This window comes from Bradyrhizobium prioriisuperbiae, assembly GCF_032397745.1.
GTDB lineage: Bacteria > Pseudomonadota > Alphaproteobacteria > Rhizobiales > Xanthobacteraceae > Bradyrhizobium_A > Bradyrhizobium_A prioriisuperbiae.
In genome coordinates, this window is record NZ_CP135921.1 from 4,094,105 (window position 1) to 4,150,791 (window position 56,687).

At 63.7% G+C, this 56,687-nt stretch carries 51 protein-coding genes (1 of these 51 cut by a window edge); 26 read left to right on the plus strand and 25 right to left on the minus strand.

Annotated elements, in window-relative coordinates; genetic code table 11:
- Window positions 1-55 precede the first annotated feature (55 nt).
- From RS897_RS19185 to RS897_RS19195, 3 genes are all read right to left on the minus strand, one after another.
- On the minus strand, window positions 56-1,885 hold the full coding sequence (locus RS897_RS19185; RefSeq protein ID WP_315838074.1) for an aminopeptidase P family protein: 1,830 nt from the start codon (window positions 1,883-1,885) through the stop codon (window positions 56-58).
- Window positions 1,886-2,326: 441 nt separating this feature from the next.
- Window positions 2,327-3,235: a 50S ribosomal protein L11 methyltransferase gene (locus RS897_RS19190; RefSeq protein WP_315838075.1), complete on the minus strand. Its 909-nt coding sequence runs from the start codon at window positions 3,233-3,235 to the stop codon at window positions 2,327-2,329.
- 179 nt (window positions 3,236-3,414) lie between these two features.
- Window positions 3,415-4,275, minus strand: coding sequence for a hypothetical protein (locus tag RS897_RS19195; RefSeq protein WP_315838076.1), 861 nt, complete (start codon window positions 4,273-4,275; stop codon window positions 3,415-3,417).
- Window positions 4,276-4,364: 89 nt separating this feature from the next.
- On the opposite strand from RS897_RS19195, the gene RS897_RS19200 reads away from it, so the two are divergent.
- A complete protein-coding gene (locus RS897_RS19200; RefSeq protein WP_315838077.1) occupies window positions 4,365-5,159 on the plus strand; it encodes an enoyl-CoA hydratase/isomerase family protein in 795 nt (264 codons plus the stop codon).
- Between the two features lie 15 nt (window positions 5,160-5,174).
- On the opposite strand, the gene mddA is transcribed toward RS897_RS19200, so the two are convergent.
- Window positions 5,175-5,957: a methanethiol S-methyltransferase gene (gene mddA / locus RS897_RS19205; RefSeq protein ID WP_315838078.1), complete on the minus strand. Its 783-nt coding sequence runs from the start codon at window positions 5,955-5,957 to the stop codon at window positions 5,175-5,177.
- A 331-nt stretch (window positions 5,958-6,288) separates the two neighbouring features.
- On the opposite strand from mddA, the gene RS897_RS19210 reads away from it, so the two are divergent.
- Both RS897_RS19210 and RS897_RS19215 read left to right on the plus strand, forming a co-directional pair.
- Window positions 6,289-6,657 carry a Crp/Fnr family transcriptional regulator gene (locus RS897_RS19210; RefSeq protein WP_315838079.1) on the plus strand — a complete coding sequence of 123 codons (369 nt, stop codon included), beginning with the start codon at window positions 6,289-6,291 and terminating at the stop codon, window positions 6,655-6,657.
- A complete protein-coding gene (locus tag RS897_RS19215) occupies window positions 6,654-7,466 on the plus strand; it encodes an MBL fold metallo-hydrolase (protein WP_315838080.1) in 813 nt (270 codons plus the stop codon). The genes RS897_RS19210 and RS897_RS19215 overlap by 4 nt, the downstream gene beginning before the upstream one ends.
- Window positions 7,467-7,511: 45 nt before the next feature.
- Here the strand turns inward: RS897_RS19215 and RS897_RS19220 are convergent, their stop codons facing one another.
- Window positions 7,512-9,311, minus strand: a complete 1,800-nt coding sequence (locus RS897_RS19220; RefSeq protein ID WP_315838081.1) for a bifunctional protein-serine/threonine kinase/phosphatase — start codon at window positions 9,309-9,311, stop codon at window positions 7,512-7,514.
- Between the two features lie 159 nt (window positions 9,312-9,470).
- On the opposite strand from RS897_RS19220, the gene RS897_RS19225 reads away from it, so the two are divergent.
- Window positions 9,471-10,685 carry a nitrate/nitrite transporter gene (locus RS897_RS19225; protein ID WP_315838082.1) on the plus strand — a complete coding sequence of 405 codons (1,215 nt, stop codon included), beginning with the start codon at window positions 9,471-9,473 and terminating at the stop codon, window positions 10,683-10,685.
- Window positions 10,686-10,748: 63 nt separating this feature from the next.
- Here RS897_RS19225 and RS897_RS19230 read toward each other — a convergent pair whose 3' ends face one another.
- Entirely contained in the window at window positions 10,749-12,356 is a 1,608-nt protein-coding gene (locus RS897_RS19230; protein ID WP_315838083.1) for a phytoene desaturase family protein, read from the minus strand.
- 177 nt (window positions 12,357-12,533) lie between these two features.
- On the opposite strand from RS897_RS19230, the gene RS897_RS19235 reads away from it, so the two are divergent.
- The 6 genes from RS897_RS19235 (at window position 12,534) to RS897_RS19260 (ending at window position 20,541) form a co-directional block, all read left to right on the plus strand.
- Window positions 12,534-14,807 (plus strand): spermidine synthase, encoded by a 2,274-nt coding sequence (locus tag RS897_RS19235; RefSeq protein WP_315838084.1) that lies wholly within the window; start codon window positions 12,534-12,536, stop codon window positions 14,805-14,807.
- A 136-nt stretch (window positions 14,808-14,943) separates the two neighbouring features.
- Window positions 14,944-17,430, plus strand: a complete 2,487-nt coding sequence (locus RS897_RS19240) for a penicillin-binding protein 1A (protein ID WP_315838085.1) — start codon at window positions 14,944-14,946, stop codon at window positions 17,428-17,430.
- Window positions 17,431-17,605: 175 nt separating this feature from the next.
- Complete coding sequence (locus RS897_RS19245) at window positions 17,606-17,926, plus strand: c-type cytochrome (RefSeq protein ID WP_315838691.1); 321 nt, start codon at window positions 17,606-17,608, stop codon at window positions 17,924-17,926.
- Window positions 17,926-18,321, plus strand: a complete 396-nt coding sequence (locus RS897_RS19250) for a VOC family protein (protein WP_315838086.1) — start codon at window positions 17,926-17,928, stop codon at window positions 18,319-18,321. The genes RS897_RS19245 and RS897_RS19250 overlap by 1 nt, the downstream gene beginning before the upstream one ends.
- A 40-nt stretch (window positions 18,322-18,361) precedes the next feature.
- Entirely contained in the window at window positions 18,362-18,910 is a 549-nt protein-coding gene (locus tag RS897_RS19255) for a gluconate 2-dehydrogenase subunit 3 family protein (protein WP_315838087.1), read from the plus strand.
- A gap of 62 nt (window positions 18,911-18,972) precedes the next feature.
- Window positions 18,973-20,541, plus strand: a complete 1,569-nt coding sequence (locus tag RS897_RS19260) for a GMC family oxidoreductase (protein ID WP_315838088.1) — start codon at window positions 18,973-18,975, stop codon at window positions 20,539-20,541.
- 106 nt (window positions 20,542-20,647) lie between these two features.
- Here the strand turns inward: RS897_RS19260 and RS897_RS19265 are convergent, their stop codons facing one another.
- The 3 genes from RS897_RS19265 to RS897_RS19275 all read right to left on the minus strand — a co-directional run bounded on the left by RS897_RS19265 (window position 20,648) and on the right by RS897_RS19275 (window position 22,505).
- A complete protein-coding gene (locus RS897_RS19265) occupies window positions 20,648-20,968 on the minus strand; it encodes a ribbon-helix-helix domain-containing protein (protein WP_315838089.1) in 321 nt (106 codons plus the stop codon).
- A 226-nt stretch (window positions 20,969-21,194) separates the two neighbouring features.
- Window positions 21,195-21,512 carry a ribbon-helix-helix domain-containing protein gene (locus tag RS897_RS19270; protein ID WP_315838090.1) on the minus strand — a complete coding sequence of 106 codons (318 nt, stop codon included), beginning with the start codon at window positions 21,510-21,512 and terminating at the stop codon, window positions 21,195-21,197.
- Between the two features lie 192 nt (window positions 21,513-21,704).
- Window positions 21,705-22,505: a GntR family transcriptional regulator gene (locus tag RS897_RS19275; RefSeq protein WP_315838091.1), complete on the minus strand. Its 801-nt coding sequence runs from the start codon at window positions 22,503-22,505 to the stop codon at window positions 21,705-21,707.
- Between the two features lie 141 nt (window positions 22,506-22,646).
- Between RS897_RS19275 and RS897_RS19280 the strand changes: the two genes are divergently transcribed.
- From RS897_RS19280 to RS897_RS19290, 3 genes are all read left to right on the plus strand, one after another.
- Window positions 22,647-23,969, plus strand: a complete 1,323-nt coding sequence (locus RS897_RS19280; protein WP_315838092.1) for an MFS transporter — start codon at window positions 22,647-22,649, stop codon at window positions 23,967-23,969.
- A gap of 102 nt (window positions 23,970-24,071) precedes the next feature.
- Window positions 24,072-24,752, plus strand: a complete 681-nt coding sequence (locus RS897_RS19285; protein WP_315838093.1) for a DUF2848 domain-containing protein — start codon at window positions 24,072-24,074, stop codon at window positions 24,750-24,752.
- Between the two features lie 18 nt (window positions 24,753-24,770).
- A complete protein-coding gene (locus RS897_RS19290) occupies window positions 24,771-26,063 on the plus strand; it encodes an amidase (RefSeq protein WP_315838094.1) in 1,293 nt (430 codons plus the stop codon).
- Window positions 26,064-26,136: 73 nt separating this feature from the next.
- Here the strand turns inward: RS897_RS19290 and RS897_RS19295 are convergent, their stop codons facing one another.
- Window positions 26,137-27,060: a LysR family transcriptional regulator gene (locus RS897_RS19295; protein WP_315838095.1), complete on the minus strand. Its 924-nt coding sequence runs from the start codon at window positions 27,058-27,060 to the stop codon at window positions 26,137-26,139.
- Window positions 27,061-27,187: 127 nt separating this feature from the next.
- Here RS897_RS19295 and RS897_RS19300 point away from each other — a divergent pair, with 127 nt between their 5' ends.
- The 3 genes from RS897_RS19300 to RS897_RS19310 are packed head-to-tail and all read left to right on the plus strand — an operon-like array spanning window position 27,188 to window position 29,159.
- A complete protein-coding gene (locus tag RS897_RS19300) occupies window positions 27,188-27,823 on the plus strand; it encodes a glutathione S-transferase family protein (protein WP_315838096.1) in 636 nt (211 codons plus the stop codon).
- Window positions 27,824-27,864: 41 nt separating this feature from the next.
- Entirely contained in the window at window positions 27,865-28,791 is a 927-nt protein-coding gene (locus RS897_RS19305) for a DMT family transporter (protein ID WP_315838097.1), read from the plus strand.
- A 35-nt stretch (window positions 28,792-28,826) separates the two neighbouring features.
- Window positions 28,827-29,159 (plus strand): DMT family transporter, encoded by a 333-nt coding sequence (locus RS897_RS19310; protein ID WP_315838098.1) that lies wholly within the window; start codon window positions 28,827-28,829, stop codon window positions 29,157-29,159.
- Here the strand turns inward: RS897_RS19310 and RS897_RS19315 are convergent.
- The 8 genes from RS897_RS19315 to RS897_RS19350 form a co-directional block, all read right to left on the minus strand.
- Window positions 29,137-30,135 carry an ABC transporter ATP-binding protein gene (locus RS897_RS19315; RefSeq protein WP_315838099.1) on the minus strand — a complete coding sequence of 333 codons (999 nt, stop codon included), beginning with the start codon at window positions 30,133-30,135 and terminating at the stop codon, window positions 29,137-29,139. The genes RS897_RS19310 and RS897_RS19315 overlap by 23 nt on opposite strands.
- On the minus strand, window positions 30,132-31,544 hold the full coding sequence (locus RS897_RS19320) for an amidase (protein WP_315838100.1): 1,413 nt from the start codon (window positions 31,542-31,544) through the stop codon (window positions 30,132-30,134). The genes RS897_RS19315 and RS897_RS19320 overlap by 4 nt, the downstream gene beginning before the upstream one ends.
- Window positions 31,541-31,744: a hypothetical protein gene (locus RS897_RS19325; protein WP_315838101.1), complete on the minus strand. Its 204-nt coding sequence runs from the start codon at window positions 31,742-31,744 to the stop codon at window positions 31,541-31,543. Before RS897_RS19325 ends, RS897_RS19320 begins: the two co-directional genes overlap by 4 nt.
- 30 nt (window positions 31,745-31,774) lie before the next feature.
- Window positions 31,775-32,827: an ABC transporter ATP-binding protein gene (locus RS897_RS19330; protein WP_315838102.1), complete on the minus strand. Its 1,053-nt coding sequence runs from the start codon at window positions 32,825-32,827 to the stop codon at window positions 31,775-31,777.
- A 155-nt stretch (window positions 32,828-32,982) separates the two neighbouring features.
- Window positions 32,983-33,870 (minus strand): ABC transporter permease, encoded by an 888-nt coding sequence (locus RS897_RS19335; RefSeq protein ID WP_315838103.1) that lies wholly within the window; start codon window positions 33,868-33,870, stop codon window positions 32,983-32,985.
- Window positions 33,871-33,881: 11 nt separating this feature from the next.
- A complete protein-coding gene (locus RS897_RS19340; RefSeq protein WP_315838104.1) occupies window positions 33,882-34,835 on the minus strand; it encodes an ABC transporter permease in 954 nt (317 codons plus the stop codon).
- Between the two features lie 209 nt (window positions 34,836-35,044).
- Window positions 35,045-36,712 carry an ABC transporter substrate-binding protein gene (locus RS897_RS19345; protein ID WP_315838105.1) on the minus strand — a complete coding sequence of 556 codons (1,668 nt, stop codon included), beginning with the start codon at window positions 36,710-36,712 and terminating at the stop codon, window positions 35,045-35,047.
- 236 nt (window positions 36,713-36,948) lie between these two features.
- Window positions 36,949-38,613, minus strand: a complete 1,665-nt coding sequence (locus RS897_RS19350; RefSeq protein ID WP_315838106.1) for an ABC transporter substrate-binding protein — start codon at window positions 38,611-38,613, stop codon at window positions 36,949-36,951.
- Window positions 38,614-38,818: 205 nt separating this feature from the next.
- Between RS897_RS19350 and clpS the strand changes: the two genes are divergently transcribed.
- Together clpS and RS897_RS19360 are read left to right on the plus strand one after the other, a co-directional pair.
- Window positions 38,819-39,124 (plus strand): ATP-dependent Clp protease adapter ClpS, encoded by a 306-nt coding sequence (clpS, locus tag RS897_RS19355; protein WP_315838107.1) that lies wholly within the window; start codon window positions 38,819-38,821, stop codon window positions 39,122-39,124.
- Window positions 39,125-39,192: 68 nt separating this feature from the next.
- Window positions 39,193-39,924, plus strand: coding sequence for a GntR family transcriptional regulator (locus tag RS897_RS19360; protein WP_315838108.1), 732 nt, complete (start codon window positions 39,193-39,195; stop codon window positions 39,922-39,924).
- Between the two features lie 166 nt (window positions 39,925-40,090).
- On the opposite strand, the gene RS897_RS19365 is transcribed toward RS897_RS19360, so the two are convergent.
- On the minus strand, window positions 40,091-40,540 hold the full coding sequence (locus tag RS897_RS19365; RefSeq protein ID WP_315838109.1) for a nuclear transport factor 2 family protein: 450 nt from the start codon (window positions 40,538-40,540) through the stop codon (window positions 40,091-40,093).
- Between the two features lie 274 nt (window positions 40,541-40,814).
- Here RS897_RS19365 and RS897_RS19370 point away from each other — a divergent pair, with 274 nt between their 5' ends.
- The 4 genes from RS897_RS19370 to RS897_RS19385 all read left to right on the plus strand — a co-directional run bounded on the left by RS897_RS19370 (window position 40,815) and on the right by RS897_RS19385 (window position 46,809).
- Window positions 40,815-41,999: an ABC transporter substrate-binding protein gene (locus RS897_RS19370; RefSeq protein WP_407654515.1), complete on the plus strand. Its 1,185-nt coding sequence runs from the start codon at window positions 40,815-40,817 to the stop codon at window positions 41,997-41,999.
- 166 nt (window positions 42,000-42,165) lie between these two features.
- Entirely contained in the window at window positions 42,166-43,038 is an 873-nt protein-coding gene (locus RS897_RS19375; RefSeq protein WP_407654516.1) for a branched-chain amino acid ABC transporter permease, read from the plus strand.
- Window position 43,039: 1 nt separating this feature from the next.
- Window positions 43,040-45,538, plus strand: coding sequence for a branched-chain amino acid ABC transporter ATP-binding protein/permease (locus tag RS897_RS19380; protein ID WP_315838110.1), 2,499 nt, complete (start codon window positions 43,040-43,042; stop codon window positions 45,536-45,538).
- Between the two features lie 17 nt (window positions 45,539-45,555).
- Entirely contained in the window at window positions 45,556-46,809 is a 1,254-nt protein-coding gene (locus RS897_RS19385; RefSeq protein WP_315838111.1) for an amidohydrolase family protein, read from the plus strand.
- A 22-nt stretch (window positions 46,810-46,831) separates the two neighbouring features.
- Here the strand turns inward: RS897_RS19385 and RS897_RS19390 are convergent, their stop codons facing one another.
- Window positions 46,832-47,356 carry a winged helix-turn-helix transcriptional regulator gene (locus RS897_RS19390; RefSeq protein ID WP_315838112.1) on the minus strand — a complete coding sequence of 175 codons (525 nt, stop codon included), beginning with the start codon at window positions 47,354-47,356 and terminating at the stop codon, window positions 46,832-46,834.
- A 97-nt stretch (window positions 47,357-47,453) separates the two neighbouring features.
- Between RS897_RS19390 and RS897_RS19395 the strand changes: the two genes are divergently transcribed.
- On the plus strand, window positions 47,454-47,906 hold the full coding sequence (locus tag RS897_RS19395) for a nuclear transport factor 2 family protein (RefSeq protein WP_315838113.1): 453 nt from the start codon (window positions 47,454-47,456) through the stop codon (window positions 47,904-47,906).
- Window positions 47,907-48,043: 137 nt separating this feature from the next.
- Complete coding sequence (locus RS897_RS19400; RefSeq protein ID WP_315838114.1) at window positions 48,044-48,898, plus strand: SDR family NAD(P)-dependent oxidoreductase; 855 nt, start codon at window positions 48,044-48,046, stop codon at window positions 48,896-48,898.
- A gap of 47 nt (window positions 48,899-48,945) precedes the next feature.
- On the opposite strand, the gene RS897_RS19405 is transcribed toward RS897_RS19400, so the two are convergent.
- Both RS897_RS19405 and RS897_RS19410 read right to left on the minus strand, forming a co-directional pair.
- Window positions 48,946-49,575 carry an alpha/beta hydrolase gene (locus RS897_RS19405; protein WP_315838115.1) on the minus strand — a complete coding sequence of 210 codons (630 nt, stop codon included), beginning with the start codon at window positions 49,573-49,575 and terminating at the stop codon, window positions 48,946-48,948.
- Complete coding sequence (locus RS897_RS19410; RefSeq protein ID WP_315838116.1) at window positions 49,575-50,510, minus strand: ring-cleaving dioxygenase; 936 nt, start codon at window positions 50,508-50,510, stop codon at window positions 49,575-49,577. Before RS897_RS19410 ends, RS897_RS19405 begins: the two co-directional genes overlap by 1 nt.
- Before the next feature lie 128 nt (window positions 50,511-50,638).
- Here RS897_RS19410 and RS897_RS19415 point away from each other — a divergent pair, with 128 nt between their 5' ends.
- Complete coding sequence (locus tag RS897_RS19415) at window positions 50,639-51,523, plus strand: LysR family transcriptional regulator (protein WP_315838117.1); 885 nt, start codon at window positions 50,639-50,641, stop codon at window positions 51,521-51,523.
- 31 nt (window positions 51,524-51,554) lie between these two features.
- On the opposite strand, the gene RS897_RS19420 is transcribed toward RS897_RS19415, so the two are convergent.
- From RS897_RS19420 to RS897_RS19430, 3 genes are all read right to left on the minus strand, one after another.
- On the minus strand, window positions 51,555-52,139 hold the full coding sequence (locus RS897_RS19420; RefSeq protein WP_315838118.1) for a class I SAM-dependent methyltransferase: 585 nt from the start codon (window positions 52,137-52,139) through the stop codon (window positions 51,555-51,557).
- 18 nt (window positions 52,140-52,157) lie between these two features.
- Window positions 52,158-53,072: an SAM-dependent methyltransferase gene (locus RS897_RS19425; protein WP_315838119.1), complete on the minus strand. Its 915-nt coding sequence runs from the start codon at window positions 53,070-53,072 to the stop codon at window positions 52,158-52,160.
- Window positions 53,073-53,170: 98 nt separating this feature from the next.
- Window positions 53,171-54,373, minus strand: coding sequence for a hypothetical protein (locus tag RS897_RS19430; protein WP_315838120.1), 1,203 nt, complete (start codon window positions 54,371-54,373; stop codon window positions 53,171-53,173).
- Window positions 54,374-54,972: 599 nt separating this feature from the next.
- Here RS897_RS19430 and RS897_RS19435 point away from each other — a divergent pair.
- Window positions 54,973-56,687: the 5' portion of a glycoside hydrolase family 15 protein gene (locus RS897_RS19435; RefSeq protein ID WP_315838121.1), read on the plus strand. 91 nt of this gene lie beyond the right edge of the window; the window shows 1,715 of its 1,806 coding nt (coding positions 1-1,715); the start codon lies at window positions 54,973-54,975; its stop codon lies beyond the right edge, outside the window.

Below are 56,687 nucleotides of genomic sequence, written 5' to 3' on the forward strand. Positions count from 1 at the left end.
TGTCGCAGGCCGGAATTCCCGGTCACATCAACCACGCGCGATCAGCTTGCTCCGCTCAGGCTGTCAGGGGCGCCGTCGCCGCCTCCAGCCATAAACGAGTCGCATCATCAAGCTTGCCGCGCAACGTAGCCCTGACGCGCATGTGGTATGCATCAATCCACTGGATCTCGTCTTTGCTGAGCATCGCAGTCTCGATCAGCCGGCGGTCGATCGGTGCGAAGGTCAGGGTTTCGAAGCCGTTCATCGGCTTTTCGGCGCCGGGCACCTCGACAGGCACCACCAGCTCCAGGTTCTCGATGCGGATGCCGAAGGCGTCAGTTTTGTAATAGCCAGGCTCGTTGGACAGGATCATGCCGCGTTTCAGCGGCGTGGTGCCGAGCTTGGAAATCCGCGCCGGTCCCTCGTGCACCGACAGATAGCTGCCGACGCCGTGGCCGGTGCCGTGCTCGAAATCGAGCCCGGCCTGCCACAGGAACTGGCGCGCGAAGCCGTCGATCTGGGCGCCGCTGGTGCCGTCTGGGAAGACGGCGCGTGCGATGGCCATATGGCCGCGCAGCACCCTTGTGAAGCGGTCGCGCATCTCCGCAGTCGGTTCGCCGATCGCAATGGTGCGGGTGACATCGGTGGTGCCGTCTTCGTACTGCGCGCCGGAATCGATCAGAAGCAAGTCGCCCGGCGCGATCCGCCGGTTGCTCTTGCGGGTGACGCGGTAGTGCACGATGGCGCCGTTCGGCCCGGTGCCGGAGATGGTCGGGAATGAGACGTCTTTCAGCGCGCCGGTGTCGCGGCGGAATGTTTCCAGCGCCTCCACGGCGTCGATCTCGGTCAGGGCACCGGCCGGCGCCTCTCGGTCGATGAAGGCGAGAAACCGCGCCAGCGCTACGGCATCGCGCTGATGGGCGTTGCGGGTGCCGGCGATTTCGGCCGGATTTTTCGTGGCCTTGAGCAGCGCAATTGGATCGGCGCCGCGCACCGGCTTGCCGCCGGCGCCGGTGATCAGGCGGGTCAGCGCGTCGGCGGCGGTTGAGCCGTCGAGGCCGATCGCGGCACCGCGTTGCGCGAGCTCGGTCAGCCGCGTGGTCAGTGCAGCAGGCTCCACCACGTCAGCGGTCTGCTCGAGATGACTGCGCACGCTGTTGGAGAGCTTGCGGCTGTCGATGAAAATGGTGGGCCGGCCGTCCTTGGGTAGCAGCGCGTAGGACAGCGGCAGCGGCGTATGCGCCACGTCGGCGCCGCGGATGTTGAAGGTCCAGGCCACCGCATGGGAGTCCGACAGCACCAGCGCATCGAGGCGCGCGCGCGTCATCTCGGTGCGCACCCGCGCGATCTTGTCGGCCTCCGCTTCGCCCGCGTGGGTGAGGGGGTGCAGTACGACCGGCCCGAGCGGCGGCTGCGGACGCTCGGTCCACACCGCGTCCAGCGGGTTGCTGTCGACAGCCACAAGCTCGGCACCGGCCTTGGCGCAGGCCGCGGCCAGCCGCTCCGCGGCAGCGGACGTGTGCAGCCAGGGATCGAAGCCGAGGCGGTCGCCCGCGGCGAGGTTGATTTCGAGCCATTTCTCCGGTGGCGGTTCCACCAGGGATTCGACCGCCCAGGCCGCCGTATCCATCTGTTTCGCCGCCTGCAGGGTGTAGCGCCCGTCGACAAAAACCGCCGCCTTGGTCCTGAGCACCACGGCGAGGCCGGCCGAACCGGTGAAGCCGGTCAGCCACGCCAGCCGCTCCTCGGAGGGGGCGACATATTCGTTCTGCTGCTGATCGGCGCGTGGGATCACGAATCCGGTCAGATTCCGCCGGATCAGCTCCTCGCGGAAGGCCGCGAGCCGCGCTGATAGCGCGACCCCGCCTTCGGGGTCTTCAAATGTCTGGAAATGAGCTTCGAACATGGTTCGAATTTAGGGGGAGGAGCCATCTGCCGCAATCGGCAAGGCAGGTGTGGAGATGTTTGTAAAACTTTTGGATGGAGTCGCAGATGACATCTTGCAGTCATGCGATTGTGCGTGGCACAATTCACCTGCGGCCACTTGAAGCCTTATAAATCGAGTGCCGCACGTGAGGAACGTTCGGGGTGTTGCTACTCAACGATGAGGGGTTACACCGTGCCTGCTTTTTCGTTTGAAAAACTGTCGCCGCCGGTCAATCCCGAGCCTGTGCGGGCCGTCGGCGTGGCGCAGCATCGCAGTTCCCAACCTCGCAGCCCCCAACCCCGCGGCATTCTTCTGCAGATCCTGGATCGACTCACCGAGGGGCGACTGCGCCGTAGCGGTCGTGACAATTCGTCTGACGCACGATCCGGCAGCAAGACCGGCTGAGGTTAACCAAATAAACTACGGCCTGCGCATCAGCAGGCTGGTCCAGCCCTCGAGCTGCAGCCGTTTCACCAGCACAAGTCCGCTCGCGCGATAGGCCGCGATCACCCCATTGGCTTGGTGCGGCAGCAATCCCGACAGGATGACATGGGCCGAGGGCGCCAGATGCTGCGCCATCGGGGTCGCCAGCCGCCGCAGCGGGTTGGCCAGGATGTTCGCCAGCACCAGATCGAACGGCGCCCGCGCGCGGAACTTTGGCGACGAAAATCCGGGCGCGTGAACCGCCTCGACGAAATTGCCGGCGCCGTTGAGCCGCGCATTCTCTCCGGCGGTGACCGCCGAGCGCCAGTCGATGTCGCTGGCAAGGATCGGCTGGCGTAGCGCCTTGGCGGCGGCAATCGCCAGCACGCCGGTGCCGGTGCCGAGATCGAGCACCCGGCGCGGCCATTTTGCCCGCAGCACCTGGTCGAGCAGCATCAGGCAGCCGCGGGTGGTGCCGTGATGGCCGGTGCCGAACGCCAATGCCGCCTCGATCTCGATGCCGATCCGGTTCGGGCCGACGCGGTCGCGGTCGTGATGGCCATGCACCACAAAACGTCCGGCCTCGACCGGCGCCAGGCCTTCCAGGCTCGCCTTGACCCAGTCCTTGGCCTCGACGGTCTCGAACGTGACCGCCTGGGCGGTCGCGTCATCGGAACTGAGCGCCACCAGGTTGCGCACCGCGCCCTCGTCCGGCCGCTCGCCGAAATACAGGGTTACGTCCCAGCGGCCGTCCGGCCGCTCGAAGGCGGCGATGGCGACTTCGTTATTGTCGAAGCTCTCCGCCAGCACGTCCACAACGCGGTTGGCACTGCGCTCGTCCGCCATGGCGAACGAAACGCGAGTGGCCGGCGGGGGCGAGGTGGAATGGGCCGAGGTGGAATTCATCAGAAGTCCGAATGGGTTGCGGTATCTTTATGCACAGGCTGTCAACAGCTTATCCACAGCTTGTTCCGGTGTGGCCCCGTGGTGTTTCCACCGGTTTTGCCCAGGCCAGCGCACAGGGCGACAGCGGCATCTTCCACAGCCAATCCACAGGGTTGTCAACTGTGGTTTCCACCGCCTCGTCAAGCGGATGGCGGGGTGTCGAGGGCAGCCAGATCGAGCTTGGACGCGTAGATCGCCGTTTCCATGAGAATCACGAGGCTGGTCTGCGGATCGAGAACGGGCCTGACCTCCTGGATCTGCGCATTGGCAAGGTGTCCTGTGATCGCCGGCCAGAAGTGCGTGCTGGCGATGCCGTACTCACGGGCTTCCGCGGGAAAGCGTCCCGTGAAGCACGTCATTGCGACGGGCCACAGCTGTCGCAACAGCTCCTTCGGCGACAGATGCGGGACATTCTTCGGCGATACCGACGGCAAACCTTCGTTCTCTGTGCCGATGGATTTTGCGACGTGGGCAAACATATCCTCGACACGCGGCAAACGATCTTGCGCAAGCCCCGCCGCAACCGCGCCTCCCGCCGCGAGCGGCCATAACCTTTCATTGGCTGGGACGTCCGGTCCGCCGAGCAGCATGGTGTTGAGGGGATCGCCGTAAAAATATTTGTCGCCGGCTTGGGTGGTGACGATATGCATCTGCCGCAACGCCTCGCTATTATTCGTCGCGAACAGCGCGCGTTGAGCCGCAAACCCTGCAATCACGCCGCCGGCGGCGAGATAGGTTTCCGCGTGGATGCGGCCATCGATCGTCATGCGGGCGCGCAGGTTGTGTACCAGATGGCTGAACGCAAAATTGCAGGCCACTTCATCGGGATGCCCGACCAAGGAAATTTGCCGGGTGGTTCGCCGCTGCCGGACCCCTGTTGCGGCGCTTTCTTCCTGCCGAAAAAGCGACTGAACATACCGATCCTCTTGTTGATGCACGGGCACAGCCCGCAGCTTGCACTGCATAGACGATTGAATCGGGGCTGGCACGAACCCTTCCATGATATTATTCGGAGCAGGGGCAGCGTCTGCGCGCATTGCATGCGTCTGAAATCAATGTTGAAATCATCAAAACAACAGAGAGTTCAAGCATGCCGGAACCAACCGCGCCGGAAAGCGCGCCACTCCTCGAGATCGACGGCGCGCGCGCCACCATCCGGCTCAACCGGCCGAAATACCTGAACCGGCTGCAGGCGGATGACCTCGGCGCGCTGCTCGCTTTGTTCGCGCAGATCGAGGCCGATCCATCGATCCGGGTCCTGGTGCTGACCGGCACAGGGCGTGCCTTCAGCGCCGGTTATGACCTGGGGTCGGTGGCCGAGCGCGCGACCAGTGCCGAGCCGCAGCAATCCGCAGGCTCCGCGTTCGAGGTCGTGGTCAATCGGCTGGAGGATCTGCCGATCCCGACCATCTGTCGCTTGAACGGTGGCGTTTATGGCGGGTCGACCGATCTGGCGCTGGCCTGCGATTTTCGTATCGGGATCGACACCTGCGAGATGTTCATGCCGGCGGCGCGGCTCGGGCTGCATTATTACAACGGCGGCATCAAACGTTATGTCGCGCGGCTCGGCGCCAACGCCGCCAAGAAACTGTTTCTGACCGCGCAAAAGATCGACGCCGCGGAAATGCTGCGGATCGGTTATCTCACCGCCGTGACGCCGCTCGAGCGGCTCGACCACGAAGTCAATGCGCTGGCGAACGTGCTGGCCGGCAACGCGCCGGTGGCGATGGCCGGGATGAAGCGCGCCATCAATGAATTCGCCCGCGGCGAACTCGATGAGGAGGCCGCTGATCGCCGCCACCGCGACAGCATGCGCGGCGCCGAGATCAAGGAAGGTATTGCCGCCTTCAGCGAAAAGCGCACGCCGCGGTTCGGCGGGCGCTAGTATTCGGTCGGCGGCTCAGAATATTTTCGGCAGCAGCATCGCGACGCGGGCGCGATACTGCCGATACTGGTCGCCAAAGATCGCGACGAGATCGCGTTCCTCCAGTGCGATGCCGATGAAGATGTAAGCCGTGGTGGCGGCGGCGAACAGCAGGTGCCCGAAGGTCATTACCGGCGCGGCCCAGAACGCGATCAGGAAGCCGAGATAGATCGGATGCCGGACCACGCGATAGAGGCCGGGTGTCTTGAAATCGATGTCGGGGATGACGCGGCCGAGCGCATGCAGCGTCACTTGTTTCAGCCCGAACAGCTCGAAGTGACTGATCAGGAAGGTGCTGTAGAGCACGATCAGCCAGCCAAATGCGGCAACTGAATAGACAGCCGCGGCGGCCTTGGCGTTGTCGATCCGCCAAACCGTCTCCGGCAGCGGTTGCCAGAAGCTGAACAGCAGGATCAGCGCCAGGCTGGAGAAGAGCACATAAGTGCTGCGCTCGATCACCGGCGACACCACCTTGGTCAGAACATGCTTGAAGCCACGCCGCGCCATGCCGCTGTGCTGGATCGCGAAGATGGCGAGCAGCACCAAATTGACGACGAGGGCATGCATCGGCGGTGGTGCCGTATCCCTGACCGTATCGACGGTCTTCGGCACGGCGAAACCGCTGACAAAGCCGATTGCACAAAGAAACGTGACGAGGAAGATCACATACGCGACGGCGCCATAGGCGAGGCCGAGAAGTCGGCCAGCCGTGCTCGACGAGGCGGGCGCAGATGATTGGGAATTTGTCGTAAGGGTCATAGCAAAACCTTGGTGTTGAATTGGCGCGTGGTCAGGATGTTCCTCCGCCGATCGGCGGATGGGTCGAAACGATGTGAAACCGAGTTCATCACATGCGTCATCGTTGCGTTTGTTCGGTCGCAGATCGGACGGCGCGCGTTCAATCCCGCGGTCGATATGCCGAGCCGAGGTCGTGGGATTTGGTGTGGAAACGACAGGCGAGGCGCGCGCTGCGTAAAGGCGGCAAGCCGCCGCAGCGACAGCCCACCGAACGGAGGAGACATCGATTGCCTGATCGGATTTTAGGACTAACATGGAGCGACGACGTCGGCCCGGAACCCGGTGAGGTCCCATGACGATCGAACGATGCATCGACGATTACGGCGTCTCGGAGGTGATCTTCGAGGAGGGCTCGACCGGACGCGACCTCTATGTCGTGCTGGATGGCAAGGTCGATATCGTGAGGGGCTCGGGTGCCGCGAGAGCGCTGGTCATCAGCCTCGGCAAGGGTGAGTTTTTCGGCGAAATGGCCGTGATCGACGGCTCGGCGCGTTCGGCCACCGCGATTGCCGCCGCACCCGGCACGCGGGTGATGCGGATCAATCACGCACGGTTCGTTTATCTGGTCAGCCAGCAACCGGCGTTCGCCTTGATGGTGATGGATGCGCTGAGCAAGCGGCTGCGCGCCTCGAACGCAGCCAACTTCAAGGTGGCGCCATGAGCGACCGCGAGCGGACCAGCTTTCCGGTGCTGCGCAGCGACGACGTCTGTTCGCTGATCCAGGCCGCCGAGGATGTTTATCAGATCCGCTTCAAGAACCGCGCGGCCAATGCCTATCTGGTGCGCGGCAGCCGGCGCACCATCCTGATCGATGTCGGGCTGTCCTCGAATCTCGCGCACCTGGAGGCTTCGCTCGCGTTTGTCGGATGCGGGCTCGACGACATCGACATGCTGGTGCTGAGCCACGAGCACCTCGATCATATCGGCGCTGCGTTTCATTTCCATGGGCGAACCATCATCGCGGCGCATCGCCTCGCCGCAAACAAGATCATGCTGCGCGACGATTTCTCGATGCTGCGCAAGATGTTCAATGAGCCGAACGTACCGATCGACATCGATCTCTGGCTGGAGGAAGGCAACCTGATCGATCTCGGCAATTTCCGGCTCACGGTGATGTACACGCCGGGGCATACCTCGGCCTGCATCAGCCTGTTCGATCCGGACAAGGGACTGCTGTTCGCTTCCGATACGCTGATGCCGGGTGGCGTGATGGGAGGTATTTTCGGATCCGGCTGCATCAGCGATTACATCCAGTCGCTGGAGCGCCTGAAGGGATTGAATGCGAAGATCTTGCTGTCCGGCCATGGCCGGCTGTCCGATGCGCCGCAGGACGACGTGCGGATCGCCTTGCAGCGTTCCCATGCGCTGTTGTCGGATACCGCGCAACTGTTCGATGCGCTGGACGCCCGCGCCAATTTCGAGCCGATCATGCAGTCGGTGCGCGACCTCAACAAGCTGGATGACGGTTGAGCCGCCGCGCCATCACGCGAGACAGAAGATGTTTCCCGCCTGAGACTATCGATTCGATGAACTGGACGAACGCAGCTCCGGTGCTGTCCTGGGCGGATTTTTCCGGACCGCGGTCGCGGCCAACGAGACCGCCAGCGCGATCGCGAGCAATGCCGAGGTGACTTTCCAGAACAGCAGCGGGTTGCGCTGGTACAGCGGCTTGCGCGCGACATTGATCGGCGAGGCGCGGTCGGCGCCGTTCTCCAGTTCGAAGATGAACTCCAGAACATCTTCATATCGTTCCCGGGGATCGAGCGAGATGGCGCGATCGATGGTCTTGCCGAGCCAGGCCGGCAGGTCCGGGCGCGCGCTGGACAGCGGCGCGGCGGCGCGGAATTTCGGATGCGTGAAGGGTTCGATCTCGCCATAGGGAAAGCGGCCGGTGAACAGCCGATAGATCGTGACGCCCAGCGCGAACTGGTCGGTCGCCTCATTGGCTTGCTGGCCCTCGAACAGTTCGGGCGCCATGAAGCTTGGCGTTCCCGGTTCCGACACCGTTCCGGTGTCCTGTGTCGCCTTCTGGCGGGCGACGCCGAAATCGATGATCTTGACACCGGCGCCCTGTCCGGGAGTCGGCTCAAGCAGGATGACGTTCTCCGGCTTGATGTCGCGGTGGATGACGTCGGCCCGGTGCAGGGCCACGACGCCTCTCGCGAGCTTCAGCGCGATGGCGAGGCCGGCCGACAGCGACAGCATCGGCTTGCGCTTGAGGCGCTGGTCGAGCCTCTCGCCCTCGTAGAACGGCATCACGAGGTATAGTCGCGTCTGCCGGTCGGCCTTCAGTTGCAGGACTTCGCCGACATAGGGGCTGCGAACCCGCGACGCGATCCACATTTCGCGCAGAAATGCGTCGCGCATCGGCCGGTCCGCGCCCTCCAGCGGCTTCGGAAACTTCATCACCACCTGTCGTCCGTCGACCGTGTCGGTGGCGCGGAACACCCGGACATAGCGGCTGTCGCTCAGCACGCCGTCGATGCGAAAATCATCGACTGTCGCGCCGGGTTTGGGAAGCGAATGAATGGCTTTGCCGACAATGGCCCGCTCGATGTCGGAATATTCTGATGGCGCGAGCTCGATGACGTCGATGACCAGCGCGGATGCGTTGTCACCGACGCGCGCCGCAATCGAGCGGCCGACGATTTCCGTGGCGGTGTCCTCCGGCGAGGCCCTGCGGTTGAGGATCTCGCGCAACGCCGCGTCGCTGACGCCGCCATGCACGCCGTCGGTGCAGAGCAGATAGCGATCGTGCTGTTCGCTCGGCAGATTGATGTAGTCGATGCGCAGTTCGTCATCGGCGCCGACGGCGCGCTTGAGCACATGAAGCTCTCCCGGCCCCGCGACATGGTCGATCGTCAGTTGCTGCAACTGGTCGCCGCGCAACCGGTAGAGCCGGCTGTCGCCGACATGGACCACGTGAATCTGCCGGCCCCTGCAGATCAGGGCGGTCAGGGTCGATGCCATCCCCTGCAGTGCCGGGTCGCGGCGGCCGATGGAATGGATCCATCGATTGACCGATTCCAGGCTGCGGATTGATGATTCTTTGGGCAGAACATGCTGGGCTTGGCCGAGGTAACCCTCGATGAATCCCCGCACCGCGGTCTCGGCGGCGATCCGGCCGCCCCGCGTTCCACCCACCCCGTCGGCGATCACCGCAACCACCCCGAAGCCGGACCCTCGGCCATCGGCGATGCCGACATAGTCTTCATTATCAGGCCGATCGCCACGCTCGCTGCTGAAGCCGGATCGAACCACCACCTGGACGGTTCGCGTGACGGCCACTGGCGCCCGATCGGTCTTGTCGGTCAAAATACGCGGTCCTTGTGCGAGAATTTACATGGCCAGACCTGCATAATCAGGTTGCACAAATAGTGCCCGCACATGGGCCACTCTTTGTGCAGGGATGCTGGCCTGCCAGCGCCTACAATCATAGCAACAGGAACTCAAATTGGGCAACGCGAGCTCTGCATGATCGACAAGGACTTCTTCAAGGCCGGACATGCTCCGACGCTGATCTCCGCCTTCTTCTATTTCGACATGAGCTTCATGGTGTGGGTCATGCTCGGCCCGCTCGGCGTGCTGATTGCCAACGATCTGCACTTCGATGCCGGGCAGAAGGGCCTGATGGTCGCCATTCCGCTGCTGTCGGGTGCGCTGCTGCGCGTCGTGAACGGCGTTCTGGTCGATCGGATCGGACCGAAGACCACAGGCCTGATCGGCCAGGTCATCGTCATTCTCGGCCTGGTCTCGGCCTGGCATCTTGGCGTCCATTCCTTCGGCCAGGTCCTCGCGCTCGGCGTGGTGCTGGGCGTGGCGGGGTCGTCGTTCGCGGTCGCGCTGCCGCTGGCGTCGCGATGGTATCCGCCGCAGTATCAGGGGATCGCGCTGGGAATTGCGGGCGCCGGCAATTCCGGAACGGTGTTTGCCGCTCTGTTCGCGCCGGGTCTCGCGATCGCTTATGGCTGGGTCAATGTGCTGGGACTGGCGGCGATCCCGCTCGCCATCGCCTTGCTGGTCTATATCGTATTTGCGAAGGACGCACCGAACCCGCCGAAGGCAAAGGGCCTGATCGAATACCTTTCGGTGTTGCGCATCGGCGATGCCTGGTGGTTCATGTTTTTCTATGCGGTCACCTTCGGCGGCTTCAGCGGCCTCGCATCGTCGCTGACCATCTATTTCAATTCCGACTACGGGCTCAGCCCCGTGGTCGCGGGCTATTTCACCGCGGCGGCCGTGTTCGCGGGCTCGCTGGTGCGTCCCGTCGGCGGCGCGCTGGCGGACCGCATCGGCGGGATTCGCGCGCTCACCATCATGTATGTCGTCGCGGCGGCGGCGCTGGCGATGGCGAGTTTTCACATGCCGCAGGCCTGGATGGCGCTTGCGCTGTTTGTCGGCGGCATGCTGGCGCTCGGCATGGGCAACGGCGCCGTCTTCCAGCTGGTGCCCCAGCGCTTCCGCAACGAGATCGGGGTCATGACCGGTCTTGTCGGGATGACCGGCGGCATCGGCGGATTCTATCTCGCATCGAGCCTCGGCTATTCCAAACAGCTGACCGGCTCCTATCAGTTCGGCCTCTTGATCTTCGCGGTTCTCGCCGTCGTTGCCGTGGTCGGATTGACGGTGATCAAGAAGCGCTGGCGTACGACCTGGGGCGCCGTCGGCGTCAGCATGGCCAAAATCTGAGATCGGGATCTGAAACCAGGATCTGAAGGCCGCCGACTGGACTTTGGATCGCGGCTGATGGCGTTACGAGCGCACGAACAGCCTGCGATGATCCCTTAGGATCGCGCGCGCGGCGTTGTGGCCGGGCGCACCGGTGACACCGCCGCCGGGATGCGCGCCGGCGCCACAATGATAGAGACCCTTGAGTGGTCCCCGATAGTCGGCATGGCCGAGCATGGGGCGCGCCGAGAACAGCTGGTTGAGTGTCAGCGCGCCGTGGAAGATGTCGCCGCCGAGCAGACCGAACTCGCGCTCGAGATCGAGCGGCGTCAGCACCTGGCGTTCAATGACGCTGCGGGCAAACCCGGGCGCATGGCGGTCGACGGTCGCGATCATCAGGTCGGCGACCGTGTCCCGATGCTCGTCCCATGACGTGCCGTCGGGCAGTTGCGGGGCCACATGCTGGCAGAACAGGCTCGCGACATGGGCGCCCTTCGGTGCCAGCGTGTCGTCGAGGGTGGAGGGGATCAGCATTTCCACCACCGGTTCGCGGCTCCAGCCGTGCTGGCGTGCATCGAGCCACGCCCGATCCATATAGCCGAGGCTTGGCGCGATGATGATCCCGGCGGTGAGGTGATCGCCCGTGCCCGGCAGCGCCTTGAACGACGGCAGCGCCGAGAGTGCGACGTTCATCCGGAACGTGCCGGAGCCGTTGCGCCATACCCCGATACGATTGAGAAATGCGGGCGACAGCGCGTCGGCAGGGACAAGGCGGGTATAGAGCAGTTTGGGATTGACGTTGGCGGCCACATACGTCGCGCGGATGGTCTCGCCATTGTCGAGTGTGACGCCGACGGCGCGGTCGTTCTCGACGATGACCTCGCGCACGCCGGTGTCACACGCGATCTCGACACCGTGGGCGCGGGCGGCCGACGCCATCGCCTGGGTGATCGCGCCCATGCCGCCGATGGCATGGCCCCACACACCCTTGCGCCCGTTCACCTCGCCGAAAGCATGATGCAGCATCACGTAGGCGGAGCCCGCGGCATAGGGGCTGGCGTAATTGCCGACGATGGCGTCGAAGCCGAACAGCGCCTTGACCAGGTCGTTGTCGAACCAGTCGTCGAGCATGTCGCCCGCGGAGCGGGTGAACAGGTCCAGCAGCACGCGCTTGTGCTCCAGGGTAAGCCCGCGCAGGATGTTGGCGGTGCCGAGCGCGTTGAGCGCCTCACCGAACGCACCGATGCTGAGGCCTTCGACCAGGTTCGGCGGTGAGCGCAGCACGAATTGCCTGAGCACGTCGGCGATGGTTTCGAGTTCGCCGGTGAAGGCCGCGATCCGGGCGGCGTCATGCTCGCTGAGTTTCGCGACCGACTGATGGGTGCGCCCGTCGCCGGTCAGCAGGTAGCGGCCGTCGGGGGCGGGCAGGAAGTTCTGCGCACGGCGCTCGACGATGCGCAGGCCGTGATGATGCAGCCGCAGGTCGGTGATGACTTTGGGGTTCAAGAGGCTGACGGTGTAGGCGGCCACCGAGTTGCGAAAGCCGGGATGGAATTCCTCGGTCACGGCGGCGCCGCCCACCACCTTGCGCCGTTCCACCACCTTGACGCGCAGGCCAGCCATCGCGCAGTAGGCCGCACAGGTCAGGCCATTGTGGCCCGCGCCGATGATGACGACATCGTAATCCGACATGTTCAAGTCATAGTTCCCGCGTGGTCGGCAGGCGAGAGATTTTTCACTTGGCGTGACGACAGATCAACCGCAGATCACGTGCCGGTCAGATCGCGGCCCGCCGTGTTGCCCTGCAAGATCGGCTGTGGTCCAATCCGCCGCCTCCGGTGCCCGCCGGATTGATTTGCCGGAGCCTTCATGACCCCGCCTGAGCCGCCCGTCCCGACCCCGCACTCCGCCGGGCGCAATTCACTGGTTTTGATCGTCTACACGTCGGCTATTTTCGTCAGCGCACTGCTGTTGTTTTCGGTGCAGCCGCTGTTTACCAAGATGGTGCTGCCGCGGCTCGGTGGCTCGCCGGCAGTGTGGTCGGTGGCGATGGTGTTCTTCCAGTCGCTGCTGCTGGCTGGCTATGCCTATGCGCACTTTCTCATGACCATCCGCAACCGGATGATTCCCGTCGTGGTGCATCTGGTGCTGCTGGTGGTGGCGCTGCTCACCTTGCCGCTGTCGATCGCAAGTGGTTGGGGCACTCCACCCTCGAGCGGTTATGCGATCTGGCTGCTCGGGCTGTTCGTGGTGTCGATCGGCCTGCCGTTCTTCGCGCTCGCGGCCAACAACCCGATGCTGCAGGCCTGGTTCGTGCGCACCGGGCATCCGGACGGGCCCGACCCGTATTTTCTTTACGCCTCGTCCAATATCGGCAGTTTCCTGGCGCTGTTGTCCTATCCGGTGCTGCTGGAGCCGATGTTCACCCTGCGCACGCAGAACCTGGTGTGGACCGGCGGGTATGGCCTGCTGATCGTTCTGATCGCCGGCTGCGGCTTGCTGCTGTGGCGATCACCTGAGGTGGCCGTGACAGACATCGCGGCCGATACCGATGCACCGTCGCCGTCATGGTCGCCGCGGTTGCGCTGGATCTTTCTCGCCGCCGTGCCGTCGGGTCTGCTGATCGCGGTGACGGTGCACATCTCGACCGACGTCGCCGCCGCTCCATTGCTCTGGGTGCTGCCGCTGTCGCTGTATCTGCTGACCTGGGTGCTGGTGTTCCAGTCGCGCCCCCTGTTGCCGCATGCCTGGATGCTGATGCTGCAGCCGCTGGCGATTGCCGGTGTCATCGTGCTGCTCGCCGTCGGCGGCGAGCAGAACCTGCTGCTGACGCTGGGCGGGCATCAGCTGTGCTTCTTCATCATCGCCATGGCCTGTCATGGCGAACTCGCCCGCACCCGTCCGCCGGCGCGTTATCTCACGGGGTTCTATGTCGCGCTGTCATTCGGTGGCATGATCGGCGGATTGTTCGCGGGCCTCGTGGCCCCGTTCACCTTCTCATGGGTGGCGGAATATCCGATCCTGCTGGTGCTGACAGCGCTGTGTCGGCCGCCGGAGGACGAACGCTGGCCGAACTGGAGCGGCCGGATCTGGGCCGTCATTGTCGGCGCTGCGGTCGCCCTGGTCGTGCTGGCCTACCAGAGCGGCACGATAACCACCTCGCTCATAGACAACCGTATCACCCTTGCCGCGGTTTTGGCGGTGATCTGCGTGCTGCTTGCGGTGGGGTTGCAGGCCAGCCGCTGGAAGGTTGCGGCGATGGTGGCGCTTGCCGTGGTGGTGATCCGCATCTATCCGGCGGACGAAGGGCGGGTCGAAACCGTGCGCAGCTTCTTCGGCGTGCACAAGATCGTCGAGACCCCCAACGGCCAGTATCACGTGCTGATGCACGGCACGACCATCCACGGCGCCGAGAAATTCCTCAACGACGACGGAACGCCCGTCACCGGCCGTCCCGAACCGATCTCCTACTATCACAAGGATGGCGGCATCGGACAGGCAATCGAGGCGATCCGCGTGCGCAAGGGTGGCCCGATCCGGGTGGCGGTGATCGGGCTCGGTTCGGGGTCACTCACTTGCGCGGCGCAGCCGGGCGAGAACTGGACGTTCTTCGAGATCGACCAGACCATGGTCGACACCGCACGCGACCCCAAGCACTTTACCTTCATCCAGTCGTGCATGCCGGATCTACAGCCGGTGATGGGCGATGCACGGCTGACCTTCGCCAAGCAGCCGGACGGCATCTATGACCTGATCATTGTCGATGCCTATTCCTCCGATGCCATCCCGATTCATCTGGCGACCGAGGAGGCGATGGCGATCTACAAGCAGAAACTCGCGCCGCAGGGCGCGGTGGTGATGCATGTCTCCAACCGGCATCTGGAACTCGCCAGCGTGGTGGTCGGCATCGCCGACGAGAACGACATGAAGAGCTGGGTCTTCAATGAGGATTCCGGCCGCGACAACGAATACATCTTCTCCACCAATGTGGTGATCTCGGCGCGCGAGGAGGCGGATGTCGGTACGCTCGCCGCCAACAGCACCTGGGCGCTGACCGAGCCGGAAGACCACCAGCGGGTCTGGACCGACGATTATTCCAACGTGCTCGGCGCGGTGTGGCGCCGGCTGCGCGAGGGGGAATAGGGGCAGATCGCTCCAAAACGCCCCGGGCTGCCCCCTGATCCAGATCTTGGGTCAGGAGGTCGCATTTCCGTTGCATTTTGGCATAATAACGACTTTCGGTATTGATCTCAAAGCATTGCACCCCGGGGCTTAGATTATGCGACTTTTGCTGCGATTGTTCGGCTTCCTGTTTGCGGCCGGAACGATCGTTTTCCTGGTCGGCGTCGCTGGCGCGGCCGCGATGATCTGGCAGTATTCGAAGGACCTGCCGGACTATTCCCAGCTCCAGAACTATGAACCGCCGGTCATGACCCGCATCCATGCGGCCGACGGGTCGCTGCTTGCGGAATATTCCAAGGAGCGCCGGCTGTATCTGCCGATCCAGGCGATCCCCAAGCCGGTGATCAACGCGTTCCTCGCCGCCGAAGACAAGAATTTCTATGAGCACGGCGGCCTCGACTTCACGGGCCTCGCGCGTGCGGTGGTGCTTTATGTTCAGAACCTGGGCTCGAACCGGCGCCCGCAGGGCGCCTCGACCATCACCCAGCAGGTTGCCAAGAATTTCCTTCTGACCAACGAGGTGTCGTTCACCCGCAAGATCAAGGAAGCGCTGCTGGCGATGCGCATCGAGCGCGCCTATTCCAAGGACAGGATCCTCGAACTTTATCTCAACGAGATTTTTCTCGGCCTCAATGCCTACGGCATCGCCGCCGCCTCGCTGGTCTATTTCGACAAATCCGTCAACGATCTGACCGTCGCGGAGGCCGCTTATCTCGCGGCCCTGCCGAAAGCACCATCGAACCTGCATCCGGTGCGCAATCGCGATCGCGCCATCGAGCGCCGCAACTATGTGATCGACCGTCTCTTGGAAAACGGCTGGATCAAGCAGGCGGAGGCCGACAAGGCCCGCAAGGACCCGCTGGCCGTCACCAGCCGCTCCAATGCCGCGCACATTTTTGCCGGGGAATATTTCGCCGAGGAAGTCCGGCGGGACGTGTTCGAGCGGTACGGCGAAAAGAAGCTCTATGAGGGCGGCCTGTCGGTCCGCGCGACGCTCGATCCCAAGCTCCAGGTGATGGCGCGCAAGACCATGGCGGCCGGGCTTGTCAATTACGACGAAGCGCAGGGCTGGCGCGGCGCGACCAGCAAGCTCGACATCTCCGGCGACTGGGGCCCGAAGCTTGCGGACGTGAAGTCGCTCAGTGACATTTCGCCGTGGCGCATGGCGGTGGTGCTGGAGACCAGCGACCAGTCGGCGCGGATCGGCTTCCAGCCGGGACGTGAGCTCGGCGGCGCCGTGTCGAAGGAGCGGCAGACCGGACTGATCACGCTCGACGGCGTGAGATGGGCGCGCCCGGTTTCAGGGGCGACGCGCGGCAAGGCGCCGACCTCGCTGATCCAGGTGCTGTCGCCCGGCGACGTCATCTATGTCGATCCGCTGCTGTCCAAGGATGGCAATGTGGTCGAGGGACAGTACCGCCTGCGTCAGGTTCCTGAAATCGCCGGCGCCATGGTCGCGATGGACCCTTCGACCGGCCGCGTGCTAGCGATGGTCGGAGGCTTCTCCTTCGACCAGAGCCAGTTCAACCGCGCCACCCAGGCTTATCGGCAGCCCGGTTCGACATTCAAACCGATCGTCTATTCGGCGGCGATGGACAACGGCTATACGCCATCGACGGTGCTGATGGACGCGCCGATCGAGATCGATCAGGGACAAGGTTCGGACGTCTGGCGGCCGGAGAACTTCTCGACCGGCAAGTATCAGGGGCCGACGACGCTGCGCAACGCGCTGAAACATTCCCTGAACACCGTCACAGTGCGCCTGGCGCAGGATACCGGCATTCCATTGATTGCGGAGTATGCCAAGCGGTTCGGCATCTATGACGAACTGCCCAATTATCTGTCCTATGCGCTCGGCACCGGCGAAACCACGGTGATGCGCATGGTCACGGCCTACTCGATGATGGCCAATGGCGGGCGCCGCGTAAAGGCGACCTTGATCGATCGCATTCAGGACCGTTATGGCCGCACCATCTTCAAGCATGATTCCCGCGAGTGCCGCGGCTGCGACGCGCCGGACGGCTGGAAGAACCAGTCTGAGCCGCAACTCGTGGACCGCCGCGAGCAGGTGCTGGACCCGATGACGGCCTATCAGATCACCTCGATGATGGAAGGCGTGGTGCAAGGCGGAACGGCGACGGTGATGCGGGAAGTGGGCAAGCCGATCGCCGGCAAGACCGGCACCACCAACGATGCAAAAGATCTTTGGTTCGTCGGCTTCTCGCCGGATCTCGTGATCGGTCTCTATCTCGGCTATGACAAGCCCCGCAGTCTGGGCAGAAACGCGCAAGCCGGCCGGACAGCGGCTCCGATCGCCAAGGATTTCATGAAGCTGGCGCTGGCCGGCAAGCCCGCGATTCCGTTTCACGTTCCTGCGGGGATCAGGCTGATCCGCGTCGATTCCAAGAGCGGCATGCGGGCTGGTCCCGGCGACAAGGCCATCCTGGAGGCCTTCAAGCCCGGGACGGCGCCCTCGGATAATTATGCGGCGATCGGCGTCACCGATAGCGACGGACGAACCCTGCAAATGTCGCCCGACGCCGATCGTGCCATCATCCGCCCTGGCACCGGCGGCCTGTATTAGAAGCAGGGATTAATCGGCCGGTTGCGTAAAATAGCCGGCTACTACCACCGCCCGGCGACGCAGACCTAACGTCATCCCACTTCCACGGTGGGTGATGATGGGAACACGGCGCGCGCTGTCGATCGGGTTGGGATGTTGCGGCGCACTGCTGGCCGTCGATATCGCCGTTGCGCAAATGGCATTGCCAACAGCCAAGCCGCCTGATGGCGCTGTTCTGTTCAAGCAGCAGTGCGCCACCTGCCACACCACCAATCTCAGCGATGCACAGCGGCAGGGCCCGCCGCTGGTGAAGATCGTCGGCCGCCAGGCCGGGACGGTCGAAGGCTTTCACTATTCGCCTGGCTTTTCCAAAGTCGGCTTCGCCTGGGATGACGGCAAGCTCGATGCCTGGTTGGCCAATCCGCAGGCGGTGATTCCCGGTGCGATCATGGCTTATCGACAGGCCAAACCCGAGGTCCGCGCCGCCATCATCACCTATCTGAAGGACCTCAACTGATGGCCAAGCCCGTCCACTCCATGATTCGTGTCCACGACGAGGCGAAGGCGCTCGATTTCTATGCCCGCGCATTTGGGCTGCAGATCGCCGAGCGCATCGCGTTTCCTGATTTTGCGCTGATCTATCTGCGCCATCCGTCGTCGCCGTTCGAACTGGAGCTCACGGTCAATTTCGATCGCAAGGAGCCGTATGTGCTCGGCGATGGTTACGGCCATCTCGCCGTGGTGGTCGACGACCTCGACACCGAGCATGCGCGCTTTGAACGGGAGAAACTCGCACCAGGGCCGCTGCGCGACTTCAAGCATGACGGCAAGACACTGGCCCGCTTCTTTTTCGTTGCGGATCCCGATGGCTACAAGATCGAAGTGATCCAGAAGGGCGGGCGCTTCGGCTGACGACTGAACCAAACAAATAAGCATGCAACGGAGGACACCCATGAGAGAAGTCGATCGTCGCAGCAAGTACAGCCGCCGAATATTTCTGCAGGGTGCCGCGAGCGCGGTCCCGGTGGTCGCGGTCGCGACCGGTGCGTGCCTCAGCCTTGACGAAGCCTGGGCGGCGGATGCCACGACATTGTCGCCGGCGACGTTGAAGACGCTGGTGAAGGTGGCGCGGGACATCTATCCGCACGACTTCCTGGTCGACAGCTATTACATCACCGCGATCAAGCCGTGGGATGGCAAGGCGGCAAAGGATCCGGCGGTCAAGAGCCTGCTGGAGGACGGCGTGCGCCGGCTCGATCAGGACGCCAGGGATAAGCACAAACTCGCTTATGCGCAGGTGCCGTGGGAGGCCGATCGTGTGGTGCTGCTGCAGGGCATCGAACAGACCACCTTCTTCAAGACGCTGCGCTCCGATCTCGTGGTCTCGCTCTACAACCAGGAGGAGGTGTGGCCGAAGTTCGGCTACGAGGGCTCGTCCGCCGAGCATGGTGGTTACATCAAACGCGGCTTCAACGACATCGACTGGCTGCCGAAGGTCTGAGCGCGTTCGCACGCTGTGTTGAGCGGCAAGACGTCGAGCAAAAAATCAGCTGGGAGGACATCATGGCGAAATTCGATCTCAACGACGATGGCGTGGTGATCATTGTCGGCTCCGGCGCCGGCGGCGGCACGCTCGGCAATGAACTGGCGCAGAAGGGCGTCAAGGTCGTGATTCTCGAAGCGGGACCGCGCACGGAAAACCAGGACTTCATCAACAACGAGTGGGAGAGCTTTACGCAACTCGCCTGGACCGACATGCGCACCACCTCCGGCAACTGGCGCGTGGCGAAGGACTTCGCCAACCTGCCGGCCTGGATCGTGAAGTCGGTCGGCGGATCCACCGTGCACTGGGCCGGCGCGTCGCTGCGGTTCGACGAGCACGAATTCCGAATCCGTAGCGCCTACGGCAATGTGCCCGGCGCCAATCTGCTCGACTGGCCGATCACGCTCGCGGAGATGGATCCCTGGTACGCCAAGGCCGAGAACAAGATGGGCGTCACCCGCACCAACAACATTCCGGGGTTGCCGGGCAATAACAACTTCAAGGTGATGGAAGCGGGCGCCAAGAAGCTCGGCTACAAGGAGGTGCACACCGGCCACATGGCAATCAACTCCGAGCCGCGCGACGGCCGCGGCGCATGCCAGCAGATCGGCTTCTGCTTCCAGGGCTGCAAGTCCGGCGCCAAGTGGTCGACGCTCTATACGGAAATTCCGAAAGGCGAGGCGACCGGCAATCTCGAAGTTCGCCCCAACAGCATGGCGCTGAAGATCGAGCATGACGCGGCCGGCAAGGTGACCGCCGTGATCTATGCGGACGAAGCCGGCAAGACCCAGCGGCAGAAGGCGCGCATCGTGGCGGTGGCCGGCAACTCGATCGAAAGCCCGCGGCTGTTGCTCAACAGTGCGTCGAACATGTTTTCCGACGGCCTTGCCAACAGCTCCGGCCAGGTCGGCCGCAACTACATGCGGCACATGACCGGCAGCGTCTATGCATCATTCGAGAAGTCGGTGCACATGTATCGTGGCACCACCATGGCCGGCATCATCCGCGATGAAGCCAAACATGATCCGTCCCGCGGCTTCATGGGCGGCTATGAGATGGAAACGCTGTCGCTGGGACTGCCGTTCATGGCCGCGTTCCTCAATCCCGGCGCCTGGGGTCGCAGCTTCACCAGCGCGATGGAGACCTATCCGCGGATGGCCGGGATGTGGCTGGTGGGCGAGGACATGCCGCAGGAGACCAATCGCATTACGCTCGATCCGAAAGCCAAGGACAAGTTCGGCCTGCCGGTCGCCAGCGTGCATTACGACGATCATCCCAACGATATCGCGATGCGCGATCATGCCTACAGGCAGGGGTCGGCGGTCTATGAAGCGATCGGGGCGACGGTCACCTATCCGACCACGCCTTACCCGTCGACCCACAACATGGGCACCAATCGCATGAGTGCGAAGGCGCGCGACGGCGTGGTCAACAAGTTCGGGCAGGCGCACGACGTCAAGAATCTGTTCGTCTCCGACGGCAGCCAGTTCACCAGCGGGGCTGCGTGCAATCCGACGCTGACCATTGTCGCACTGGCGATTCGCCAGGCCGATCACATCGCCGGTGCGATGCAGAAGAAGGAAATTTGACGCGAGTGTAGCCCGGATGAGCGGAGCGATATCCGGGAACTGATTGCGCACTTGACCCGGATGTCGCTCCGCTCATCCGGGCTACTGACTGACAACTCGCTTGGATTTACTCCGCCGCCACCAGCGCAGGCTTCGCACCGTCGCGAAACTCCGGCGGCAAAATCGCGGGCGTGTTGGAGCGATAGATCACGCAGGAACAGCGCAGCAGCGAGGCGAAATTATTGACCTCGCCGTGGTGTTCGAGCACTTCGTCATAGAGCGCGCTGAGGAATTTCGCGAGGCTCAAGCCTTCCTTGGCTGCCATTTCCTCCAGCGTGTCCCAGAACGACAGCTCCAGACGGATGGAGGTCGCATGGCGGCCGATCCGGATGGATCGGGTTTGGGATTCATAGTCGCGCTGCGGCTGGTGAGCGAACACCTTGCACATGAACGTATCCTCCGAGTCTTTATATCTTTTCTAAACGATATACTGCCTCGGAGGCCGTCACAAATATTTCCAGCAGCTTGTGCGGGATCGTCTTCCCGAGAGATGCGCGATGTGGGTGCGTTGCCCGCGCTTTTACGCTCTGCACGACGCAACCATACTCATGCGCCGGACGCCCTCTCGGACGTCGCGCGACAGGTGTGATGCGCGGATTGCGTCGTCCCGGCGTCTATTCCGCGGCGATGATCACGGGGTCCGGGCGATGCAGACCCGGCGGCAGGTTTTCCAGGCTGCTTGAGCGGTAGATCAGGCAGGAGCAGCGCAGCAGCGAGGCGAAGTTGTTGACCTCGCCATGCAGTTCCAGGACCTCGTTGTGAAGCTTGGTCAGGAATTTTGCGAGGCTCATGCCCTCCCGGCTGGCGATCTCTTCCAGCGTGTCCCAGAACGACATCTCCAACCGGATCGACGTACATTGGCCGCCGATGCGCAATGAGCGCGTCTGGAACGCGTAGTCACGTTGCGCCTGATGGGAAAAGAGCGTGCACATGACGTATCCTCGGATGTCTTATTGTCTTTGGAAGAACGTTATACTGGCTTGGCGACTCTCACAATATTTCTAATCGATTTCAGTAAGATGATGGTCAGTTTCGCCGATTTCGCATGGCGATTTGCGCGGATTTGAGGCAGTTTTTGAGCGAAATCGGCATCGCCGGTCTTTTCGCTCTGCAGCATTTTTTGTTTAAGCAAGCTGGCTGAAGGTCCGGGCGAATGAATCGATGTGATCGCGCATCGCCTGGGCCGCAAGCTCCGGGTCACGCTGTCGCAAGGCATCGACGATCCGGCCATGTTCCTCGATGGTTTCGGCACGATGGCTGTCGCTGCTCAACGACAGAGCCCAGAACCTCGCGGAGCGGTCGTTGAGGTTCTTCATGAAGCTTGAAAATACCCGGTTTCGCGATGCGGTGGCGATGATTTCGTGGAAACGCTGATCCAGGGAGATCAGCCCGGCGAGATCCTCCCGCGCAATATGCCGGCTCTTCGTAACAATGCCGGCGAGCTCCTCGAGTTCCCCCTCGGTCATACGTTCGGCGGCGAGCGCCGCGCACGCCGGCTCGTTGACGCGGCGGGCGCCGACCAGATCGAAGAAATCATCCATCGACAGCGGCGGTACCAGGAGGCCCTTGCGCGGCACGATCTGCACCAGGCCCTCGAGGGCGAGGCGATGGCAGGCCTGATGGACCGGGGTTCGTCCAAGCCCGAGCTCCTCGCAGATGATGGCTTCGTTCAACGGGGTGTTGGGGGCGATCGCCAGCGTGACAATGGCGCACTTCAGGCGCTCGTAGGCTATCTCGGCCTGGTTCAGCGGCTTGGCCACGCGCGCTGACGTCCCTCGGGCCGCGAACGGTGTGCGCGCCGGGGTAGGCGCTGGCTTCGTGGCGGCCGTCTTCGCAGCCGCCTTGCTTGCAGCGGCCTTGCCGGCGGCAAGCTTGTTGACAGCCGGCTTTTTCGCAGCGGCCGCTTTTGCAGCAGGTTTGGCCATCGACTCAGTCGCCCTCGTTTTGTGCAACGCACCCTCATACATGGCTTTTATTTTTGCTTCAAAAACATCTCAGATATTGTAGTGATATTTCACTGATGCAATAGTAGTCACGGCCTGGGGTTGGCCAATTGGAGGGCAGTCATGTCTGAAGCGATTGACAGTGCTGGAATTTTTCCCGGCGGCACCGGAGCCAAGGCGGCGCCGGCCTACGCCAAGGCTGCGGCCCGGCTGATCCCGGCGCTGGTGTTCCTGTTCATTCTGGCCTGGATCGACCGGGTGAATGTCGGTTTTGCCAAGCTCACCATGCTGAGCGACCTCAAACTCAGCGAGGCGGCCTACGGCTTCGGCGCCGGCATCTTCTTCCTGAGCTATTTCCTGTTCGAGGTGCCGAGCAACCTGCTGCTGGAAAAGATCGGTGCCCGCAAGACGCTGGCCCGCATCACCATCCTCTGGGGCCTCAATTGTGTGGCGATGGCGTTCGTCAAGAACGAGACCTGGTTCTACATCCTGCGCTTCACCATGGGCATGTTCGAAGCCGGCTTCTTTCCCGGCGTGGTGCTTTACCTGACCTACTGGTTTCCCGCCGCACGCCGCGCCAAGATCAACGGCCTGTTCATGACCTCGTTTGCGATCGCCGGCATCATCGGTGGGCCGCTTGCGGGCCTGATCATGAGCACGATGGGCGGCGTCCACGGCTATTCGAACTGGCAGTGGCTGTTCATTCTTGAAGGCATTCCCTCGGTACTCGCCGGTTTTGCCGTGATGCGTTTCCTGCCGGATCGCCCCAGCGAAGCCTCCTGGCTCTCCAAGGACGAGGCACAGGCGATCGAGAACGATCTCGCCGCCGATCGCAAGGCGATTGTCTCCGAGACGAGCTTCAAGGCGGCGCTCGCCGACTGGCGGGTGTGGCTGTGCGCGCTGATCTATTTCGGCATCGTCAGCGGCAATGCGACCATCGCGTTCTGGACGCCGTCGATCATCAAGGAAACCGGTGTCACCGATACGCTGAAAATCGGCCTGCTGGCGGCGATCCCGTTTATCGCCGGCACCATCGCCATGGTCTGGAACGGCGGGCATTCCGACCGCACCGGTGAACGCCGGCTGCATTGCGCCATCGCCGCGCTGATCGCGGCCGTGGGCCTGGCCGCAACTGCCTCACTGATCGGCAGTGGCGGATCGGCGGCGCTGGTGGCGCTGACCGTGGCGGCGATCGGCATTCTCGCTGCGTTCCCGGTGTTCTGGACGCTGCCGCAAGCGCTGTTGGCGGGCACGGCGGCGGCTGGTGCGATTGCGCTGATCAATTCGATCGGCAATCTCGCAGGCTTCGTCGCGCCATATCTGATCGGCATTTCAGCGACCGTCACCGGCAGTGCCACATCGGGACTGTATGTGGTCGCGGCCATCGAGTTGGTCGCCGCGATCCTGGTATTCGCCTTCTGCCGCTGGCAGGCGGTGAAGCGCTGATTTCCAACATTCGCGCGCCCGCAGGGCCGGTATCCGGTTTTGCGGGCTGCGCACGATCCAGTCCAGTTATAACAAGCGTTATCGAACATCCCGAGGATCCCCATGCTCCAGTTCACGCGTCACACCAAGGCCGGCTCGCAGCCCCTGAATTTTTCGCCCAGCCAACTCGTGATCGCCGGATGGGCCGCGCGCGATGAAGCCGCCGTGAAGCACCACATTGACGAGCTGGCAGCGATCGGCGTGCCGCCGCCTTCGAGCGTGCCGCTGTTCTACCGCGGCGGTGCGGCCCTGCTCACCCAGGCGACGTCCGTTGAATTTCTTGGCCCCGACAGCAGCGGCGAGGTCGAGCCGGTCATCATTGCCGCTGATGACGGCTTGTGGCTGACCATCGGCTCCGACCACACCGACCGCAAGGCGGAGGCGCAGGGCGTTGCGCTGTCGAAGCAGCTTTGCGCCAAGCCGGTCGGCAAGGATTTGTGGCGGCTGGATGACGTGGCCGCGCACTGGGACCAGCTGGAACTGCGCGCCTACGCGACCATTGGCGGCTCGCGTCAGCTTTACCAGGACGGTAGGCTCGCGACCCTGCGTCCGCCGTCCGACCTGATGACACGCTACGGGCAGGGCAAGCCGCTGGCGGTGGGCAGCGTGATGTTCGGCGGCACCCTCGGCGCCATCGGTGGCGTGCGCCCGGCCAGCCGTTTTGAGATGGAGCTGCACGATCCGGTGCTTGGCCGTTCGATCAAGCACGGCTATGACGTGATCGAACTTCCCGTGATCGCCTGATAGAAGAGGCTTCTCCCCATGCCGGCCATTCGCGACAAAGTCGAACGTTCGCTCGCCCAGATCGAGGCGGCGAAAACCTCAAACGTGTTCACCAAGGTCTATACTGAGCGTGCACGATCGGAGGCCGATGCGGCCGACACGCGTCGGCGGGATGGCACGCGTCTCGGCCCGCTCGACGGCACCATCGTGTCGATCAAGGACCTGTTCGATGTCGCAGGCGAAACCACCACCGCCGGCTCCTCGCTGCTGCGCACGGCGGCTCCTGCAACGCAGGATGCGCCTGTCATCGCAAGGCTGCGTCGCGCCGGCGCAGTGATCATCGGCAAGGTGAACATGTCGGAGTTTGCTTACTCCGGCCTCGGACTCAACCCGCATTTCGGCACGCCGGGCAATGCGGTGAACCGGGCGCACGCGCCCGGCGGTTCGTCGTCCGGCTCGGGCGTGTCGGTGGCCGAAGGCACCAGCGAAATCTCGATCGGCACCGACACCGGCGGCTCGGTGCGTATTCCCGCTGCCTTCAACGGCATTGTCGGCTTCAAGCCGACGGTCGGTCGCATTCCCACCACCGGCGCCTTTCCGCTGTCCTACACGCTGGATTCGATCGGGCCGCTGGCGCGCACCGTGCAGCAATGCGCCGATGCCGACGCCATCTTGTCCGGCGGCGAGCCGCGAGAGGTTGCGCCGTTTCCGCTCGAGAACCTGCGCATCGGCATTCCGCGCGGCCTGATGTTCGAGAATGTCGACGCCGTGGTCGGCGCGGCGTTCGAGGCCCAGGTGAATGCGCTGGCGCAGCAGGGCGCGCGGGTGTTCGACGTCTCCATCAACGACCTGATTCTGGCGATGCGCCAGGCCACGTCGCCGGGACCGATCGCCGCGATCGAAGCGGCGGCGGTTCATGCGGACTGGCTCGACAGTCGTGCCGCCGACTATGATCCGCGCGTGCTGAGCCGCATCCAGGGCGGCCGTTCCGTGACGGGTGCCGCCTTCATCCGGATGATGCGGACCCGCAACGAGCTGATCGGGGCCATGGATGCACGGCTCGCCGAAATCGATGCCTTGATGCTGCCGACGGTGCCGACGGTCGCGCCGGCGATTGCACCATTGGAGTCCGACGACGAATTGTTCGGCCGCATCAACCTGCAGACCCTGCGCAACCCGATGCTGGGCAACCTGTTCCAGCTCACCGGCGTCTCGCTGCCGGTGCGCACCGACAGTCTGCCGGTCGGCCTGATGCTGCTGGCGCGTGGCGGCAGCGACGCGAAGATGCTGGCGCTGGCGAAGGGCGTGCAGGACGGACTGCAATTGAACTGAGCATATTTCCGGTGGCGCGAGAGAGCTGGATGTCCTCTCGCGCCTCTGGTTTCAGGCCTATCGGTCTCAGCAGTCAACCGGCAGGGTCGACAGCTCGCGAGGCGCGGCCTTCGAACAGCGGGCGCAACTCGCTGAGCGCCTTGCTGAAGAAACCTACGAATGCGTTGACGCGTGCCGTTCGGCGCAGGTCTTCGTGGGTGAGGATCCACAGCGACGTCGCCATCGGCGCGAACGGCTCGGGCAGCAGACGCGTCAATCCCGGCGTGTTGTCGCCGAGATAGCAGGGCAGCGCGGCGACGCCGACTCCAGCGATCGCCGCCTGTCGCAGGGTGACCAGGGAATCGGCCCGCAGCACGATGTCTGCGCCGGGAAGCGCCGACTTCATCCAGAGCGCGATGCTGGATCCGCTCAGGGTGTCGTCGGGCGCGAGCCAGCGGTACGCCTTGAGGTCCTCGGACCGGCCGTGCCGGGCGATAAAATCCGAGCTGGTGTAGAGCGCAAAGGCGATCTCGCTGATGCGGCGCCCGATCAAGGTCTCCGGCGGGTTGTTGGCCGGGCGGATCGCCACATCGGCGTCGCGCCGGGTGAGGTTGGCCAGCAGGTTCGTGGTGGACACCTCGACGCGGACGCCGGGATGGGCGCCATGAAATCTTGACAGAATCTCCGGAAGCACCGAGGCGATCAGCGTGTCGGTCGTGGTCAGGCGCAGGCCGCCTTCGATGCGCAGGTCCTGGCCGGCGAGCTTGCGCTCCAGCGTGGTGACGACGTCGCTCATCGTCCGTGCCGCGGCCAGCAGTTCTTCCCCGCCGGCGGTGAGTGTGTATCCGGTCGGCAGCCGCTCGAACAGGCGCAGGCCATGCGCCTCCTCGAAGGCGTTGATCCGGCGCAGCACCGTGGTGTGATTGACCTTGAGGACGCGTGCGGCATTGGCAAGCGAGCCGTTCTCGGCCACCGCCAAAATATATTGCAGATCTTCCCAGCCGATCGCCCTGTGCATTGCTGCAAACTTAATGGGCGTGAATGCGGCCTGCAAGCAGGGCCAAGCTTTCCATAGGTTCCGCTCGTTCCCAGGCGAGCCGCAACGGCGGGCGCAGTCGTGGGACCCAACCCCTGCGAGGCCTGCGATGACACCCATTCAGCTCTACACCTTCCCGACACCGAACGGCCACAAGGCGTCGATCATGCTGGAGGAGACAGGCCTTCCCTATGAGGTGAAGGTGATCGACATCGAGCGTGGCGACCAGAAGACGCCGGAATTCCTGGCGCTCAATCTCAACAACAAGATTCCCGTCATCGTCGATCCGGACCGCGATCGCACCGTGGTCGAGAGCGGCGCCATCCTGTTCTACCTGGCCGAGCGGGCAGGCCGGCTGATGCCGCGCAATGCGGTGGAGCACGGCACCACCTTGCAATGGATTCTGTTCCAGGCGGCGCATGTCGGCCCGACCCTCGGCCAGGTCTGGAACTGGAAGATCTTCGATGACGAGAAGCCGCCGCGCGTGGTGGCGCGGTTCGAGCGCGAGGCCGAACGGGTATTCCGCGTACTCGATACGCGGCTCGGTCAGCGGACTTATCTCGCGGGAAATGAATTCGGCATTGCCGACATCATGACATGGCCCTGGATCAACGTCGCCGAACCGAAGCTCGATCTCGACCTCGGCGTTTACGCCAACCTGCGGCGCTGGTTTGACGAGGTCGCGGCGCGCCCGGCGGTGCAGCGCGGGCTGCTGGTGCCGCATCTTGAACATCCGGCGGCCTGAGCGCGTCGCGCCTCAACCTTCATTCAATTTGGAGAAGCGTCATGGACTATCTGTTCATCGTGCTTGCGTTCGTCGCAGGCAGCCTGCTGGCCGTGCAGGCCGGCGCCAATGCTCAGCTGGCCAAGGCCACCGGCTCGCCATTCGCGGCAACGACGCTGCAATTGTCGGTCGGCAGTGCCGTGCTGGTGCTGCTGACACTCGCCACCGGATCGATCATGGCGCTGCGGCTGCTGCCGGAGGCCACCTGGTGGCACGCGGTCGGCGGCACTGCGTCGGCGTTCTATGTGGTGTCGACCATCCTGCTGTTTCCGCGGCTGGGTGCGGTGGCTTCGGTCGGCCTGATCATCGCCGGCCAGATGCTGGCGTCGCTGGCGCTGGATTCGTTCGGCTGGCTCGGCATTCCGGCCCATGGCTTTGCATTCGGGCCGGTGCTCGGGACGCTGATCGTGCTGGTGGGTGCGTCGCTGATCGTGTTCGGGCAGGCCGGCGGAGCCGGCGCGTTATCGCCAGCGAGTCTTGGCTGGATCGTTTTTGCCTTGCTCGCGGGCGCCGTGCTGCCGGTGCAGGGCGCCGTCAATGCCCTGCTGCGCCATGATCTCGGCGGTGCGTCCTTTGCGGTCGGCGTGACCTCCTTCGTGGTCGCGACGGCGGCCATGGCGGCGGTTCTGATCCTCAGTCTGGCGCTGCCGCAGACGCCGCGTCCGCACCTGCAGGGCGTGCCGGCAATGCCGTGGTGGGGATGGCTCGGCGGACTCGCGGGCGCGACCTATGTGACGACAGTGTTTACCGCCATTCCCGTCATCGGCACTGCGGCCGCCGTCGGTCTCACCGTGGCCGGCCAGCAGGTGGCTTCGATCTTTGTCGACATCTTCGGCTGGTTTCGCCTGCCGCAACGGCCGGTATCGGCGGTCCGCCTGTTCGGCGTGATGCTGCTGCTGGCCGGCGTGGTCATCATCAAGGTCATCTGACACCACCCCAACAATCCCCGGAATGGAGAAAGACAATGACCCACAATCTTGCCTGGGGCCTGCTGGTCCTCGCCGGCCTTCTCGATGTCGCCTGGGCCGGCGCCATGAAACTCAATGAGGGCTTCACCAGGCTCAGTTGGAGCGTGATCTCGTTGCTGCTGCTGGCGGCGCTGGTTGCGGCGCTGGGGCAGGCGGTGAAGGTGCTGCCGGTCGGCACCGCCTATGCGGTCTGGACCGGGATCGGTGCTGTCGGCACCGTTGTGCTCGGCCTGGTCGTGTTCCAGGAGTCGCTGGGTGTGGGCCGGCTGGTTTGTCTCGCGCTCGTCGTCGGTGGTGTCGTCGGTCTCAAGCTGCTGGAGACGACGTGAGAGCCGCGGTGCCTGCGGAGTCCGCCAGCACACACCGCGCATAATGCCCCGGTGCCACTTCAATCGGCGGCGGCAGTCCCTCGAGGCAACGCGGCTCGGCGAAACGGCAGCGTGGCGCGAACGAGCAGTTGCTGGGGGCGACATCGAGCGACGGCGGCGTGCCGGGAATGGTTTCCAGCCGCGCGCCGCGGACGGCGCCGTGCACGGTCGCGGTCAGGAGGCCGCGCGGATAAGGGTGGACAGCGGTGCGGACGATCTCGCGATAAGTGCCAGTCTCGACAATCTGGCCCGCATACATCACCGCGATACGATCGCAGATCTCGATCGCGACCCCGATGTCGTGGGTGACGAAGATCACCGACATGCCGAACTCGCGCTGCAGCTCGCGCAGCAGCAGCAGGATCTGGATCTGCACGGTGGCGTCCAGCGCCGTGGTCGGCTCGTCCGCCAGCAGCACCTTCGGTTTGCACGCCAGCGCCAGCGCGATCATCGCTCGCTGCCGCATGCCGCCGGACATTTCGTGCGGATAGGCGCCGAGACGGCGTTTCGCGGAGGGGATCCGCACCACGTCCAGCATCTCTAGTGCACGTGCCATGGCCTCGCTACGGCTCTTGCCTTCATGCCGCATCACTGATTCGGCGATCTGGTCGCCGATGGTATAGACCGGGTCGAGCGCCAGTCCCGGCTCCTGGAAGATCATCGACACGGTTTGGCCGCGGAAGGCGGACAGCTGGTTGTCGTCGAGCGCCAGCACGTCCTGGCCGGCGACGCTGATCTGGCCCGTGATATGGGAGCGTTTCTTCGGCAACAGCCGCATCAGCGCCCGCAGCGTCACGCTCTTGCCGGAGCCGGATTCGCCGAGCAGTCCCAGCACCTCGCCCTGTTTCAGCGAGAGATCGACATTGTTGACCGCATGCACCGTGCGCTCGCCGGAAAAGCGCACGGTCAGGTTCTTGACGTCGATCAGGTTGGTCATGCGAGGTCCGGTGTTCGGGTGTGGAAATCAGTGACGCGCTGGAAAGCGGCGCCGATCCGCAGGATCATGTCTTCGTCGAACGGACGTCCGACCAGTTGCAGGCCGATCGGCAATCCGGCGGGGCTGAAGCCCGCAGGAATCGATAGCGCCGGCAGGCCCAGATAGTTGATCGGGCGGGTGAAGCGGGTCAGGTTCTGGATCACCGCTTCGGCGCCCGGCTGGTTGCCGACGTCGCTGTCCGCGATGGTCGGCGCCGGCACCGGGGACACCGGCGCGAGCCAGGCGTCGACTCCTGCAACAGCCGCGAGATGCGCCGCGAGCGCCGGCCCGCGCCAGCGCAGCGCTTCCAGATAACTCAGCGCGGGAACGGCGAGCGCGTTCTGCAGCCGCATCAAGACTTGCGGGCCGTAATCCTGCGGACGTTCGATCATCCATTGCTTGTGGAAGGCTGCAGCCTCCACCGCGAGCACAAGCTGGCAGGCCGCGGTCAGCTCGCGCTGCTCCGGCAATGCCACCCGCACGATGCGGGCGCCTTCGCGCGTCAACGTGGTGATGGCGTCGTCGAGGGCGCGCTCCACGCCGGGATCGAGATCATCGACGTAGAATGCGGCCGGGATACCGATGGTGAGGCCCTTGATGGAGCCGCGCGTCGCCGCCAGATAATCCGGCACCGGCGCGGTGCGCGTGGTGGGATCAGAGGGATCGCCGCCCGCCATCAGGCCGGTGAGCAGTGCGCAGTCTTCCACCGTGCGCGCCAGCGGGCCGACGGTGTCCAGCGACTGCGACAGCGGCATCGCGCCGGCCCGGCTGATCAGGCCGACCGTGGTCTTGAGCCCGGTAACGCCGCAATAGTGCGCCGGCATCCGGATCGATCCGCCGGTGTCGGAGCCGAGTGCTGCGAACGTCAGTCGCGCGGCCACCGCCGAGCCCGAGCCGGACGAGGAGCCGCCGGTGATGTGGTCGGTGTTCCAGGGATTGCGCACCGCGCCGAAGTGCGCGTTGTGGCCGGTTGGGCCGTAGGCGAACTCCGACATCTGCAGGGTGCCGAGCCGGACGGTGCCGGCAGTCTTCAGCCGCTGCAGCGCCGTCGAGGTGGTAGAGGCCACGACGTCGCGACGGATCGCCGAACCGCAGGTCGAGATCTTGCCGGCCTCGTAATACATGTCCTTGTGCGCCAGCGGCACGCCATGCAGGGGGCCGCGGCGCCCGCCTTTGGCCAGGGCCGCGTCGGCTGCGTCTGCGGCGGCCAACGCGTCATCCGGCTCGATTGCCATGAAGGCGTTGAGCCGCGGTTGCAGGCGCGCGATGTGGGTGAGGCAGGATTGCGTCGCTTCCCGCGACGAGATTTGTTTGTCGGCGATCGCCGCGGCGACCTCGGTCAGCGACAGCAAGGCGGGCTCGGCGCTCATTTGCCGGCACCGTTCTGAACGGTGATGAAGGTCGCGGGTTCGAGATCGAACGGCAGCGTGCCGGCGATGGCGCTGAAGCCACGGAAGCCCGGCCCGATCGAGATTGCGATCCGCGCGGCCACCTCGGGGCTCACGGGGAGGCCGGCGATCTTGGCGGTGATTATGATCTCGTCGGCGGTGGGAGCAGGATCGTCAGCCATGGATTGTCTCCTTTTTCTTGGCTGTCGCTGTCAGCTTTGAATCGCTGCGGTGGCGCGGCTGTGACCCGAGCCTGATATCGACATGTGGCAGGCCACCTGATGGCCGTCCGCGCCAAGCGGCGACAGCTTCGGCGTCACGGTCGAACAGACGGCCTCCGCGAACTGGCAACGGGTGTGGAAGCGGCAGGCTTTCGGCGGATCGATCGGGTTCGGCGGATCGCCGGTGATCGGTGCTGTCTGCGTGCGGTTGTCCGGATCGGAGGACGGCATCGCCGCCAGCAAGGCGCGCGTGTAGGGATGCGCCGGCGCGTCCCACAGGCTGTCCACCGGACCGAGTTCGACCACCTCGCCGAGATACATCACCAGCACGCGATCGGAGATGTAACGCACCACATTGAGGTCGTGGCTGATGAAGATGTAGGTCAGGCCGAACTCGCGCTTGAGGTCGACCAGCAGGTTCAGCACCTGCGCTTCCACCGACTTGTCGAGCGCAGACACCGCCTCGTCCAGGATCACCAGCCGCGGCGACAGTGCCAGCGCGCGGGCGATGTTGACCCGCTGCCGCTGGCCGCCGGAAATCTCGTGCGGATAGCGGTTGGCGAAGGTTTCCGGGCGCAGGCCGACCTTGCCCAGCAGATCGCGGGCCAGCAGGCGGGCTTGCGGTGCCTTCATGCCGTGCACCTTGGGCCCGAACGCGATCGAATCCTCCAGCGTCAGCCGTGGATTGAGCGAAGCGTAGCTGTCCTGGAACACCATCTGCATGCCGCGGCGCAGCTCCTGCAGCGACAACTGGCTGCCGACGCTCATGCCGTCATAAAGGATGTCGCCACGGTCGCGCTTCATCAGGTGCATCAAGAGTCGCGCAGTGGTCGACTTGCCGCAGCCGGATTCGCCGACAATGCCGACGGTCTCGCCCTTGCCGACGGTGAAGGAGACGTCGTCGACCGCGCGCACAGTCTTGCTCTCGCTGAACAGATCGCCGCGCACCGGGAAGTGCTTGGTGAGACCCTGCACCGTCAGCAGTGGCTGCGCCACACCGCCGCGGTCTTCAATAGGCTCGAGCAGATTTTGATCCATGCTCATCGGATATTTTTCTCGACCATCGAAGAAAGAAAGCTGGATTGCCGGGTCAAGCCCGGCAATGACGCAGAGAGGGGCGATGCGCATCGAATAGATGATGCGTCATACGCGGGCTTGACCCGCGTATCCAGCTTCCTCAAACACGCACACCGCATTGGCTAGTTCCTGATGTCCATGGCTGAGCGCAAACCGTCGCTCAGGAGATTGAAGCAGATCGACACTGCGAAGATCATGGCGCCGGGCAGCGCCGCGACGATCGGGTTGGCGTAGATCGCGGTGCGCAGTGTGTTGAGCATTAGTCCCCATTCCGGCTCCGGCGGCTTGGTGCCGAGGCCGAGAAACGACAGCCCCGAGGCCAGGATCATCGACACCGAGATCAGCCCGGTGGCGTAGACAAAGATCGGTCCCAGCACGTTGCCGAGCATGTGCACCCGCATGATGGTGAAGGGGCCGGCGCCGGAGGCCCGCGCCGCGTCGACGAAATCGAGATTGCGGACGCCGGTGGTGACACTTTCAGCCACGCGGGTGACCTGCGGAATGAATACAATGGTCAGCGACACCACCGAGTTGGTGATGCCGGCACCGAGTGCACCCGAGATCGCGATCGCAAGCAGTACCGACGGAAAGGCGTAGAACACGTCGATGGTGCGCATGATGACGGTGTTGAGTTTGCCGCCGACATAACCCGCGAGCAGGCCGAGCGAGGTGCCGGCGATGAACGCCAGGCACACCGGCAGGATGCCGGTCAGCAGCGACAGCCGTCCGCCATAGATCAGGCGCGCCAGCATGTCGCGTCCGAGCTCATCGGTGCCAAGCGGATAATTCGGCGTGCCCACCGCGCGCAGACGACGGATCATCGAACCCTGATAGGGATCGGCGAGGCCAAGCCAGGGTGCAAACAGTGCCGACAGCAGGATCAGAAGCAGGATGCTCGCGCAAATCATGCTGATGGGATCGCGCCGAAGCCTGCGGCCGACCGTCGTCCAGTAACCCCTCGCCTTTTCGATCGACGGAACCTGCAGGCCGGTGTCGCTGATGGTGCTCATCGGATCAGCCCTCAGCTACGTTTGATGCGCGGATCGATCGAGGCCTGCGCCACGTCGACCAGAAGATTGAGAAACACGAAGAACAGCGCCAGCACCAGGATCGTGCCCTGCAGCAGCGGCAGGTCGCGCTGGAAGATCGCGGAGTTCAGCAGCAGGCCGGTGCCGGGCCAGGAAAACACCGTCTCGATCAGGATCGAGCCGCCAAGCATGTAGCCGAGCTGCAGCCCCATCACCGCCATGGCGGTGGGCGCCGCGTTCTTGATCACGTGGTGAAACACGCCGATCTCGCGCAGTCCCTTGGCGCGCAATGCTTCGACGAAATCCTGCGACAGGATATCGCCGGTCAGCGCGCGCACGGTGCGGGTGATGATACCCATTGGAATAACCGCGGTGGTGACGGCGGGCAGCACCAGGTATCGCAGATGCTCCCAGTCCCAGCTCCAGGTGCTGGAGCCACCGGGTCCGGCGCCGACAGCCGGCAGCCAGTTGAGTTGCACCGAAAAAATGATCACCAGCACGAGGCCCAGCCAATAATGCGGCACCGAGACGCCCGCCACCGCGATCGAGGTTGCGACCTTGTCGATCCAGGTGTTGCGGAAGTAGCCAGCGATCAGGCCGAGCGTCAGTCCCAGCGTGAAGCCGATGACGGCCGCCGCGCAGGCCAGCGTGATGGTGTTGCCGACTGCGCGCAGCACTTCCGACAGCACGGGACGGCCGGTGGCGATCGAGGTGCCGAGGTCGCCATGCAGCGCCTTCCAGGTCCACAACCCGAATTGCACCGGCAGCGGCCGGTCGAAACCGTAGGCGACGCGCAACTGTGCCGCGAGTTCCTGCGAGGCGTCCGCCGGCAGGATCGCCACCAGCGGATCGCCGGGAGCGAGATGAACCAGCAGGAAACACACCAGCGCGACACTGATGACGATCGGGATCACATAAACGATACGTCGGGCGATATAGGCCAGCACTCGGTCACCTGCGAAGATTAATCTGTGTTCGATGCACAAGAGAACTCGTGCTCAGATGAAGCTGGATTGCCGGGTCAAGCCCGGCAATGACGCTGTGGGTGTCGATGCGCCTCACCACCCTCTGCCGTCATACGCGGGCTTGACCCGCGTATCCATCTTTTGAAAAGGCGACGCCGTAACGAGGCGTCGCCGCGCAGTTCGTGTCGCCCTCACGGCGTCATCGTCACCGGCGAGAAGTCGACGAACCAGCTCTTCGGCTGCACGAAGTTCTTGATCTTCGGGCTCAACGCGCGCGGCGCCACGTCGTGGGCGACATAGAGGAAGGCGGCGTCGTCGACCGAGGCGGCGTGCAATTCGGCAAGCGCCTTGTCGCGAGCCTCCGGTTCGAAGGTCTGGCGCGCCTTCTTGACCAGGTCGTCAAACTTCGGGTTGTTGATGAAACCCCAGTTGTTCGAGGTTGGCGGTGCCATGCCCGATTGCAGGAAACGCACCATGGCGAAGAACGGATCCATCGCCGCATAGGTGACGTTGATCGCATTGGAGCCGTTGGCGGTCGGATCCTTGGCGCCGCGCCGCCAGTTGGTGAACAGCGTGTTCCACTCGATGACGTCGAGCTGGACGTCGAAGTAGCACTCCGCCAGCGCCTGCTGGATATACTCATTCATCGGCAGCGGCAGCATCTGGCCGGAGCCGGACGCCGAGGTCTGGGTCTTGACCGTCAGCTTCTTGCTCGGGCCATAACCCGCTTCCTTCATCAGCGCCTGCGCGGCCTTCAGATCATACTTGATCTGGAATGTCGGATTGCCGCGCCAGGGATGTCCGGGTTCGACGGTGCCGGTGGCCGGCACCATCAATCCGCCGAGCAGGCCGTCCTTCATGCCGTCGCGATCGATGCAGAGATTGGCGGCCTTGCGCACGCGGATGTCGTTCCACGGCGATCCTTCGACCCGGGAGAACTGCCAGGGCCACACATGCGGCTCTTCGTTGCTCTGAATCACAAAGCCGCGCTGCTTGATCTGCGCCACGGCATCCGGCGCGGGTGCCTCGATCCAGTCGACCTGGCCGGCGAGCAGCGCCGCGGTGCGCGCGTTGGATTCCGGGATCGGCAGCAGCACCATCTTGTCGACATGGGGCACGCGCGCCTTGTCCCAGTAACCGTCGTTCTTCGCCAGCTCCAGCCGTTCGCGCGGCACGAAGCGGGTCATCTTCCAGGGGCCGGTGCCCGAGGCGTCGCCGGCAAAGGCAGCCCACGCCGCCTGCGCCTTGGCCTTGGCGTCATCGCCGGCTGCCTTGTCATACAGCGCCTGCCATTTGGCGGGGCTCGCCATGAACAGGTTGGTGAGGTTGATCGGCAGGAAGCTGTCCGGCTCCTTGGTGGTCAATTCCACCGTCATGTCATCGATCTTGCGCGCTGACGCGAGCGTCGGCATGCGCGAGGCGGTGACACCGACCTGACTTGCGTCATATTGTGGTGCGTCGGTCTTCAGGACTTTTTCAACGTTCCACACCACTGCATCGGCATTGAACGGCGAGCCGTCATGGAATTTGACGCCGGGGCGCAGCTTGAACGTCCACTTCTTGTTATCGCTGGCGTCCACACTCCATTCGGTCGCGAGCCCGGGGATCACAACACTCGCCTTGGTTGCGGACGACAGGTCCCACATTGTGAGCGCGTCGTACATCGTCAGCCCGGTGAAACGATTGCCCTCGAAACCCTGATCGGGCTGGCCGAGTGTGCGCGGAATGTCGGCCGCGGTCATCGCGATCCGCAGCACGGTCTCCGCTTGCGCGATCTCAGCGGTTGCTGTCGCTGCCGAAACAGCGAGCACCGCGGCGATCGCGCAGCGTGCCGTGGAGGTCTTCAAGTCTTTGAACATATTATCAATTCCTCTTCTCGAATTCTGGTGAAAATGTATGCAACGCGCGTGCCAAGGATGAGCCGATCACCAGGAATTTTGCCGCTTATTGTCGCAGTCGCCAAGGCCTGACGCGTGATTATGCATGTCCGAGGTGTCGCAGGCGTGCCTGTTCCCTGACGAAACGCTGCAAATGTGGCGCGTGACGCCATGCGGCGTCGCTTCGTCGCGATACCGTCAACACTGTTCTCGCGTCGCTAGTTCATCGTGACCGGCGAGAAGTCGACGTACCAGCTCTTCGGCTGCACGAAGTTCTTGATCTTCGGGCTCATCGCGCGCGAGCCGACATCGTGAGCGACGTAGAGGAAGTCAGCATCGTCGACTGAGGCCGCGTGCAGTTCAGCCAGCGCCTTGTCGCGCGCGTCGGGATCGAAGGTCTGCCGCGCCTTCCTGATCAGTTCGTCGAATGTCGGGTTGTTGACGAAGCCCCAGTTGTAGGACACCGGTGGCGCCATGCCCGACTGCAGGAAGCGGACCATGGCAAAGAACGGATCCGCCGTCGAATAGGTGGCGTTGATCGCGCTGGCGCCGTTGGCGGACGGATCCTTGACGCCGCGCCGCCAGTTGGTGAACAGGATGCTCCACTCGACGACGTCGAGCTGCACGTCGAAATAGCATTCCGCCAAGGCCTGCTGCAGATATTCGTTCATCGGCAGCGGCAGCATCTGGCCGGAGCCCGAGGCCGAGGTCTGCACCTTCACCGTCAGCTTCTTGTTGGGACCGTATCCGGCTTCCTTCATCAAGGCCTGGGCCGCGGGCAGATCATACTTGATCTGGAATGTCGGGTTGCCGCGCCAGGGATGACCGGGCTCGACCGTGCCGGTCGCCGGCACCATCAGGCCGCCGAGCAGGCCGTCTTTCAGGCCTTCGCGGTCAATGCAGAGATTGGCCGCCTTGCGGACGCGGATGTCGTTCCAGGGTGATCCCTCGACGCGGGAAAACTGCCATGGCCAGACATGCGGCTGCTCGTTGGCCTGAATCACGAAGCCGCGCTGCTTGATCTGCGCCACGGCATCGGGAGCCGGCGCCTCGATCCAGTCAACCTGGCCGGAGAGCAGCGCCGCGGTGCGCGCGTTGGCTTCCGGAATCGGCAGCAGCACCATCTTGTCGACGTGGGGCACGCGCGCCTTGTCCCAGTAGGCGTCGTTCTTCGCCAATTCGAGTCGTTCGCGCGGCACCAGGCGCGTCATCTTCCATGGACCGGTGCCGGACGCGTCCTTAGAGAAAGCGGCCCATGCCGCTTGCGATTTGGCCTTGACGTCATCGCCTGGTGCTGCGTCGAACAGCGCCTGCCATTTGGTCGGGCTCGCCATGTACAGAAAGGTGAGGTTGAACGGCAGGAAGCTGTCGGGCTCCTTGGTGGTCAATTCCACCGTCATGTCATCGATCTTGCGTGCCGAGGCGAGCGTCGGCATGCGTGGAACGGTGACGCCGACCTGGCTGGTATCGTATTGCGGCGCGTCGGGTTTTAAAACTTTCTCGACGTTCCAGATCACCGTATCGGCGTTGAATGGCGAGCCGTCGTGGAATGTGACGCCGGGCCGTAGCGTGAAGATCCACTTCGTTTTGTCGGAGGCGTCCACCTTCCATGTGGTGGCGAGCCCGGGGATCACCGCGCTCGGCTTGCTCGCCGACGACAGGTCCCACAGCGTCAGCGAGTCATACATGGTGTAGCCGGTGAAGCGGTTGCCCTCACCACCCTGGTCGGGCTGGCCGAGGGTACGCGGAATGTCCCCGGCGGTCATGGCGATCCGCAGCACGGTCTCGGCGCGCGCGGGTGCACCGCTCACAATCGCAGCAGCGCATGCCAGTATCGCGGCGATGGCACAACTGCACGAAACGCCCTTGAAGCTGCGGAACATAATCCCATTTTCCTCTACACAAAGCAGGACCAAATATTATGCAACGCCTGTGCCAATGCGGCCGGCGGTTCCGGCCCGGGAATGTTCGAGATGTCGCAGGCTCCCTTGCTCTTGAAGCAGGCTCCCTTGCTCTTGAATGGACGTTGCGGGAGCGGAGTGGAAAAATGACGCCTTGTCTCGCGCTGTCAGCGGGAGTGAACGTCCGGTGAGCAATACCGTCACCAAGCCACGCACCAAGGTTCGTACCCAGGTTGAGCGCCCCCGGCTCTACAAGGTCATCCTGGTCAATGACGATTTCACGCCGCGTGAATTCGTGGTCATGGTGCTGAAGGCGGAATTCCGCATGACCGAGGATCAGGCCCATAAGGTGATGATCACGGCGCACAAGCTCGGATCATGTGTCGTCGCCGTGTTTACGCGGGATGTGGCCGAGACGAAGGCGACGCGCGCCACCGATGCCGGCCGAGCCAAGGGCTATCCGCTGCTGTTCACCATCGAACCCGAGGAATAGCTGAGCGCGTCGCGCTTGCTTTCTACGTCCTCCTGACGCAAGTGTTGTGCATCGCTCCGATACCGCAGATGGCCAAGAAGCAAGCCGCCAAGAGTGCCGACCGCAGCAGCCTGATCTATCGGGCGCTGTGGCACGCCATTCTGGAGCAGGCTTTGAAGCCCGGCACCAAGCTTCCCGAGGACACTATCGGCGAGCGGTTCGGCGCCAGCCGTACCATCGTGCGCTCCGCGCTGACGCGGCTTGCCGCTGAAGGTTTGGTCGAACTGCGCCGCAACCGCGGTGCCGCCGTCGCCAAGCCGAGCTGGGAAGAAGCGCGCGACATCTTCGACGTGCGGCTCGGGCTCGAGCGTCTCGTGGTGGGGCGGCTGTCGCGCGGATTGAGCGCTGATCAGGTTAAGGCACTGCAGGCTCATGTCGACGCCGAGGAAAAAGCGCGCGGCAACAATGAGCCGCTGTCGATTCGTCTGGCGACTGAATTCCACATCCTGCTGGCGGAAATGACCGGCAATCCGACGCTGGCACGTTATGTCAGCGAGGTCGCCTCGCGCTGCGGCCTGATCCTCGCGCTCTACAGCCGCCCGCATTCCTCCGAATGCGCCGTCAACGAGCACCGCGAGATCATCGCCGCGCTGGTCGCCGGCAATGCCGCGCGTGCCGCCAAGCTGATGGACGCGCACCTCGACGCCGTCGCCAGCCGCGCGCTGATTACGGCAAGCCCGCATGACGAGCGGGATTTGAAGGACGTGCTGTCGGCGTATTCGGCGGAGATGCCGGTGCGCAAGGCGCGGGCGGGAAAGTAGTGGTCTGACATCTCGCCACACTCAGCGTCATCCGCGGGCTTGACCCGCGGATCCAGCTTAAGCGTTGAATGCGTGCTGTAACCTGAAGAAAGCTGGATTGCCGGGTCAAGCCCGGCAATGACGGAGTGGGGATGATGCGCCTGATCTGGCGAAGGCGTTTCTTACCTCACGCCGCGATCCCGTGCCGCGTCAGCAACCGCTCCGCGCTGTCGTTCCACACGTCCATCTGCACGATCTCGCCGCCGCGCACCACGAAGCGGTCGACATAACGGTTGCCGTCGAACGGGATGCCGTCGGGCCACTCGCCGTACAGCGTGCCGAGACTGTAGACGATGGTCTCGCCGTGGCCCGGCACCACATCGATCCGCTGCATGTTCTTCTTCACCCATTTGTAGCGGCCGGCGTTGAAGGCGGCGGTTTCGCTGGGGTGGCGATACTTGCGGCCGCCGGTGAAGGTGATGGCGAGTTCCGGTGAGATGAAGGTCGCCGCGGTCGCGGGATCGGGCACCATCGAGGCGACCAGAAAGCGCTCCACAATGGAGGCGGCGTTGGCGGTGTCTTGTTCGCTATCTTGCGCGGTGTCGTCGCGCGCCGGCGCGGGCTGGGTTGCGGGCATCGTGGACCTCTCGGGCGGTGGAAACGGCACGCGGCCCGGCAGAAGCCGGTTGACGCTGCGTCGAGTTGCGTATCCAATATAATCAGAAATTGTATACGATTATGCAAAAACATTCGGCGCTGTTGCCTGGTTTTTGCTCAAATGAAGCGTCTGCCAACGGTATTTTCCGACGTTTTATCAATCCTGCCAGTGCATACAATCTGGCACAGCGTTTGCTTCAAATTGGCTGTTCTTGTCCTGATTGAGGGGTCTGGCCATGGTTTTTCGAGCACGCATGATTTCCCGAAGGCATCTTCTCGCGGCCGCGGGAGCCGCATTCTCCGCCGCGATGACATCGGTCGTCCTGCCATCGGCGGCGATTGCGGCCGACACCGTCAAGCTCGGTTTGGTGGCGGCGATGTCCGGCCAGTCGGCAAAGTCGGGCGAGGCCATCGTGCGCGGCCTGTCGGTTGCCATCGACGAGATCAATGCCAAGGGCGGCTTGCTCGGCAAGAAGGTCGAGCTTGTGGTGCGCGACGACGAAAGCAATCCCGCCAAGGGCGTGGTCGCGGCGCGTGAACTCGCGCAGCGCGAACAGGTGGCCGCGATCTTCGGTGGCCTCGATACGCCGGTGTCGATGGCGATCGTGCCGTTCGCCAACCAGGCCAAGATCCCGTTCATCGGCGTCTGGGCCGCCGGCACCCCGATCACCCGCAACGGCGCCGCGGAGAACTATGTGTTCCGCGTCTCCGCCGTCGACGCGCTGGTCGATGTCGCGCTGGTCAACTATGCCGAGAAGAAATACGGCGCCAAGAAGCCGGGCCTGATCCTGATCAACAATTCCTGGGGCGAGTCCAACGAGAAGGGGCTGAAGGCGGCGCTGGAGGACAAGAAGATCGCGAGCGCCGGCGTCGAGAAATTCGAGACCGCCGATGTCGACGTGGTGCCGCAGCTCACCCGCCTGAAAGACAGTGGCGCCGATGCGCTGTTTCTCGTGGCCAATGTCGCGCCCTCGGCGCAGGTGGTGAAGTCGCTGGATCGCATGGGCTGGAACGTGCCGGTGGTCTCGCACTGGGGCCCGGCCGGCGGCCGCTTCACGGAACTCGCGGGCGCCAGTGCGGAAAAAGTGCACTTCATCCAGACCTTCAGCTTCTCCGGCAACGACAGCCCGAAGGCCAAGGTGGTGTTCGCGGCGCTGAAAGCAAAGTATCCGGAGATCAAGTCCTACGCCGATGTGACGCCGGCAGTCGGCATTGCCAATGCCTACGACGCCGCGCATCTCACAGCGCTGGCGATTGCCAAGGCCGGATCGACCGAAGGCCCCAAGGTCCGCGAAGCCTTCTACGCCATCGACAAGTATGACGGCCTGATCAAGAGCTACACCAAGCCGTTCTCGCCGCAGAACCAGGATGCGCTCTCGGCGGACGACTACATCTTCACCTACTTCAAGGGCGACGAGATTCTGCCGCTGACGAATTGAGGGGTGGAAGTCATTTGGACGCGATGCGTATCGCCACCACTTGCGTCATCACCGGGCTTGACCCGGTGATCCAGCTTGGCGCCACCAGAAAGCTGGATTGCCGGGTCAGGCCCGGCAATGACGCAGTGGAGATGGGGCGCCTCGCAAACAAACCTGGCGGCCTACCATGCTGATCATCTCCTCCATCATCTCCGGGCTCGGCCTCGGCGCCATGTATGGGCTGATCGCGCTCGGCTTTCACGTCACCTATGTGGTTTCCAACACGGTGAACTTCGCCCAGGGCTCATCGATGACCCTGGGCGCGGTGCTGGGTTACATCTTTGCGGTGCGGATGGGCTGGCCGCTGCCGCTTGCGGTGGCGATGACGCTGGCGTGCTGCGCGCTGTTTGGCCTGGTGGTCGAACGTTTTCTGGTGCGGCCCTTCGTCAACCGCCGCTCCGAGGCCTGGCTGATGGCGACGGTCGCCGGCGGCATCGTGCTCGACAACGCCATGCTGTTCACCTTCGGCAAGGAGCCGCGCAGCTTTCCCTCGGTGCTTGCGGCCAAGCCGGTGTCGTTGTTCGGGGCAGGGGTCTATCCGCTTCAACTGGTGATTCCCGTGGTCGGGCTCGGCATCGCGCTGGTGCTGCATCTGGCACTGCGCCACACCTATCGCGGCAAGGCGCTGCTGGCGGTGGTGCAGAACAAGGATGCCGCGCGGCTGATGGGCATCAATGTCCGTCGCACCATCGCGCTGTCGTTCGCGCTCTCCACCGTGCTTGCGGGCCTTGCCGGCCTGTTGATCGCGCCGCTGTTCAACGTCAATTCCGAGATGGGCACGCTGTTCGGGATCAAGGCTTTCGCGGTGGCGATCCTGGGCGGTATCACCTCGGCCTGGGGCGTGATGCTGGCGGGCCTGCTGTATGGCCTGATCGAAGCCCTGGTCACGGCTTCGCTGGGCTCGACCTACACCCAGATCGTCGCCTTCAGTGTGGTGATCCTGGCATTGGTGGCGATGCCGCACGGCCTGCTCGGCCGCGCCGCGGTGAACAAGGTCTGAGATGGCGAGCTTTCCAAAAGCGCTCGTACCCGTAGCTATTGTCGCGGTGACCTGCGTAGGTATCGCGATAACTTTCCAGTCCGCCGGATACACTCATCTGGTGCTGTCGCTGGTGGCGCTGACCACGGTGGTCGGCGTCGGCCTCAACATCCTGCTCGGGCTCGGCGGCCAGATTTCGCTGGGCCATGTCGGCTTCTATGCCATCGGCGCCTATGCGGTGGCCATTTTCACGCTGCAGGGCATCAGCTTCTGGATCGCCTTCCCGGTGGCGGGCCTGCTGGCCGGCGCGATCGGTGGACTGCTGGCGCTGCCGGCTTTGCGGGTGAAGGGGCCATATCTCGCGATGATCACCATCGCGTTTGCCTTCATCGTTCAGCATGTCGTCATTGAATGGAAATCGGTCACCGGTGGCCAGAACGGCCTGATGGGCTTGATGCCGCCGTCGATCGGTACCTTCGGTTTCGGCGAGCGGGAAATGGCGCTGTTCGCGGTGGCGCTGGCCGGCCTCTCTCTCCTGATCTTTCATCGCATTGCGGCGGGGGCCTGGGGGCAGGGCATGATCGCGGTGCGCGACAGCGAAGTCGCGGCCCGCTCGCTCGGGCTCAATCCGGTGGCGGTGAAAACCGTGGCGTTCGCGCTGTCGGCCGCCTTCGCAGGGCTCGCCGGCGGCCTGTTCGCACCGTTGCTGATGTTCATCGCGCCGGAATCGTTTCCGTTCTCGCAGTCGATCCTGTTCCTGCTCGCGGTCATGATCGGCGGCGCCGGCTGGGTGTTCGGCCCGCTGGTGGGGGCCATCGTCACGGTGATGCTGCCGGAGCTGTTGTCCGGCATGGCCGAATATCGCCTGCTGATCTTTGGCGCGCTGCTGCTGGTGGTGCTCTGGCTTGCGCCGGAGGGCGTGATCGGCACCCTGGCGCGCTGGCTGCGCCGATCGGATCGCTCCATGGCAAGCGATCGCGGGTTCGATCTGCAAGCATTTTTGAAATCCACCACGGGTCAGGCGGCCGGGCTGACGGTCGAGGACATCGGCATTTCCTTCGGCGGTATCCGCGCCGCCTCCGGCGTCGGTTTCACCGCGCAGCCCGGCCACATCACCAGCGTGATCGGGCCGAACGGCGCGGGCAAGACCACCGTGCTCAACATGATCAGCGGGTTCTATAGACCCGAGCACGGCCGCATCGCGCTGGCGCGTGCGGAGCTCGCCGGCGCCTCCGCCTGGCAGGTGGCGCGGGCCGGCATCGCCCGCACCTACCAGACGACGCAACTGTTCGATTCCATGAGCGTGATCGGCAATATCCTGATTGCGTTACGCGGCGGCCGGCTTGGCCAATTGTTCGCGGGCCTCGCGTCGGAGAGTGATCGCCGGGCGGCCGAGGCGTTGCTGTTCTTTGTCGGTTATCAGGGCTCGCTCGGCACCATTGCCGGCGACCTGCCGCATGTGGATCGCCGCCTGGTCGAGATCGCCCGCGCGCTGGCGACCCGGCCGCAGGTGCTGCTGCTGGATGAGCCCGCCGCTGGCCTGATGCGCTCCGACAAGGTGGTGCTCGGTGGACTGCTGCGCCGGATCGCCGATCTCGGCATCGCCGTCATCCTGGTCGAGCACGACATGACCATGGTGATGGGGATCTCCGATCATGTGGTGGTGCTCGATGCCGGCAGCGTCATCGCCACGGGAACGCCCGATGATGTGCGCCGCGATCCGCGGGTGCTTGCCGCCTATCTCGGCGACGCCGGGATGCGGGTGCGTCCGCGCGTGAAAGTCTGGGACGGCTCGCGCGATGCGGTGCTTGCCTGTGTCAAGCTCACGGCTGGATACGGCGCCGCGCCAGTGCTCGACGGCATCGATCTGGACATCTGCGAGGGCGAGATGGTGGCGCTGCTCGGCGCCAACGGCGCCGGCAAATCCACCGCCATGCGCGCCATCAGCGGATTGCTGCGCCCGCTCCAAGGATCAGTACTGCTCGATGATCGCAATGTCGGCGAGCTCGAGGCCCACAGCATCGCCTTTGCTGGCCTGGCGCTGGTGCCCGAGGGCCGGCAGGTGTTTCCCGAACTCAGCGTCGCCGACAACATCGTGCTCGGCGCCTACACCCGCAAGGGCGTTAATCTGCGTGCCGAGGTCGAAGCCGTTCTCAAGCGTTTCCCGCGGCTGCAGCAGCGCATCGACAGCCGCGCCGGTCTGTTGTCCGGCGGCGAGCAGCAGATGCTGGCGCTGGCGCGCGCCTTGATGGCCAAACCACGCGTGCTGCTGCTGGACGAGCCGTCGCTGGGACTATCGCCGGCAATGATCAACGAACTGTTCGACATTCTGGCTGAGCTGCGCGATGAAGGCGTCACCATCCTGCTGGTCGACCAGATGGCGGCGCTGGCACTGACCATCGCCGACCGCGGTTATGTGCTAGAAGCTGGCCGCGTGGTCCGCGCCGGATCGGCACAGGAACTGGCCGGCGATCCGGCGCTGGAAGCCGCCTATCTCGGCCACAGCGAAGCCGCGCAGTAATCTGGACGGAAGCAACGATGTCGCTCGATCTCATCCTTCGCCAGGCCGCAATCGTCGGCCGTGCCGCACCGGTGGATATCGGGGTGCGCGGCGGCCTGATCGCCGAAATTGCCCCGCGCATTGATGCAACCGCGCGCGAGGTCGTGGTCGATGGCCGCCTGGTCACCGCGGGCTTTGTCGATACGCATGTCCATCTCGACAAGTCCTGCATCGCGGGGCGCTGCAATTGCCAGAGCGGCACGCTGCAGGAAGCCATCGCCGCGGTTGCCGAGGCCAAGCGGGGCTTTACCGAGGACGACATCTATCAGCGCGGACAGCGCACCCTGGAAAAGGCAATCCTCCAGGGCACGGGACGGATGCGCACCCATGTCGAGGTTGACCCGCGCATCGGGTTGAAGGGCTTTCATGCGGTGCGGGCGCTGAAGCAGGCGTATCGCTGGGCAATCGACCTGCAGATCTGTGTCTTCCCTCAGGAGGGCCTGCTCAACGATCCCGGCGCTGAGGCCCTGCTGATCGAGGCCTGCGAAAACGGCGCCGACCTGATCGGTGGCTGCCCCTATGCGGACAGCGATCCGCTCGGGCAGATCGCGCGCATCTTCGACATCGCCACGCGTTTCAATCTCGACATCGATTTCCATCTCGACTTCGATCTCGATCCCACCTGGATGCATCTCGACGAGGTCTGCCGCCAGACTGAACGCCATCGCCGGGGCGGACGCGTCGCCGCCGGCCATGTCACCAAACTCTCCGCGGTGTCGCCCGAGCAGCTTGCCGCCATCGCAACGCGGCTCGCCGGCGCTGGCGTCGCACTCACCACACTGCCGGCCACGGATTTGTTCCTGATGGGGGCGGGGTCTTCGCACAACGTGCCGCGTGGCGTGGCGCCGCTGCATCGGTTGGTGGGCGCCGGCGTCACCTGTTCGCTGGCCACCAACAATGTGCTCAACCCGTTCACGCCGTTCGGCGACTGCTCGCTGATCCGCATGGCCAATCTCTATGCCAACATCGCGCAGATCGGCACCGCGGCGGGGCTGGAGAGCTGTTTCGAGATGATCACGACACAGCCGGCGCGGATGATGCGGCTCGACGATTATGGCGTCGCGGTTGGCAAGCCCGCGCACCTGGTGGTGCTGGACGCGCGCACGCCAGCCGACGCCGTGGCCGAAATCGCCCCGCCACTGTTCGGCCTGCGCGATGGCTCGATGACATTTTCACGACCGGCGGGGGAGCTCTTGCGCCCGGCGAAGCTGGCAGCTGTCCGCACCGTCTAGTTGCTGGTTTGGTTGCGTGCGATCAGATGTCTCGCCCACGCTTTGACTGCGTGGTGGGACGCAGCTTCCGTGCAAGCACCATGGTTCCCGGTGCCGCGGCGCCGCCTGGCCCGGCCGCGCCTTGGACGTCATCGGCACGGATCGGCTGATCGCAGGTCGAACAGACAATCCGCGGCTCGAACCTATGCCCGCAAGTGTTATGGATGAATTCGATCGCGCTGCCTTTTTTGGGCGCGGCCCATCGATCGCCCCACGCGGTGAGGGCGAGGACCGCAGGGATGAGATCGGTGCCGGCCTCGCTGAGATGATAGGTGTAGCGGAGCGGTCGTTTCTGATACGCGCGCCGCTCCACGATGCCGCTTGTCATCAGACCTTTCAGGCGCCGGGCCAGCAGATTTCGGGAAATTCCGAGATCCTCGACAAGCTCGTCAAACCGTCTGACGTCGAGAAACAGGTCGCGGATGATGAGCAGCGACCACCATTCCCCGATCAATTCCAGCCCCCGGGCCAGCGAGCATTGCATGTCCGCGAAACTGTGCTTTTGCACCCGATCACCCAGTGAGTTGCATGATTGAACTGACTAGATTAGGCTTGTTCGGCCGCCATGCCAAGCTGATCGAAACCGCACCAAGCCAAGGTGATCCATGTATCATTCCATCGTGCGCCGCCGCATTCAGGCCCTGTTCGATGCGGTCAGCTCCGGAAATGCCGCGCCAGTCCTGGCTGCATTTGCGCCCACATTCGAACATTTCTTTCTCGGCGATCATGCTCTGGGAGGCTCGCGCAGCACGATTGCCGCGACCAAGGCCTGGTATGACCGCCTCTATCGACTTCTGCCTGATATCAAGTTTGTCCTGCGTGGCATCAAAGTGAGCGGTCCTCCATGGAACACGCTTGTGATGGTGGATTGGGATGAAACCAATTCGGGCACCGACGGCGTCAGGACGCATAATCGAGGCATCCACGTTGTTCGCTTGTCTTGGGGACGGGCGACGTTTCTTGGAATTTATCCGGACACCGTAGGTCTGGTTGCGACGCTGGATCGATTGGCGAAGGCGGGAAACAACGAAGCGCATGCTGCGGTGATCCTCGATTAAAATCTCTGGAATGCTTCTCTCGTTTGAATGACGATAGGCGTGCCGTTTCGCCTTTTTCCGGTTACGATTGCGGCGTAGCCAAGGCGTCGAACCTGTTTGGCCAAATGCCGAAATTCATTCGTCCAGGAGAACGTCACGTGCCTCATCCCGCTTTATCATCCGAGTCCGTTGCCGTGATTACCGGCGGCGCCTCCGGCATCGGTCTTGCTGCGGCTCAAAAATTCGCCAGCCTCGGTCTGAAGGTCTGCATCGCCGACCTCGGCGAGGACCGGCTGAAAGCTGCGGCTGATGCCGTAGCGGCGGTGGCGCCGGGCGGAGTGGCCAGCGTTTTGACCATGGCAACCGACGTCAGCCAGGTCGACCAGGTGCAGGCCCTGCAGCAGGCGGTCGCCTCGCGTTTTGGCGGCGCCGACATTCTGATGAACAATGCCGGCATTCAGCCCGGCAGCCAGATGTTCGGTCCGCACGACAATTGGCAGCGCGTGCTCAGCGTCAATCTCTGGGGCATCATCAACGGCGCGCAGGTGTTCGCGCCGGGCATGATTGCGCGCGGACGTCCCGGCCTGATCATCAACACCGGCTCGAAGCAGGGCATTACCACGCCGCCGGGTGATCCGGCCTATAATGTCTCCAAGGCCGGCGTGAAGGCCTTCACCGAGGCGCTGCAGCACGAGCTGCGCAACACGCCCGGCAACAAGCTAAGCGCGCATCTGCTGATCCCGGGTTTTGTCTATACCGGGCTGACCGCGAAAGGCCGCACCGAAAAGCCGGCCGGTGCCTGGACGCCGGAGCAGACGGTGGATTTCATGCTGCAGCGGCTGGAGGCCGGGGATTTCTACATTCTCTGCCCGGACAACGATGTGCCGCGCGCGCTGGATGAAAAGCGCATGCTCTGGGCCGCCGGCGACATCATCGAGAATCGCCCGCCGCTGTCGCGCTGGCATCCGGACTATGCGGAGGCGTTCGCGGCGTTCTTGAAGGCTGGACGTTGATAAAGGTCCGGGGCGTCATTCAATGACGACCCGGACACCCAAAGGACTCATGCCGCGGCTGGCGTACGAAGTGTCTCCAGCCACTGCCGCGCCAGCGTGAGATCGGCCTGCGACAGTTCATGCCCGACCGGCACGACGCGCCGCTCAACATCGGCACCCGCAGTCGTCAGCATCGCGGCCAACTGCGCGCCATTGGCCGCCGGCACGATCGGATCACGCTGACCTGATAGCACCAGCACCGAGGTGCCGGAGAGATCGGTGGCCGGTGTATCCGTTAGCGGCACCATGGCGCGGAGCAGGATGCCGCCGGCCAGCGTTCGTGGCCGCAGCAGCATTATGGCGGCTGCGATATTGGCACCATTGGAATAGCCCAGCGCCATTGGCGCGGCGATGCCGTAGGTCTTGCGTGCGGCGTCGACGAAGTCGGCGAGCTCGTGCGCACGGCGCGCCACATCCTCTTGGTCGAACACGCCTTCCGCAAGCCGGCGGAAGAAGCGCGGCATGCCGTGCTCCAGCACCTGGCCGCGCACCGAGAGCAGCGCAGCGCCCGGTGCGATCATGTGGCCCAGTGGCAGCAGATCGTTCTCGTCGCCGCCGGTGCCGTGCAGCAGCAACAGCGGAGCTGCTTCGAGCCGGGTGGCCGGCTCGAAGCGATGGGTGAAGGTGAGGTTGGTCATTACGCAGCCTTCTCAAGATTTGGCAGCACGTTCTCGATGTCCTTGCGGTGCGGCTCGAGAAATGCCGGCAGTTTCAGATCCTGGCCCAGCGTGGCCAGCGGTTCGTCGACCGCGAAGCCGGGGATGTCGGTGGCGATCTCGAACAAGATGCCGCCGGGTTCGCGGAAATAGATCGAGCGGAAGTAGTTGCGATCCTTCTGCTCGGTCGGGTGCTGGCCGTGATGCTGCACGAGCTTGCGCGCCATCTCGGCCTGGTCCGCATCGTCAGCCGCGCGGAACGCGATGTGGTGCACCGAGCCGCGCCCCTGCCGGCCCGGCAGGAAGCCCTTGGCTTCGTAGATGTCGACAAGGCCACCCACGCCGCCCTCCGGCGCCGCAAAGCGAACGATCGATCCCTCACGTCCGGTTTCCTTGAAGCCGAAGACGTCGATCAGGATCGCGCCGGTTTTCGCAGCGCTCTCCAGCAACAGCGTCACGCCGTGGAAGCCGCGGATGGCGTGCTCAACGGGTACGTCACCATTGCTCCAGCCTGCCTCGGCCTCCGCATCGGGCACGCCGACCAACGCGAGGCTCATGCCGTCCGGATCGGTGAACGTCAGCACGGTTTCGCCGAAACGTTTTTCCAGCGCCTCGTGGGCCACGCCCTTCTCGATAAAGCGGTGCGTCCAGTAGCCGATGGCGCGCGCCGGCACCCGGAACGACGTCTGCTGGGTCTGGCCGACACCGCCGCGGCCGGCCGCCGCGTGCTCCCACGGGAAGAAGGTGAGGATGGTGCCGGGCCGCCCGGCTTCGTCGCCGTAATAGAAGTGATAGGTGCCGGGATCGTCGAAATTGACGGTTTTCTTGACAAACCGCAGCCCCAGCGTTCGGGTATAAAAGTCGAAATTCCGCAACGCGTTACCGGAAATCGCGGTGACATGATGGATGCCTGACATGAGCTTTCTCCTGGTTGATCGAGCGTTCGCGCTCGTCTCTGGCCCGAAATATCGGTCTGGCGCCCACTGAAGACAATCTGGCAAGATGTGGCTTCACTGTCTATAAATTGGAGACAATTGAGGATCCCATGGACAAGCTCGAAGGCCTGCGCGCCTTTGTCAAAGTGGTCGAGCTCGGCAGCTTCTCGGAAGCCGGCCGCACCCTGCGGCTGTCGCGCTCCGTGGTGAGCAAGTACATCGGCGAACTGGAGCACCAGCTCGGCGTGCAACTGCTTAACCGCACCACGCGTCATGTCAGTGCCACCGAAAACGGCCAGGCCTATTTCGAGCGGGTGATCGGCGTGCTGTCCGATCTCGATGCCGCCGATCAGGCGGTGACGGACCTGCAGGCGACGCCGCGCGGATTGCTGCGGGTCAATGCGCCGATGTCATTCGGAACGCTGCAGCTCGGGCCGGCGATCGCCGACTTCATGGCGCTGTATCCGGAGTTACGCATCCAGTTGACGCTGAGCGACGAGCAGGTCGATCCGGTGCAGGACGGTCTCGATGTGACCTTGCGGATCGCCGAACTCGAGGCATCCAGCCTGATCGCGCGCAAGATCATGCCGATCGATCGCGTCATCTGCGCCTCGCCTGATTATCTGCAGAGCCACGGCGTGCCGAAACATCCGGCGGAGCTGCGCGATCACACCTGTTTGACCTACGGCTATCTGTCGACCGGCAATCAATGGAAGCTGAGCGGCCGCGATGGCGACCACTGGATCCAGCCGTCGTGGACATTGTGCGTCAACAACGCGGAGGTGCTGCGCGACGCCGCCATCAAGGGCCGGGGCATCGCGCTGCTGCCGACCTTTATCGCCGGCGAAGCGCTGGGGCAGGAAAGGCTGCGCACGTTGCTGACGAATTATCACGCGCCGCCCTTGACGCTGTACGCGATCTATCCGCCGACCCGTCACCTGGCGCTCAAGGTGCGGCTGTTCATCGACTTTCTGGTCGAGCGGTTTTCGGCTTGACCGGCCCCGGTCCGATCGAGGCGGCCGTGCACTATGGGCCGGGGCGTCGTCGTCGGAAGATCATCAGGCGATCGTCGCGATTGTACCATTGCGGAATATCGACCGCCCTGACCGGTTCGAACGACGACGCGAGCTGCATGAAGAAGCCAGGGTTCGCGCTGCCGCCCATCCATTCGCCGACATAGATGAGATAGTCGCCGTGATGAGCGGCGAGGGCGTTGCAAGCCATGTCGCTGGCCCACGGCGGCCAGCACAGAAACAGCGTATGATCGGGGTGGGACAGCACCGCCCGCTCATCGCCCTGTTCGACCTCATCCCATGTGAAGGACGGCACGATGGTATCGTAAGCGGCAACCGTCAGACCCGCCTGACGCATCATCCAGGTCCAGTAGCCGCTGCCGGCGCCGATCTCGACGATGCTGCTCGTATACTCCCGGATCGCCTGAATGGCGTCCTCGGTCGGGACCGCCCAGGCGAAGTGTCCGGCGATCGCCGCTTTCAACATCAGCCACTCCGGCGATGTGAGCTCCGCAGTGCTGATCGGCAGCTGGGGATCGCGCCGGAAGGTCTGCGGCAGGGCGCGATAGAACTCCAGATACGGATTGCGCAGCGCCATGCGTGAGCCGCAACTGCCTCAGCCGATGGCTGCGCCGGATGTGGCCTTTGTCGCCGCGATCATTGCGTTCATGCGATAGTAGGTCGTCATGTCGCTGCGGGTGGCATAGGCCGGCGGAATGTAGAGCGTATACCCCGCCGACAGCGGGCCCTGGCCGAGCTCCGCCACCGTGATCGGGCGAATGGTCGGCTCGCAGCCGTGGAAGATCGCCGCTTCGTACAGGTACATCGGATGCGTGGCCGGATAGATCGCCAGCAGCCGTTCGATCAGCAGCGGCATCGCCGAGAGGTCGTAGCCGCTGGCCTTGAACGTCGCGTCGCCGACCACGCCGATCTGCCAGAGCACGACGGAGCTCGATGGATCGATCACGCGCCCGTTGAGCAAAAAGTCCGTCGCCTCGTAGGACTGGCAGCCGCTGATGCCGGGATCGACGCCGAGATCGGCGAACAGACAATCTTCCGAGGATATCCCCGGCAGCATGCGGGCACTGTAACCTTCGGCCCGGGCGCGGCGGATCGACTCGTGCGAGGGATACACAAAAACGCCGGGGTGTCCGTAGCACGCCATGCAGGTCACCATTCCGGCGCGAACACATTCGAGGGTGCGCTCGATCATCTGATTGTAGGTTTCGAGGCGCTCCTTGCCTTCGGCGTACATGACCGTCAGCGACTCGGCCCCGGCGGGATTGAGGTCCTTCAGCATCGCCTCCGCAACCGGATCGCCGACGACGTACAGAACCTTGTCGGCCTGCTTGATCCAGGCCACCGCTTCCATGGTCAGATGACCTACGGTGCGAATGCCGGTCCCGACCACCACAAGTGAACCCTTGTGGTGTCCGTTGCCGCGAGCGCCGTTGGTCGTCGTGTTCTCCGGCGCAGTGGTGGGATGATCGTCGCCCGGTCGGTCGGTGTGCTCGCCGTTTCCATAGGTCATGTGCGCAATCCCTGTTTCTGTTCGGGCGCCGCGCCGTCTCCCCGAAGAGTGATGGCGCGGCGGTCATGTCTTGATGGTGTGATCCTCGTTGCGGGCGGCTAGCTGTGGAACACCGGATAGATCTGTGGATACACAATCTGCGGGTGGAACTGCGGATGCACGATCTGGGGATGAATTTGCGGGTGGATCTGCGGGTGCACGATCTGCGGATGAATTTGTGGATGGATCTGCGGGTGCACGATCTGCGGATGAATTTGTGGATGGATCTGCGGATGCACGATCTGGGGATGGATTTGCGGATGGATCTGCGGGTGCACGATCTGCGGATGAATTTGTGGATGGATCTGCGGGTGCACGATCTGGGGATGAATTTGCGGATGGATCTGCGGGTGCACGATCTGGGGATGAATTTGCGGATGGATCTGCGGATGCACGATCTGGGGATGAATTTGCGGATGGATCTGCGGATGTACGATCTGAGGATGGATCTGCAGCGGAATCTGAGGCGGGACGAGCGGGTGCGGCAGACCCTCCGGCACGGCAAACTGCGGGAAAATTTGCGGGAACACGGGTGGATGCACCACGAGCTGTGGATGGACCTGCGGGAAGATCTGCGGATGGACCACGAGTTGCGGGTGGACCTGCGGGAAGATCTGCGGGTGCACGACGAGCTGCGGGTGGACCTGCGGGAAGATCTGCGGGTGCACGACAAGCTGCGGGTGGACCTGCGGAAAGATTTGCGGGTGCACGACGAGCTGAGGGTGGACCTGCGGAAAGATTTGCGGGTGCACGACGAGCTGCGGATGAACCTGCGGGAAGATCTGAGGAAACTGTTGAATCGGGAAATTCGGGAACGTGGCAGTACTCCCTTGGGATCGAAGGGCTGGGAATGCCGCGCCGGTGCGAACGACGGGCTGCTCTGCGGCTTCCGACGCGCTGGGGCCGGCTTGTTGTGTCATATCGACAACCAGGATCGTCGGGACCGGAGACACGGGAGATGACGGATCGGTCAATGAGAACTTCTGACCGAGCAGGCGTGCATGGATTGTCGATGCTTGCCCGCTTTTCAGAATCACCTGGTCGACCGGATCGATGCCCGCGGCCGTCATCGCGCCGTCAGGGTCTTTGATGAAGGCGCCGAGCTTCGCCGGGTCGGTGGCCAGCGCAATCAGGAAGTTGCGAAATTCATCGGATGCGGACGAGCCGGATCCGGCGGCTGGCTGGGAATCTGTTTGTTGCGAGGCGGAGTGTGATGAAGCACCGGCCATGCCGGTCTCATCGGATTCGTCGTTGTTACCCACGGTAACCTCCAATGGAGGATAAGGGTTGCTTCATGTCTGTGGTGTTGAAGTGGTCTTCGCGATCGAACGTGTCTTCGGCGTCGATGTGTTTTTGCGAAGTGTTCTCGCCGAGGCGATTCTCAAAAAAAGTGCGTCAATAAAATCAGTGGAAGAAAAGCGCAGGTCTCGAAAATTGTTGGTCTCGAAATTTTTCTTGAAATCAGAATGCACGCTTGTCGAATGAGACGCGAGTTAATACCCGCGATTGATGTCATTCAAGATGAAATCATCAGTTGCATCTCGGGAAAATTTTTTGCTGGTATCATCACAAATGTGATCTGGATCACAGATTTGTTTTTTGATGGATTTCGAAAAATTAGTTTGAACTGTGTCGATGCCATGTGGTCGATGTCATGTCGTTAGGAGAATTGCATCTGTTGTCTTCATCCGTTCCGATCGTCTCCGTTATGAATTCACCTGATTCAATCGTGTTTATCATGGTGCCGATCAGATCCTGTTTGACGAGCGTCGGCGGTGGTCGCGGTGGAACTTTTGGCCAGGCATCGCGTTTCCCTTTCACGTCAAGCGGTCGCAATCGCGATATTTCCGTGTGAGGATATTTGGCTTCTCCCATCGAAGATTATGCCCTGATCGGCGATTGCCTCACTGTGGCGCTGGTCAGCCGCGATGGCTCGATCGACTGGCTGTGCTGGCCGGCATTTGATTCCGAGGCCTGCTTTGCAGCGTTGCTGGGCACGCCGGAGCACGGCCGCTGGCTGATGGCGCCGAAGTGGAAACCGCTGAAAGTCACACGGGCCTATCGGGGCGAGACGCTGATCCTGGAGACCACATTCGCGTGCGATGATGGTGTCGTCACGCTGATCGATTTCATGCCGCCCCGTGGCGAAGCTTCCGACATCGTGCGTTTCGTGCGCGGCGACAGCGGCACGGTCACCATGGCAATGGAACTGGTGATCCGTTTCGGCACCGGCGCCAATATTCCATGGGTGCAGCGCCTGGAAGACAAGACCATTCTCGCCATCTCCGGTCCCGACATGGCCGTGCTGCGTACGCCGGTGCAGGTACGCGGCGAGAGCATGACCACGGTGGCGGAGTTTGTGGTTCGCCAAGGCGATCTCATCCCGTTCGTGTTCACCTATCAGGCCTCGTACCTGCCGGTGCCGAAGCCGATCGATCCGCAGCAGGCGCTGCAGGATACCGAAAGCTTCTGGACCGAGTGGTCGAGCCGCAGCACTTACAAGGGCAAGCATCGCGACCTGATTCAGCGCTCGCTGATCACGCTCAAGGCGCTGACCTATGCGCCGACTGGTGGCATCGTCGCCGCGCCGACGTCGTCGCTGCCGGAAAAGCTCTGCGGCGCCCGCAACTGGGATTACCGCTATTGCTGGCTGCGCGACGCCACCTTCACGCTGTTTTCGCTGATGAACAGCGGCTACCACGAGGAAGCGGGTGCGTGGCACAATTGGTTGCTGCGCTCGGTCGCAGGCTCGCCTGCGGACCTGCAGATCATGTACAGCATCACCGGACAGCGGCGCCTGCTGGAGTGGGAGGCCGACTGGCTGCCCGGCTATGAGGGTTCGAAGCCAGTTCGGTTTGGCAATGCCGCCCATGCGCAGCTGCAGCTCGACGTCTATGGCGAGCTGATGGACACCTTCCATCAGGCCCGCAACGAGAAGATCGAACTCGATGGCGGCACCTGGACGCTGGAATGCGCCATTCTGAAGCAGGTCGCTAAAGTTTGGCAGCTACCGGACAGCGGCATTTGGGAGGTGCGCGGCGACGGCAAGCACTATGTGTTTTCGAAAGTGATGTGCTGGGTGGCGTTCGATCGCGGCATCAAGAGCGCCGAGACCTGGGGCTTCAAGGCGCCGCTCGACGAATGGCGCGCGCTGCGCGAGGCCATCCATGCCGATGTCTGCGCCAACGGCTTCAATCGTGACACTGGCACATTCGTGGTCGACTATGGATCGACCACCCTCGACGCCAGCCTTCTGTTGCTGCCGGCGGTCGGCTTCGTTCCGGCGTCCGATCCTCGGGTGACCGGCACCATCACGGCGATCGAGCAACATCTGATGCGCGACGGCTTCGTGCTGCGTCACGATCCGCGCGAGCCGCGGCCGGGAGAGCAGGAGCCGATCGAGGGCGCATTTCTTGCCTGCACGCTGTGGCTTGCGGACGTCCATGTCATGCGCGGCGAGCTCGACAAGGCGCGGGAGCTGTTCCAGCGCGTTGCCGCCATCGCCAATGATGTCGGCCTGATCTCCGAGGAATACGACACCGTGGCGCGGCGTCAGACCGGCAATTTCCCGCAGGC

Excerpts from the sequence above, each read along its gene's own strand:
- RS897_RS19185 (WP_315838074.1), bottom strand. The coding sequence starts at position 1,885 with ATGTTCGAAGCTCATTTCCAGACATTTGAAGACCCCGAAGGCGGGGTC.
- RS897_RS19190 (WP_315838075.1), bottom strand. The coding sequence starts at position 3,235 with ATGAATTCCACCTCGGCCCATTCCACCTCGCCCCCGCCGGCCACTCGC.
- RS897_RS19195 (WP_315838076.1), bottom strand. The coding sequence starts at position 4,275 with ATGGAAGGGTTCGTGCCAGCCCCGATTCAATCGTCTATGCAGTGCAAG.
- RS897_RS19200 (WP_315838077.1), top strand. The coding sequence starts at position 4,365 with ATGCCGGAACCAACCGCGCCGGAAAGCGCGCCACTCCTCGAGATCGAC.
- mddA (WP_315838078.1), bottom strand. The coding sequence starts at position 5,957 with ATGACCCTTACGACAAATTCCCAATCATCTGCGCCCGCCTCGTCGAGC.
- RS897_RS19210 (WP_315838079.1), top strand. The coding sequence starts at position 6,289 with ATGACGATCGAACGATGCATCGACGATTACGGCGTCTCGGAGGTGATC.
- RS897_RS19215 (WP_315838080.1), top strand. The coding sequence starts at position 6,654 with ATGAGCGACCGCGAGCGGACCAGCTTTCCGGTGCTGCGCAGCGACGAC.
- RS897_RS19225 (WP_315838082.1), top strand. The coding sequence starts at position 9,471 with ATGATCGACAAGGACTTCTTCAAGGCCGGACATGCTCCGACGCTGATC.
- RS897_RS19230 (WP_315838083.1), bottom strand. The coding sequence starts at position 12,356 with ATGTCGGATTACGATGTCGTCATCATCGGCGCGGGCCACAATGGCCTG.
- RS897_RS19235 (WP_315838084.1), top strand. The coding sequence starts at position 12,534 with ATGACCCCGCCTGAGCCGCCCGTCCCGACCCCGCACTCCGCCGGGCGC.
- RS897_RS19240 (WP_315838085.1), top strand. The coding sequence starts at position 14,944 with ATGCGACTTTTGCTGCGATTGTTCGGCTTCCTGTTTGCGGCCGGAACG.
- RS897_RS19245 (WP_315838691.1), top strand. The coding sequence starts at position 17,606 with ATGGCATTGCCAACAGCCAAGCCGCCTGATGGCGCTGTTCTGTTCAAG.
- RS897_RS19250 (WP_315838086.1), top strand. The coding sequence starts at position 17,926 with ATGGCCAAGCCCGTCCACTCCATGATTCGTGTCCACGACGAGGCGAAG.
- RS897_RS19255 (WP_315838087.1), top strand. The coding sequence starts at position 18,362 with ATGAGAGAAGTCGATCGTCGCAGCAAGTACAGCCGCCGAATATTTCTG.
- RS897_RS19260 (WP_315838088.1), top strand. The coding sequence starts at position 18,973 with ATGGCGAAATTCGATCTCAACGACGATGGCGTGGTGATCATTGTCGGC.
- RS897_RS19265 (WP_315838089.1), bottom strand. The coding sequence starts at position 20,968 with ATGTGCAAGGTGTTCGCTCACCAGCCGCAGCGCGACTATGAATCCCAA.
- RS897_RS19270 (WP_315838090.1), bottom strand. The coding sequence starts at position 21,512 with ATGTGCACGCTCTTTTCCCATCAGGCGCAACGTGACTACGCGTTCCAG.
- RS897_RS19275 (WP_315838091.1), bottom strand. The coding sequence starts at position 22,505 with ATGGCCAAACCTGCTGCAAAAGCGGCCGCTGCGAAAAAGCCGGCTGTC.
- RS897_RS19280 (WP_315838092.1), top strand. The coding sequence starts at position 22,647 with ATGTCTGAAGCGATTGACAGTGCTGGAATTTTTCCCGGCGGCACCGGA.
- RS897_RS19285 (WP_315838093.1), top strand. The coding sequence starts at position 24,072 with ATGCTCCAGTTCACGCGTCACACCAAGGCCGGCTCGCAGCCCCTGAAT.
- RS897_RS19290 (WP_315838094.1), top strand. The coding sequence starts at position 24,771 with ATGCCGGCCATTCGCGACAAAGTCGAACGTTCGCTCGCCCAGATCGAG.
- RS897_RS19295 (WP_315838095.1), bottom strand. The coding sequence starts at position 27,060 with ATGCACAGGGCGATCGGCTGGGAAGATCTGCAATATATTTTGGCGGTG.
- RS897_RS19300 (WP_315838096.1), top strand. The coding sequence starts at position 27,188 with ATGACACCCATTCAGCTCTACACCTTCCCGACACCGAACGGCCACAAG.
- RS897_RS19305 (WP_315838097.1), top strand. The coding sequence starts at position 27,865 with ATGGACTATCTGTTCATCGTGCTTGCGTTCGTCGCAGGCAGCCTGCTG.
- RS897_RS19310 (WP_315838098.1), top strand. The coding sequence starts at position 28,827 with ATGACCCACAATCTTGCCTGGGGCCTGCTGGTCCTCGCCGGCCTTCTC.
- RS897_RS19315 (WP_315838099.1), bottom strand. The coding sequence starts at position 30,135 with ATGACCAACCTGATCGACGTCAAGAACCTGACCGTGCGCTTTTCCGGC.
- RS897_RS19320 (WP_315838100.1), bottom strand. The coding sequence starts at position 31,544 with ATGAGCGCCGAGCCCGCCTTGCTGTCGCTGACCGAGGTCGCCGCGGCG.
- RS897_RS19325 (WP_315838101.1), bottom strand. The coding sequence starts at position 31,744 with ATGGCTGACGATCCTGCTCCCACCGCCGACGAGATCATAATCACCGCC.
- RS897_RS19330 (WP_315838102.1), bottom strand. The coding sequence starts at position 32,827 with ATGAGCATGGATCAAAATCTGCTCGAGCCTATTGAAGACCGCGGCGGT.
- RS897_RS19335 (WP_315838103.1), bottom strand. The coding sequence starts at position 33,870 with ATGAGCACCATCAGCGACACCGGCCTGCAGGTTCCGTCGATCGAAAAG.
- RS897_RS19345 (WP_315838105.1), bottom strand. The coding sequence starts at position 36,712 with ATGTTCAAAGACTTGAAGACCTCCACGGCACGCTGCGCGATCGCCGCG.
- RS897_RS19350 (WP_315838106.1), bottom strand. The coding sequence starts at position 38,613 with ATGTTCCGCAGCTTCAAGGGCGTTTCGTGCAGTTGTGCCATCGCCGCG.
- RS897_RS19360 (WP_315838108.1), top strand. The coding sequence starts at position 39,193 with ATGGCCAAGAAGCAAGCCGCCAAGAGTGCCGACCGCAGCAGCCTGATC.
- RS897_RS19365 (WP_315838109.1), bottom strand. The coding sequence starts at position 40,540 with ATGCCCGCAACCCAGCCCGCGCCGGCGCGCGACGACACCGCGCAAGAT.
- RS897_RS19370 (WP_407654515.1), top strand. The coding sequence starts at position 40,815 with ATGATTTCCCGAAGGCATCTTCTCGCGGCCGCGGGAGCCGCATTCTCC.
- RS897_RS19375 (WP_407654516.1), top strand. The coding sequence starts at position 42,166 with ATGCTGATCATCTCCTCCATCATCTCCGGGCTCGGCCTCGGCGCCATG.
- RS897_RS19380 (WP_315838110.1), top strand. The coding sequence starts at position 43,040 with ATGGCGAGCTTTCCAAAAGCGCTCGTACCCGTAGCTATTGTCGCGGTG.
- RS897_RS19385 (WP_315838111.1), top strand. The coding sequence starts at position 45,556 with ATGTCGCTCGATCTCATCCTTCGCCAGGCCGCAATCGTCGGCCGTGCC.
- RS897_RS19395 (WP_315838113.1), top strand. The coding sequence starts at position 47,454 with ATGTATCATTCCATCGTGCGCCGCCGCATTCAGGCCCTGTTCGATGCG.
- RS897_RS19405 (WP_315838115.1), bottom strand. The coding sequence starts at position 49,575 with ATGACCAACCTCACCTTCACCCATCGCTTCGAGCCGGCCACCCGGCTC.
- RS897_RS19410 (WP_315838116.1), bottom strand. The coding sequence starts at position 50,510 with ATGTCAGGCATCCATCATGTCACCGCGATTTCCGGTAACGCGTTGCGG.
- RS897_RS19415 (WP_315838117.1), top strand. The coding sequence starts at position 50,639 with ATGGACAAGCTCGAAGGCCTGCGCGCCTTTGTCAAAGTGGTCGAGCTC.
- RS897_RS19420 (WP_315838118.1), bottom strand. The coding sequence starts at position 52,139 with ATGGCGCTGCGCAATCCGTATCTGGAGTTCTATCGCGCCCTGCCGCAG.
- RS897_RS19425 (WP_315838119.1), bottom strand. The coding sequence starts at position 53,072 with ATGACCTATGGAAACGGCGAGCACACCGACCGACCGGGCGACGATCAT.